Source organism: Agrobacterium sp. SOY23, from assembly GCF_027212525.1.
In the GTDB taxonomy this organism is placed as follows: Bacteria; Pseudomonadota; Alphaproteobacteria; order Rhizobiales; family Rhizobiaceae; genus Agrobacterium; species Agrobacterium tumefaciens_I.
Genome location: NZ_JAPWDT010000003.1, coordinates 228323 through 285307, shown reverse-complemented (window position 1 = coordinate 285307; position 56985 = coordinate 228323). Strand labels below are relative to the sequence as shown.

General features: G+C 60.1%; 53 protein-coding genes (2 of these 53 only partly in view). 24 read left to right on the top strand and 29 right to left on the bottom strand.

The window, feature by feature from the left end; all coding sequences use genetic code 11:
- From O3S81_RS10215 to O3S81_RS10200, 4 genes are all read right to left on the bottom strand, one after another.
- Nucleotides 1–1188, bottom strand: partial view of an O-antigen ligase family protein gene (locus O3S81_RS10215; protein WP_269342853.1) — the 5' portion only. Its footprint begins 123 nt before the window's first position; the window shows 1188 of its 1311 coding nt (coding positions 1–1188); its start codon is at nucleotides 1186–1188; its stop codon lies beyond the left edge, outside the window.
- Nucleotides 1189–1195: 7 nt separating this feature from the next.
- Nucleotides 1196–2452 carry a polysaccharide biosynthesis/export family protein gene (locus tag O3S81_RS10210; protein WP_269342851.1) on the bottom strand — a complete coding sequence of 419 codons (1257 nt, stop codon included), beginning with the start codon at nucleotides 2450–2452 and terminating at the stop codon, nucleotides 1196–1198.
- Nucleotides 2453–2648: 196 nt separating this feature from the next.
- On the bottom strand, nucleotides 2649–3329 hold the full coding sequence (locus O3S81_RS10205; protein WP_269342849.1) for a sugar transferase: 681 nt from the start codon (nucleotides 3327–3329) through the stop codon (nucleotides 2649–2651).
- A gap of 619 nt (nucleotides 3330–3948) precedes the next feature.
- Nucleotides 3949–4497 (bottom strand): cupin domain-containing protein, encoded by a 549-nt coding sequence (locus O3S81_RS10200; protein WP_269342847.1) that lies wholly within the window; start codon nucleotides 4495–4497, stop codon nucleotides 3949–3951.
- 146 nt (nucleotides 4498–4643) lie between these two features.
- Here O3S81_RS10200 and O3S81_RS10195 point away from each other — a divergent pair, with 146 nt between their 5' ends.
- Entirely contained in the window at nucleotides 4644–5978 is a 1335-nt protein-coding gene (locus O3S81_RS10195; RefSeq protein WP_269342846.1) for an aspartate aminotransferase family protein, read from the top strand.
- A 145-nt stretch (nucleotides 5979–6123) separates the two neighbouring features.
- A complete protein-coding gene (locus tag O3S81_RS10190; protein WP_269342844.1) occupies nucleotides 6124–7944 on the top strand; it encodes a methyl-accepting chemotaxis protein in 1821 nt (606 codons plus the stop codon).
- Nucleotides 7945–8042: 98 nt separating this feature from the next.
- On the opposite strand, the gene O3S81_RS10185 is transcribed toward O3S81_RS10190, so the two are convergent.
- The 3 genes from O3S81_RS10185 to O3S81_RS10175 all read right to left on the bottom strand — a co-directional run bounded on the left by O3S81_RS10185 (nucleotide 8043) and on the right by O3S81_RS10175 (nucleotide 10556).
- The gene (locus O3S81_RS10185) at nucleotides 8043–8828 is read right to left on the bottom strand and encodes a L,D-transpeptidase (RefSeq protein ID WP_269342843.1); all 786 of its coding nucleotides are present in this window, start codon (nucleotides 8826–8828) and stop codon (nucleotides 8043–8045) included.
- Between the two features lie 19 nt (nucleotides 8829–8847).
- Nucleotides 8848–9903, bottom strand: coding sequence for a L,D-transpeptidase family protein (locus tag O3S81_RS10180; protein WP_269342841.1), 1056 nt, complete (start codon nucleotides 9901–9903; stop codon nucleotides 8848–8850).
- A 272-nt stretch (nucleotides 9904–10175) separates the two neighbouring features.
- Nucleotides 10176–10556 (bottom strand): hypothetical protein, encoded by a 381-nt coding sequence (locus O3S81_RS10175; RefSeq protein ID WP_269342839.1) that lies wholly within the window; start codon nucleotides 10554–10556, stop codon nucleotides 10176–10178.
- Nucleotides 10557–10654: 98 nt separating this feature from the next.
- On the opposite strand from O3S81_RS10175, the gene O3S81_RS10170 reads away from it, so the two are divergent.
- Nucleotides 10655–11245, top strand: coding sequence for a DNA-3-methyladenine glycosylase (locus O3S81_RS10170; RefSeq protein ID WP_269342838.1), 591 nt, complete (start codon nucleotides 10655–10657; stop codon nucleotides 11243–11245).
- Here O3S81_RS10170 and O3S81_RS10165 read toward each other — a convergent pair.
- From O3S81_RS10165 to O3S81_RS10155, 3 genes are all read right to left on the bottom strand, one after another.
- Nucleotides 11242–11400 carry a hypothetical protein gene (locus O3S81_RS10165; protein ID WP_269342836.1) on the bottom strand — a complete coding sequence of 53 codons (159 nt, stop codon included), beginning with the start codon at nucleotides 11398–11400 and terminating at the stop codon, nucleotides 11242–11244. The two genes, O3S81_RS10170 and O3S81_RS10165, sit on opposite strands and share 4 nt — an antisense overlap.
- 230 nt (nucleotides 11401–11630) lie before the next feature.
- Nucleotides 11631–11828: a hypothetical protein gene (locus O3S81_RS10160; protein ID WP_003523793.1), complete on the bottom strand. Its 198-nt coding sequence runs from the start codon at nucleotides 11826–11828 to the stop codon at nucleotides 11631–11633.
- A 173-nt stretch (nucleotides 11829–12001) separates the two neighbouring features.
- Nucleotides 12002–13015 carry a substrate-binding domain-containing protein gene (locus tag O3S81_RS10155; protein WP_269342834.1) on the bottom strand — a complete coding sequence of 338 codons (1014 nt, stop codon included), beginning with the start codon at nucleotides 13013–13015 and terminating at the stop codon, nucleotides 12002–12004.
- A 268-nt stretch (nucleotides 13016–13283) separates the two neighbouring features.
- Between O3S81_RS10155 and O3S81_RS10150 the strand changes: the two genes are divergently transcribed.
- The 6 genes from O3S81_RS10150 to O3S81_RS10125 all read left to right on the top strand — a co-directional run bounded on the left by O3S81_RS10150 (nucleotide 13284) and on the right by O3S81_RS10125 (nucleotide 19356).
- Entirely contained in the window at nucleotides 13284–14549 is a 1266-nt protein-coding gene (locus O3S81_RS10150) for an ABC transporter substrate-binding protein (RefSeq protein WP_269342833.1), read from the top strand.
- A 64-nt stretch (nucleotides 14550–14613) separates the two neighbouring features.
- Nucleotides 14614–15588, top strand: a complete 975-nt coding sequence (locus tag O3S81_RS10145) for a carbohydrate ABC transporter permease (protein WP_269342831.1) — start codon at nucleotides 14614–14616, stop codon at nucleotides 15586–15588.
- Nucleotides 15585–16418: a carbohydrate ABC transporter permease gene (locus O3S81_RS10140; protein ID WP_269342830.1), complete on the top strand. Its 834-nt coding sequence runs from the start codon at nucleotides 15585–15587 to the stop codon at nucleotides 16416–16418. Before O3S81_RS10145 ends, O3S81_RS10140 begins: the two co-directional genes overlap by 4 nt.
- Before the next feature lie 10 nt (nucleotides 16419–16428).
- Nucleotides 16429–17457 carry an ABC transporter ATP-binding protein gene (locus O3S81_RS10135; protein ID WP_269342828.1) on the top strand — a complete coding sequence of 343 codons (1029 nt, stop codon included), beginning with the start codon at nucleotides 16429–16431 and terminating at the stop codon, nucleotides 17455–17457.
- A 57-nt stretch (nucleotides 17458–17514) separates the two neighbouring features.
- A complete protein-coding gene (locus O3S81_RS10130; protein WP_046801358.1) occupies nucleotides 17515–18300 on the top strand; it encodes a ThuA domain-containing protein in 786 nt (261 codons plus the stop codon).
- Nucleotides 18301–18306: 6 nt separating this feature from the next.
- Nucleotides 18307–19356: a Gfo/Idh/MocA family protein gene (locus O3S81_RS10125; protein ID WP_269342825.1), complete on the top strand. Its 1050-nt coding sequence runs from the start codon at nucleotides 18307–18309 to the stop codon at nucleotides 19354–19356.
- Nucleotides 19357–19534: 178 nt separating this feature from the next.
- On the opposite strand, the gene queE is transcribed toward O3S81_RS10125, so the two are convergent.
- The 3 genes from queE to queC are packed head-to-tail and all read right to left on the bottom strand — an operon-like array spanning nucleotide 19535 to nucleotide 21353.
- The gene (gene queE, locus O3S81_RS10120) at nucleotides 19535–20290 is read right to left on the bottom strand and encodes a 7-carboxy-7-deazaguanine synthase QueE (protein ID WP_269342823.1); all 756 of its coding nucleotides are present in this window, start codon (nucleotides 20288–20290) and stop codon (nucleotides 19535–19537) included.
- Nucleotides 20287–20643: a 6-carboxytetrahydropterin synthase QueD gene (gene queD / locus O3S81_RS10115; protein ID WP_003523781.1), complete on the bottom strand. Its 357-nt coding sequence runs from the start codon at nucleotides 20641–20643 to the stop codon at nucleotides 20287–20289. The genes queE and queD overlap by 4 nt, the downstream gene beginning before the upstream one ends.
- Nucleotides 20643–21353 (bottom strand): 7-cyano-7-deazaguanine synthase QueC, encoded by a 711-nt coding sequence (gene queC, locus O3S81_RS10110; protein ID WP_269342822.1) that lies wholly within the window; start codon nucleotides 21351–21353, stop codon nucleotides 20643–20645. Before queC ends, queD begins: the two co-directional genes overlap by 1 nt.
- 220 nt (nucleotides 21354–21573) lie before the next feature.
- Here queC and O3S81_RS10105 point away from each other — a divergent pair, with 220 nt between their 5' ends.
- The gene (locus O3S81_RS10105; RefSeq protein ID WP_269342821.1) at nucleotides 21574–21711 is read left to right on the top strand and encodes a hypothetical protein; all 138 of its coding nucleotides are present in this window, start codon (nucleotides 21574–21576) and stop codon (nucleotides 21709–21711) included.
- The gene (locus O3S81_RS10100; RefSeq protein WP_269342820.1) at nucleotides 21704–21874 is read left to right on the top strand and encodes a hypothetical protein; all 171 of its coding nucleotides are present in this window, start codon (nucleotides 21704–21706) and stop codon (nucleotides 21872–21874) included. Before O3S81_RS10105 ends, O3S81_RS10100 begins: the two co-directional genes overlap by 8 nt.
- A 92-nt stretch (nucleotides 21875–21966) precedes the next feature.
- On the opposite strand, the gene O3S81_RS10095 is transcribed toward O3S81_RS10100, so the two are convergent.
- From O3S81_RS10095 to O3S81_RS10070, 6 genes are all read right to left on the bottom strand, one after another.
- Nucleotides 21967–23100 carry a Gfo/Idh/MocA family protein gene (locus O3S81_RS10095; RefSeq protein ID WP_269342819.1) on the bottom strand — a complete coding sequence of 378 codons (1134 nt, stop codon included), beginning with the start codon at nucleotides 23098–23100 and terminating at the stop codon, nucleotides 21967–21969.
- A 22-nt stretch (nucleotides 23101–23122) separates the two neighbouring features.
- Nucleotides 23123–23887: a sugar phosphate isomerase/epimerase family protein gene (locus tag O3S81_RS10090; protein WP_269342818.1), complete on the bottom strand. Its 765-nt coding sequence runs from the start codon at nucleotides 23885–23887 to the stop codon at nucleotides 23123–23125.
- 60 nt (nucleotides 23888–23947) lie between these two features.
- A complete protein-coding gene (locus O3S81_RS10085) occupies nucleotides 23948–25036 on the bottom strand; it encodes an ABC transporter ATP-binding protein (RefSeq protein ID WP_269342817.1) in 1089 nt (362 codons plus the stop codon).
- 5 nt (nucleotides 25037–25041) lie between these two features.
- Entirely contained in the window at nucleotides 25042–25983 is a 942-nt protein-coding gene (locus O3S81_RS10080) for a carbohydrate ABC transporter permease (protein WP_269342816.1), read from the bottom strand.
- On the bottom strand, nucleotides 25976–26878 hold the full coding sequence (locus O3S81_RS10075; RefSeq protein WP_269342815.1) for a carbohydrate ABC transporter permease: 903 nt from the start codon (nucleotides 26876–26878) through the stop codon (nucleotides 25976–25978). Before O3S81_RS10075 ends, O3S81_RS10080 begins: the two co-directional genes overlap by 8 nt.
- Before the next feature lie 142 nt (nucleotides 26879–27020).
- The gene (locus O3S81_RS10070; protein WP_269342814.1) at nucleotides 27021–28253 is read right to left on the bottom strand and encodes an ABC transporter substrate-binding protein; all 1233 of its coding nucleotides are present in this window, start codon (nucleotides 28251–28253) and stop codon (nucleotides 27021–27023) included.
- A gap of 221 nt (nucleotides 28254–28474) precedes the next feature.
- Between O3S81_RS10070 and O3S81_RS10065 the strand changes: the two genes are divergently transcribed.
- Complete coding sequence (locus O3S81_RS10065; protein WP_269342813.1) at nucleotides 28475–29197, top strand: CPBP family intramembrane glutamic endopeptidase; 723 nt, start codon at nucleotides 28475–28477, stop codon at nucleotides 29195–29197.
- Between the two features lie 60 nt (nucleotides 29198–29257).
- On the opposite strand, the gene O3S81_RS10060 is transcribed toward O3S81_RS10065, so the two are convergent.
- Both O3S81_RS10060 and O3S81_RS10055 read right to left on the bottom strand, forming a co-directional pair.
- Complete coding sequence (locus O3S81_RS10060; protein WP_269342812.1) at nucleotides 29258–30688, bottom strand: mannose-1-phosphate guanylyltransferase/mannose-6-phosphate isomerase; 1431 nt, start codon at nucleotides 30686–30688, stop codon at nucleotides 29258–29260.
- A gap of 282 nt (nucleotides 30689–30970) precedes the next feature.
- Entirely contained in the window at nucleotides 30971–33400 is a 2430-nt protein-coding gene (locus O3S81_RS10055; protein WP_269342811.1) for a glucose/quinate/shikimate family membrane-bound PQQ-dependent dehydrogenase, read from the bottom strand.
- Nucleotides 33401–33798: 398 nt separating this feature from the next.
- Between O3S81_RS10055 and O3S81_RS10050 the strand changes: the two genes are divergently transcribed.
- From O3S81_RS10050 to O3S81_RS10015, 8 genes are all read left to right on the top strand, one after another.
- Entirely contained in the window at nucleotides 33799–34698 is a 900-nt protein-coding gene (locus tag O3S81_RS10050) for a LysR family transcriptional regulator (protein ID WP_269342810.1), read from the top strand.
- 157 nt (nucleotides 34699–34855) lie between these two features.
- A complete protein-coding gene (locus O3S81_RS10045; protein ID WP_269342809.1) occupies nucleotides 34856–37144 on the top strand; it encodes an NADP-dependent malic enzyme in 2289 nt (762 codons plus the stop codon).
- 279 nt (nucleotides 37145–37423) lie between these two features.
- A complete protein-coding gene (locus O3S81_RS10040) occupies nucleotides 37424–38263 on the top strand; it encodes a transporter substrate-binding domain-containing protein (protein WP_269342808.1) in 840 nt (279 codons plus the stop codon).
- A 272-nt stretch (nucleotides 38264–38535) separates the two neighbouring features.
- Entirely contained in the window at nucleotides 38536–39279 is a 744-nt protein-coding gene (locus tag O3S81_RS10035; RefSeq protein WP_269342807.1) for an amino acid ABC transporter permease, read from the top strand.
- Nucleotides 39276–40058 (top strand): amino acid ABC transporter permease, encoded by a 783-nt coding sequence (locus tag O3S81_RS10030; RefSeq protein WP_269342806.1) that lies wholly within the window; start codon nucleotides 39276–39278, stop codon nucleotides 40056–40058. The genes O3S81_RS10035 and O3S81_RS10030 overlap by 4 nt, the downstream gene beginning before the upstream one ends.
- 12 nt (nucleotides 40059–40070) lie before the next feature.
- A complete protein-coding gene (locus O3S81_RS10025; protein WP_269342805.1) occupies nucleotides 40071–40886 on the top strand; it encodes an amino acid ABC transporter ATP-binding protein in 816 nt (271 codons plus the stop codon).
- A gap of 4 nt (nucleotides 40887–40890) precedes the next feature.
- Nucleotides 40891–42237 carry an MmgE/PrpD family protein gene (locus O3S81_RS10020; RefSeq protein WP_269342804.1) on the top strand — a complete coding sequence of 449 codons (1347 nt, stop codon included), beginning with the start codon at nucleotides 40891–40893 and terminating at the stop codon, nucleotides 42235–42237.
- Between the two features lie 26 nt (nucleotides 42238–42263).
- Complete coding sequence (locus O3S81_RS10015) at nucleotides 42264–43574, top strand: LLM class flavin-dependent oxidoreductase (RefSeq protein WP_269342803.1); 1311 nt, start codon at nucleotides 42264–42266, stop codon at nucleotides 43572–43574.
- 32 nt (nucleotides 43575–43606) lie between these two features.
- Here O3S81_RS10015 and O3S81_RS10010 read toward each other — a convergent pair whose 3' ends face one another.
- Both O3S81_RS10010 and O3S81_RS10005 read right to left on the bottom strand, forming a co-directional pair.
- The gene (locus O3S81_RS10010) at nucleotides 43607–44305 is read right to left on the bottom strand and encodes a protein-L-isoaspartate O-methyltransferase family protein (RefSeq protein WP_269342802.1); all 699 of its coding nucleotides are present in this window, start codon (nucleotides 44303–44305) and stop codon (nucleotides 43607–43609) included.
- Nucleotides 44306–44654: 349 nt separating this feature from the next.
- A complete protein-coding gene (locus O3S81_RS10005; RefSeq protein ID WP_269342801.1) occupies nucleotides 44655–46391 on the bottom strand; it encodes a methyl-accepting chemotaxis protein in 1737 nt (578 codons plus the stop codon).
- 283 nt (nucleotides 46392–46674) lie between these two features.
- Here O3S81_RS10005 and O3S81_RS10000 point away from each other — a divergent pair, with 283 nt between their 5' ends.
- Nucleotides 46675–47928, top strand: a complete 1254-nt coding sequence (locus tag O3S81_RS10000; protein WP_269342800.1) for an NAD(P)/FAD-dependent oxidoreductase — start codon at nucleotides 46675–46677, stop codon at nucleotides 47926–47928.
- A gap of 44 nt (nucleotides 47929–47972) precedes the next feature.
- On the opposite strand, the gene O3S81_RS09995 is transcribed toward O3S81_RS10000, so the two are convergent.
- Both O3S81_RS09995 and O3S81_RS09990 read right to left on the bottom strand, forming a co-directional pair.
- Nucleotides 47973–48506 (bottom strand): hypothetical protein, encoded by a 534-nt coding sequence (locus O3S81_RS09995; protein ID WP_269342799.1) that lies wholly within the window; start codon nucleotides 48504–48506, stop codon nucleotides 47973–47975.
- Between the two features lie 69 nt (nucleotides 48507–48575).
- On the bottom strand, nucleotides 48576–48800 hold the full coding sequence (locus O3S81_RS09990) for an aa3-type cytochrome c oxidase subunit IV (protein ID WP_269342798.1): 225 nt from the start codon (nucleotides 48798–48800) through the stop codon (nucleotides 48576–48578).
- 413 nt (nucleotides 48801–49213) lie between these two features.
- Here O3S81_RS09990 and O3S81_RS09985 point away from each other — a divergent pair, with 413 nt between their 5' ends.
- Both O3S81_RS09985 and O3S81_RS09980 read left to right on the top strand, forming a co-directional pair.
- Nucleotides 49214–49753, top strand: coding sequence for a TRAP transporter small permease subunit (locus O3S81_RS09985; RefSeq protein WP_269342797.1), 540 nt, complete (start codon nucleotides 49214–49216; stop codon nucleotides 49751–49753).
- Between the two features lie 32 nt (nucleotides 49754–49785).
- The gene (locus O3S81_RS09980) at nucleotides 49786–51255 is read left to right on the top strand and encodes a TRAP transporter large permease (protein ID WP_269342796.1); all 1470 of its coding nucleotides are present in this window, start codon (nucleotides 49786–49788) and stop codon (nucleotides 51253–51255) included.
- Nucleotides 51256–51642: 387 nt separating this feature from the next.
- Here O3S81_RS09980 and O3S81_RS09975 read toward each other — a convergent pair whose 3' ends face one another.
- Complete coding sequence (locus tag O3S81_RS09975) at nucleotides 51643–52737, bottom strand: TRAP transporter substrate-binding protein (protein WP_269342794.1); 1095 nt, start codon at nucleotides 52735–52737, stop codon at nucleotides 51643–51645.
- Between the two features lie 294 nt (nucleotides 52738–53031).
- Between O3S81_RS09975 and O3S81_RS09970 the strand changes: the two genes are divergently transcribed.
- Nucleotides 53032–53787: a gamma-glutamyl-gamma-aminobutyrate hydrolase family protein gene (locus O3S81_RS09970; protein ID WP_269342793.1), complete on the top strand. Its 756-nt coding sequence runs from the start codon at nucleotides 53032–53034 to the stop codon at nucleotides 53785–53787.
- Nucleotides 53788–53861: 74 nt separating this feature from the next.
- Here the strand turns inward: O3S81_RS09970 and O3S81_RS09965 are convergent, their stop codons facing one another.
- The 3 genes from O3S81_RS09965 to O3S81_RS09955 form a co-directional block, all read right to left on the bottom strand.
- Entirely contained in the window at nucleotides 53862–54890 is a 1029-nt protein-coding gene (locus O3S81_RS09965; RefSeq protein WP_269342792.1) for an ABC transporter permease, read from the bottom strand.
- Between the two features lie 32 nt (nucleotides 54891–54922).
- Nucleotides 54923–56464 (bottom strand): sugar ABC transporter ATP-binding protein, encoded by a 1542-nt coding sequence (locus O3S81_RS09960; protein ID WP_269342791.1) that lies wholly within the window; start codon nucleotides 56462–56464, stop codon nucleotides 54923–54925.
- Between the two features lie 241 nt (nucleotides 56465–56705).
- Nucleotides 56706–56985, bottom strand: the final stretch of a protein-coding gene (locus O3S81_RS09955) for a sugar ABC transporter substrate-binding protein (protein WP_269342790.1). The gene runs 650 nt beyond the window's last position; 280 of the gene's 930 nt are visible here — the last part of the coding sequence; the start codon falls outside the window, past its right edge; it ends in the stop codon at nucleotides 56706–56708.

Genomic DNA, 56985 nt, shown 5'->3' with positions numbered 1-56985 from the left:
CCCGGCCGCGAAATAAAGCAGGAACGAGCCGATCTGGTAGGGGAAGATGATGTCGATCTCCACGAAGGAGCGCACCACGAACAGCGCACAGATCGCAAACAGGATGACGCCCTGCGGATCGCTCCTTCGCATCAGCACCGAGCGCAGATGCCCGAGCAGCGTTCCGTAAAGCACCATGGCAAGCAGGAGCATGCCAACGAAGCCGTTTTCCACCACGGTTTCGATATAGGTGTTATGGAAATGGAAGCCCGTGCGGCCGGTAATGAAGAAATCGTTCCACAGGCGTTCGGCATCGGCAAAACCGGCGACCCAGAACCCCTGATAACCGACACCGAGGATGGGCGTCTGTTTTGCCGCCTCGATGCCCTGCTGCCAGAGATAGGTGCGGCCGGTCAGCGTCGAATCCTTGCCGAAAATGCCGAGAATGGCATCGAGCAGGCCGAATTGCAGCGAGGCGACGGCCAGCAATGCGCCGAGACCGCCGAGCGCGAAAAACATCATCTTGCGGTTTGCCGGCGAGAGCATACCGATGGGTATGAAACCGATGATAAGGGCCACCACCGCCGCCGTGGTGATGGCGGATGTTGCCGATTGCGACGCCACAAGACTATAGGCCGATAACAGCCCCGTGACGCCGGCGACCGGCATCCAGATGCCCCTTTGCTTGAGGATCAGCACCGAGGCGGCGGCAAAAATGACGCCGAGCGAGGCGTAGAAGCCGAGCTGGTTCTTCGATGAAAAAGCACCGACGAAACTATAGGTGCCGTCCAGCGCATCGAAAAGATAGATGCCGAACAGCAGCGAATAGAGCAGAACGAGGATAATGCCGATCAGCGCGCCGCGCGTCAGCGTGCGGATGGAGATGACCCGCATGGCGATCAGCGCGCAGGCGATATGCGTCAGATACTGGATCGACGCACGCATCGTCACCGAGACCGCTTCCGACCAAAAACTCGACAGCACGGTCAAAATGCCGAAGGCGAATATCCAGAGATAACGCGGATAATTGCCGAGCACGCGACGATAATCAACCACCACCAGCGGCAGCCACATACCATAATAGGCCAGAACCGAGATCTGCCCGAAACGCGACGAATAGGCGAAAACGAAGAATGACAGCGCAATCGCCGCCATTCCGTAGATCTCGTTGCGTTCGAGATCGATCAGCGCCGATTTGGCGATCCGCATTGAAACCTCACTGCATCAGGATTTCAGACGAGACCTTGATGACGTCGCCGGGCTGGAGCATGGCGTTTTCGTCCACCTTCAGCTCTTTCGGCTTGCCGTTTTCCTCACGCACCACGACATAACTGATCGTGGCGGATTTGCCCGAGGGATCAAAACGGATCGCTTCGGCTGATTGCGCCAGCGCTTCCGACATCAATTCGCGGCTGGTGGTCAGCTGCAGATTGAGCTTGTCGAGTTCCGCTTCGGTGTCCTGCAATTCCTTGGAACGCTGCGCCACCCAATCGTTGCGCAGGTTGATCTCGTCCTGCGTCGCCTTGTTGATATCCTGCTTGGCGCGCAGCGACTGCGTGTCGATATCGAGCAGGTTGGATTCCACCTCGGCCGCACGTTCTTCCGCGGAAATACGCCGCTGCGACAGCGCAAGCCCCTGCTCGTTCAGCCGGTTGACGCGGTCGCGATCCTCATTGGCAAGCTGGAGCTGACGGTTCTGCGTTTCGGATTTCTTTTTTAGAGACTCGACTTCGCTCTGCAAAAGCGCATGCAGGTCGGTCAGCGCCTTGAGCTGCAGGGTGTAACGCTCGGTGCGCGATTTCATCAGTGCACTTTCGCTGGCCAGCAGCACGTCGATCTCGGCAATCTTTTCCATTTCGGGCGTCTTGGCGATGGCCGTGTCACCCTTGACCTCGGCGATCAGCCGCGCCTGGCGGGCAAGCAGCCTTGCCCGCTGGTTGTCGTAAACGGCGGCATCGCCGCGCGCGTTGATGAAGTCGCGGGCAAAACGCTGCCCGGCATCCGAGCGACGCAGGCCACCGGCAAGGCTGACGGCTTTCAGTACGGTGAGATTGGCAGCATAGGGATATTCACCCGGCGTCTGCACATCACCGCTCAGGAAGATCGGCCTGAACTGGGCGATCTCGACGGAAGCCGAAGGCAGGTTGCGAAGGGCGAACTTGCTCTGAAGCTGGGCTCCGATCGCCTCTCCGACCTCGGCGGGCGTCTTGCCGGCAACATCGAGCTGGCCGATGAAAGGCAGGGACAGCGCGCCCGAGGGGCCGACGGAATAATCGCCGTTGATCACATCCCAGTTGCGAATGCTGCCATCGGCCGGCTGCCACTCGGCAACGCGGATACGCAGCTTGTCGGCAGTGCCGAGCTTATATTGGGAGCCTTCCGCCGCCATTGCGGACAAAGGCGCGGCAAAGGCAACGGAAGCGGCAAGAACGAGGGCCACAAACGGGCGGTGGGCGGCAAAAAGGCCGTTCATCGGGAAACTCCCTGTTAGCTGACCGCCGCACAGGCGGTCAGGCCGTAGCGCAACCGGACAAGGCCGGTCGCACAGCGCCGCAAATAGCGGCCGGTATGATTAGCACCAATGACGCACCCGAAGACCGGACTTGGGATCCCGGTCGGGGTGCGTGTCGAGAAACGAAGATCGATAAAGCCGAACTCAATATCGGTTTTCAGTAGCTTCCGCGTGAAAGGCACACGGCGGGAATGGTCTTGACTATGATGAAAACATCCTGCCGCATCGACCAGTTCTGCACATATTGAGTGTCGAAAGCCACGCGGGTCTTGTAGGATACGTCGTTGCGGCCGCTGATCTGCCACAGGCCGGTCAGGCCAGGGCGGGTGCTGAGATAATAAGCGGCAGCGCTTTCATAATAGCTCAGCTCCTCGTCGACGACAGGGCGCGGACCAACCACGCTCATTTCGCCGCGGATGATGTTGAGAAGCTGCGGCAGTTCGTCGAGGGAGAGCTTGCGCAGCACGGCGCCGACGGCCGTGACACGAGGATCGTTCTTGAGCTTGCGGGTCGCGCGCCATTCCTCGGCGGCTTCCGGATTGGCGGCAAGATACTGCCGCAAAATCTCATCGCCATTCATCGCCATCGTCCTGAATTTCAGGCAATGGAAATAACGGCCATTATGTCCCACACGCCGGTGACCATAAAAGATCGGACCGGGATCGGAAAGTTTCACCAGCACGGCGATCAACAGGAATATCGGGCTGAAGATGAGCAGCGCAAGCGCAGCAGACGTCATATCGAAGCTACGTTTTGCGATGCCCCCGATAGGGAAGCTGACATCGAAATCTTCGGAGCTGCTGAGTGTCTGTTCAGCCGATTGGGTCGCGGACTTCATAGAGAGAACTCCATTTATGTTTTGCGATTGGTCGGTGCCCGGAGGCGCGTCTTTCCGTCTAAAAGAGATAACAAGTCTGTGTTCGGAATTTGATGCTAATGGATTTTTTGTAAGGCACATTGCCCATAACCGTCTATGCGATTTCTTGCGCCAGCGGCCGATCAACGCCGGGGCAATATTAACGGTTGCATAAAAAAGCAACAAATGCGCCGGTGGCCATGTGTTGAGAGCATGGGTGTCGCCGCCGCATGTATTGGGTTTTGCAGCGTCGACAGTCTTTTCTTATGTGTTTCTTATGACTTGAGGAGATGAGACAGGAACGCCAAGAAGAGTCGTGCCAATGGCAGACTATTAAAGTTTTTTGCGTCGCAGCAAGATTGTGGCAATGCATATAAAATTTGACATATTGGCCGGGATTTTTTTACCCGCCATTATCGCTGCGCCAATAAAAAGCGATGGAAAAATCGCAAGGAAGGCGCAAACACGGCCAAATAGTGGCGTGACAGTGCGTTTTGCTCATGGCAGCTACGCAAAAATGGTAGAGCTGGCGGTCGAATTTTCGCTTCCCACCCCATCCGGTCCATTTTCCGAGCGGCAGAAAGCGCTAAATCCGCAGGAATCAGAAGGTTGGCGGGGTGCAGGCGCTGATGACCTCGCAGGGCACGGGACCGACACAGCGGAAGCGGTGCGGCCTGCCGCTTTCGAAATAATAGGCATCCCCCGGGCCGAGCACCCGCCTCTCCTCATCCACCGTCACTTCCAGACGCCCGGAGAGGATGATGCCACCCTCCTCGCCATCGTGAACCAGTGGCACCTTGCCGGTGTCGGCGCCCGGCTGGTAACATTCCTTCAGGATCTGCAGGCTGCGGCCGAAAACATTCTCGCCCACTTGCCGGAAGGAGATCGGCCCCTTGCCGATTTCAACCAGCTCGTCTGCCCGGTAAAAGGCCTTGCGGCTGGTTTCCGGCTCGAAGGCGAAAAACTCGGCAAGGCCGATCGGTATGCCGTCGAGAATGCGCTTCAGCGCGCCGACGGACGGGTTGGAGGTGTTGCTCTCGATCAGTGAAATGGTCGAATTGGTAACACCGGCACGTCTTGCCAGTTCCCGCTGGGAAATATTGTGGCGCAGCCGCAAATGCCGCAAACGCCCGCCTATATCCACCGACATACCCGAGCCCCCGTTGCCCTTGTTCGAAATATCGAAAATCTGCCTTCACACCTATAGCATTTTCAATGGCTTGGCCACAGAGAGAAAAGGGCTTGTTCAGTCGATAAAATAGCTTTCAATCACCGTCAACGAACAGGAGACCCGTTATGGACAACCCCAGCCGATCCAATTCCACCTCGCTCGACAGCTACTGGATGCCGTTTACCGCCAACCGGCAGTTCAAGGCCAATCCCCGCCTGCTGGCGAGCGCCGAGGGCATGTATTACACCAGCACCGATGGCCGCCAGGTACTCGACGGCACGGCAGGCCTGTGGTGTGTCAATGCCGGCCACGGGCGCCAGCAGATCGCCTCCGCCGTCAAGCATCAGCTCTCGACCATGGATTACGCCCCCTCCTTCCAGATGGGCCATCCCGTCGCGTTTGAATTTGCCGAACGTCTGGCGGAAATCGCTCCCGGCCCGGAAGGCGGCAAGCTCGACCGCGTGTTCTACACCGGCTCGGGTTCGGAATCGGTCGATACGGCGCTGAAGATCGCCATCGCCTATCAGCGCGCCATCGGCCAGGGCACCCGCAGCCGCCTGATCGGCCGCGAGCGCGGTTATCACGGCGTCGGTTTCGGCGGCATCTCCGTCGGCGGCCTCGTTAACAATCGTCGCGTCTTCCCGCAGATCCCCGCCGATCACCTGCGCCATACCCATGACCTTGCCAGGAACAGCTTCGTGAAGGGCCAGCCCGAGCACGGTGCGGAACTTGCCGACGATCTGGAACGTCTGGTCGCCCTGCATGGCGCGGAAACCATCGCCGCCTGTATCGTCGAACCCGTGGCCGGCTCCACCGGCGTGCTGGTGCCGCCGAAGGGTTATCTGGAGCGCCTGCGCGCGATCTGCGACAAACACGGCATCCTGCTGATCTTCGATGAGGTCATTACCGGTTTCGGCCGCATGGGCTCTTCCTTCGCCAGCAACTATTTCGGTGTTACGCCGGATATCGTTACCACCGCCAAGGGCCTGACCAACGGCGCAATCCCCATGGGCGCGGTCTTCACCAGCCGCAAGGTGCATGACGCGCTGATGCATGGGCCTGAAAACCAGATCGAGCTGTTCCACGGCTACACCTATTCCGGCCATCCGGTCGCCTGCGCCGCCGGCATTGCGACCCTCGATATCTACCGCGATGAAGGCCTCTTCACCCGCGCCGCGGAATTGCAGGATGTCTGGCACGACGCCATCCACTCCCTGAAGGGCCTGCCCAATGTCATCGACATCCGCACCATCGGCTTCATCGCCGGCATCGAGTTGCAGTCGCGCGACGGTGCCGCCGGCGCTCGCGCCTATGATGTCTTCGTGGATTGTTTCGAGCGCGGCCTGCTCATCCGCGTCACCGGCGATATCATCGCCCTTTCACCGCCGCTGATCGCCGAAAAATCCCATTTCGACGATATTGTTTCGATCCTCGGCGAGGCGCTCAAGCGCGCGCACTGAAAAGTATAAACTGCTAATAAAGAAAAGGCTGCAATACAAATTGCAGCCTTTTTTGCTTTTATCAAACCCGAAGCGAAAATAGATCATTTATTAAGCATGTTCTATTATTTTCCGGAAGTATAAATTACAACGCGGGAACGCTCCGATGGCATCGATTCAGAAAAAGATAATATTGGCAAGCATTGCAATCTTTTCCATCACCGGCAGCGCCGCCGGCGTCGGCATATGGGCGACGGAGAAGCTCAACCGAAACAGCGAATATGTGGCGCTTTCAGCCGATGTGCTTCGCAACCACATGCAGGCGGACATGATGCATGACGCGCTGCGGTCCGACGTGCTGGCCGCCATTCTTTCGGCTGATGCCAGGATGGGTCTCGACCTCAAGGCCGTTAAGGCCGACCTTGCCGAACACGAAGCGAGTTTCCGTGAGATGATCGAGGCAAACAGGTCTTTGTCGGCCGGCACCAACGTCAAAACCGTCATAGACGGCGTCGAAAAGCCGCTTCTCGCCTATATGGATGCGGCCAATGCGGTGGTCGGCCTTGCCGGCTCCAGCCCGGAAGAGGCCATCAAGCTGATGCCGGAATTCATGCGGCAATTCTCCGCGCTTGAAAAAGCGATGGAAACGGCGGGCGACCAGATTCAGGCGCTCTCCGACGCCGCATCGGCTGAAAGCGAAAAGACCAAGGCGGCGATTAACCTCACCTTGAAGGGGCTTCTGGTTCTCGCGGCACTTTTCTCGGCCGGGCTTTTCCTCCTCACCCGCAAATCGATTATCCGTCCCATCCTGCAATTGTCGAAGAATATGGAAGCGCTGGCGGGCGGCGATACATCACAGCTGCCCTCCAGCATCGACCGCAAGGACGAAATTGGCTCCATGTCCGGCGCGGTCGAGATTTTCCGGCAGGCGGCCATCGCCAACAGGGCGCTCGAAGAACAGGCGGCAGCGGCCCGCCGGCAGGCGGAAGTCGATCAGGAAGCAACCCGACGGCACGCAGAAGAGGAGGCCTCCGAAAGGCTGCGCATCGCAACCTCCGGTCTCGCGGCCGGCCTCAAGCGGCTCGCATCCGGCGATCTGGCCTTCCAGCTTGATGATGCCTTCGCTCCGCAATTCGAGGCCCTTCGCCACGATTTCAACAGCTCGGTCCGGCAACTGGGCGAAACGCTCTTCGCCATTTCCAGCGGTATCGGGACGATCGACGGCAGCAGCCAGGACATCGCAGCCGGCGCGGGCGATCTTTCCCGCCGCACGGAAAATCAGGCCGCTTCCCTTGAGCAGACCGCGGCCGCGCTCGATGAAATCACCGTCAACGTATCGAATGCCAACAAGCGCGCCGCCGAAGCGCGGCTCGCCGCCACCGACGCCAACCAGAGCGCCCTGAAATCGGTGGAAGTGGTGAGCCATGCCGAGGAAGCGATGCGCCGCATCGAGGCCTCATCGCGGCAGATCACCGGCATCATCGGCGTCATCGACGAAATCGCCTTCCAGACCAATCTTCTGGCGCTGAATGCCGGGGTGGAGGCCGCCCGCGCCGGCGAGACCGGCAAGGGCTTTGCCGTGGTGGCGCAGGAAGTGCGCGATCTCGCCCAGCGCTCTGCAAAAGCCGCAAGCGAAATCCGTGACCATATCCGCCAGTCATCCGCAGAAGTGGAAAGCGGCGTGCAACTGGTTCTCGATACCGGCACCGCACTGAAGGATATCGGCGAACGCATCGCCGGCATCGACCGCCATATGAACGCCATCGCGACATCGGCCACCGAACAATCGACCGGTTTGGCCGAAATCAACGCAGCGGTGAATTCCATGGATCACGCCACCCAGCAGAATGCGGCCATGGTGCAACAATCCATCGCCGCCTCGACAACGCTTGCCGCGGAAACCGCAAAGCTGCGCGCACTGGTGTCACGCTTCCGGCTGGATATGGAAATTGCCGGCGGCCGGGAAGAGGCGCGCCGGGTTGCATGATGGCAATGGCGAAGGAAGATAATATCTCCTCACCTCATGCCGGGCCCTGAGCCGGCATCACCCACGGGCGCAGCTGCCCGCGGGTGAAGCTTTTACGATCAATAAGCCTGTGCCGGTTGCGACAGGCCGTCGCCGATGACGCCATTGCCATATTGCGCCACGGGCACGCCTTCCTGGCCGATCGGCACGCCCTGCTGCGCCGGGCCGAGCGCCGTCACCACGATCGGCGTCCTATCCGGCACGCGGTTATAAAGGTCGATGATATCCTGGTTCAGCAGGCGCACGCAGCCGGACGAGACCGACTTGCCGATGGTCCACCATTCCGGCGAGCCATGCAGGCGGTAGATCGTGTCCTTGCCATCCTTGAAGATATAGAGCGCGCGCGCACCGAGCGGGTTCTTGAGGCCCGGCTCCATGCCACCATTGCGGCTGCTATAGGGCTCCAGTTCCGGCTGACGGGCGATCATCTCGTCGGGCGGCGTCCAGCGCGGCCATTGCCGCTTGTACTGGATGACGCCACGACCGGCCCATTCGAAACCGGCACGGCCGAGACCGACGCCATAACGCATGGCCTGACCGTCTTCATAGGTGAGATAAAGGAAATGATTGGCGGTATCGACGACGATCACGCCGGGACGCTCGCCGGTCGGGTTCGCCACCATCTGCCGCAGGAACTGGCGCGGAATACGCTTATAGGGAATTTCCGGCAGCGGAAACTGCTCGTCCGGCTTGGGGCCGTACATCAGGGCATACATCGGGTCATCGGCGGGCGGTGCGGGCCTCGTGGCCTCACGCGCCGTTGTGTTGCAGCCCGCAAGGCCGGCAAGCGCCAGTCCACCTGCTCCAAGCAGGAAACCCCGCCGGGTCGTCATCGTCTCGTTCAATTGAAAAACCTCATTTACGTCATCTCACGCTGGCAAAGGGATCTGCCAGCGCCGCCTCCGGGCGGCTGATAGGGTACTTCGTGCCGGAAACCTGCGAGGCCATGACTTTGGCGCCGCTCGATTTCAGAATGGCCCGGAAGCTCGGATGCATGCCGCCGTCTACATACGCGCTGAGCGGGGCGGAAGTTCCCTCGCTCATCGCGGCGGCAAATTTTTGTTGCTCTTCCGCCAGCTTCGACGCCACCTGCGGATCCTGCTGGTTGATGGCCGGCGGGCAGGCCGCCAGCGGATCGGCAGGCTCACCTTCGGCAAATTCACTGTTGAAAACATAGCGGCGGCCGCAAACGGAGACCTTGGGCTGGCGGCGGGTCACCTCGAAATAGTCGTAGCCTTCCTTCAGCGTCTTCCAGAACGGCATGTTGGGATCGTCCCGATGCGCCACCATGTTCCTTGCACTCATGCGGAAGGGATAGGCCTGCACTTGGAAACGGTCCTGCCCGCCCTGCAGCGCACGCGCAACGATGGCGTAAATCTCGCCCACCTGGGCATCGGTCATGGCGTAGCAACCGGAAGAAGAGCAGGCGCCATGCACCATCAGCGCTTCACCCGTGTAACCGAGCGCCGATTCCAGCCGGTTGGGATAACCGAGATTGAAGGAGACGTAATATTGCGAGTTCGGGTTAAGCATGCCGGCCGAGACATGATAAAAACCTTCCGGCGCCTGCCGGTCGCCCGTTTTCATCTTCGGGCCGAGCTTTCCGGACCAACGGCACATGGGATAGGTCTTGAGCAGGGCGTAATTTCCGGTCTTGTCGATCTTCCAGACCTCAAGCTCGCTCTCCTGCTTGAAGATGCGAACGAGGACCGGGCTTTCCGGGCGCATGCTCTTGGCCGACATCTGCGCCATCATCTTCGATGACAGCTTCGGAGGGTCCTTCTTGACGCTGTCGAGGCCCATCGAGGTACACGCGGCAAGGGTGCCGCCGATCGCGACGACCGCAGCCATTCTTGCCCCTGTCCTAACCTTTTGCCGCAACCCCGCAACCGCGAAATCCAGCAATGCCTGCATGCCCATGGATCGTTCTACCCGCCTGATTTGCCCGCCTTTCCGGCTGACGCTTAACTACCGAAGGTGGCCACAACACGGCAACCTCGCCCATGGACAAAGTCTCGTGAACAGACGTTACCCTTTCGTTAATCATAGGGACACAAGCCCGTGATGCCGATGATGCTGGTCGCGTCCAGGCAGCCCAAGCGCGAAACTCGCCGCAGACAGGTGACGTGCGGCAGTCCGCACAATACCGTAGCCGGCACCGGTGACGAGAACGACCTTACGATCGGTCACTATCACAGCCCTCCCTTTCGGGAGGCGATCGACGTAACCGTCGCCGAGACGGGGTCGCTCGCCGGAAAGCTGTCTTCCAGCCCCTCTTCCAGTTCCTCCTCCAGAATGTCGCGGTCCTTCGATGTGCGGGCGCTGGCAATCCCGTGCGGGGTCTCATCCTGTGTGCCGAGGGCGGAGAATTGCGCGGGCGCATCCACGCCGTGGCGCGTTCCGAAGGCGGTCAACTGCCCCATCACCGCACTCGCCCGCCTGATCGCCTCCACATCGTCGATCCCTTCCAGACCGTCGGCGAGGCGAACCGAGACCTGATCACCGTCGCTGCCGACGAACTCGACGGAGATAACCCCGTTATTGCGTTTTACATAGGTCGTCGAAAGTTGCATGACATGCCCTCCGGCTTGGAAAGCACCGGTACGAATCCGATGCTGGAAAACGGTTAGAACCTGAATTCACAACGACGGCAGAGCGGAAGGGGTTCCGGATGGATGAGGCCTTTGGTCTGGAAATGCAGGAGAGTTTCTTCCTGCGTGATGCGGTGGACGTGGCCCGCGCCCTCATCGGCGCGGAATTCCGCATCGGCAATACCGGCGGCATCATCGTGGAAACGGAAGCCTATCATCCGGACGACCCGGCATCCCACAGTTTCAACGGGCAGACCCCGCGCAACAGGGCGATGTTCGGCCCGGCCGGCCATCTCTACGTCTACCGGTCCTATGGCATCCACTGGTGCGCCAACTTCGTCTGCGCTCCCGGCTCCGCCGTGCTTCTGCGCGCCATCGAGCCGCTGACCGGTATAGACATGATGAAACTGCGACGGGGAACTGACAAGCTGAAACTTCTCTGCTCGGGCCCGGGCAAGCTCTGTCAGGCGCTGGCAATTACCGGGGATATGGACGGTGCGCCGCTGAATGTGCCGCCGTTTTTCCTGCGGCTGCCGAAAGAAGCCTCCGCCATCACCAGCGGCAGGCGCATCGGTATCAGCCGTGCAATGGACTATCCCTGGCGTTTCGGACTGGAAGGCTCGACTTTTGTCAGCAAGAAATTCGAGACGCCACAGACGCGGGGTTCTTAAAGCACCTTCGGCGGCTCGTCGTTTTCGTCGGGATTGGGCGTCGGCACCTCATCGGGCAACCAGTCGGGCTCCGGTTCCTCGACCGGCGGAATCTCCGGCTGCGGCGGCACTGGCATCGGCGGTTCGGGATGGGGTTCGACGGGAACTATTGACATCGCGGCCTCCTGATATGAACGCGCCTCGCCCGAAGCGGACACCGGCTACGTTTTGATCTATCGGGACAACGCGTTCGCGCCGTCGCCATTCAGGCGGCGCAACACCCAATTCGCCCACCGGTCAATGCCGGCCAAGTCCCTTCGGTCCGATTGCGCCGCCCTGCGGGTCGTACAGGAAAACGCGGGGACGGCAGGTCCGTTCCGTATTTTAGGAAGGTTTTTGCGACAGCTCAGGCGAAGCCGAGCGCGCTGCGGGAAATATCGCGGTTTTCGCAATAATCGCGGGAATGGGCTTCATGACCATGCTCGCGGGCGGTCGAACGGTTAAGTTCCGGGCTCGGAACGTTGAGAAGCGCATCGGCATAGGTGCCGGTGGCCTCGACATCGTCGATCACAGTCTGCTGTTGCGGCTTTAAAAATTCAAACATCCGTCATCCTCCTTCGACGCATCCCTCCAACGCGCCGGCACGGGGCCTGTTCCATATACCCGTGACTGTTCCGATTATACATGAGAAGGGATTAACGTATAGATGACGAAAGGCGAACGTTATCAACTGACGTTCACAAAATGGAGTGGAATCAGTGAGCTATGGCGAGAAGCTCAGGCCGGGCCGACCGATTCCCGCAAGATCAGTTCCACCGGCCACAATTCCTGGACCTCACGGACCGGGCGGCCGCCGATGATCTGCAAAATAAGGTCCGTCACCCGCATGCCCGCCATGCGCATGGACGAGCGGGTGGTGGAAAGCGGCGGCATCATGCTTTCCGGCGTGAGGTAAGGAAACACGTCGTCATGGGCGATGACGGAGACATCCTTGCCGATCACCAGCCCCATCTGGGTGGCGGCGCGATAGACACCCTGCGCCGTCATCATCGCACCCGCCACAAAGGCCGTGGGGCGCGGCGTCTGCTCCAGAAGCGAGCGGGCGAAGCGGAAGGCCGTCTCCTCACTGAAGTGCTCGTTCATCATGAAACGCGGATCGGGCACTATACCGTGGGTTGCCAGCGCATCGCGGAAACCCTGCTCGCGATCCTGTACGAAGGTGCGGCCCACCGGGCCATTGATGAGGGCGATGCGCCGATGGCCGCGCTCCAGAAAATGGGTCGTCGGGCGATAGGTCACATCGTGGTTGTCGATATCGAGCCAGGCATGTTCAAAGGGTGTCTTTGAGCGGCCATGCACGATGAAGGGCACACCCAGCCGGTTGAGCAGCGCGATGCGCTCATCCTCCGGGCGCGGCGAATGCACGATGATACCGTCCACCCGGCCGCTGGCCGCCAGCCGACTGAAAATCGCCAGTTCCTCATCGAGATTATTATCGACGGTGACGCTGACGAGGATGTCGGTCTCTTCCCGTTCCAGGCGGGTCGCCATGCCACCCATGAACTCCGAAAAGAAATGCCCACCACCCGAACGACCCATGACGACGCCGATGGCGCCGGCCCTGCCCGTTGCCAGCCGGACAGCGTTGGCATTCGGCCGGTAGCCGTATTTCAGCGCAGCCTCCATCACCCGCTGGCGCGTCTCTTCACGCACCTCGGGGTAGCCGCCAAGCGCCCGGCTGACGGTGGTGGGCGACAGCCCGACCTTTTCTGCGAATTCCTTGAGCTTCATGTTTTTTGCCAATTTGCCCCTGCATGCGTTGCCGCCGCGGATTTTTCAAGCCGACAAAAATTGAAAACGATTTCAATTTTCTCCCACCTGAAACCTTACAGTTGATCATTGCGAATGGCAAACGCCGAAAAATTGCAGACGAAAACAGCCAATTTCCGGGGGATTAGAAAGAGTATTGACAGATTGCTCGGCTTTTGAGAGCCTCACGTCAGTCAAAAGCGCTTTCAATTTTGAGGACAATCGAAAGCGTCAACGGAGGAGTTTGACAATGAATATTTCCATGAAGACTTTGTTCCTGTGCGGAGTCGCGTTTTCCGCCGCCGTTACGGCTGAGGCGGCCGAGCTTTCCATCGCCGCCAATTCGACCGGTAAAAACGTCGCGTTCTTCCGCGAACGGATCGCCGCTTTTGAAAAAGAGACCGGCCACAAGGTCAATCTCGTCACTATGCCGTCTTCTTCAAGCGAACAGTTCAGCCAGTACCGGCTGTGGCTTGCGGCCGGCAACAAAGATGTCGATGTCTACCAGACAGACGTGATCTGGGCGCCGCAGCTCTCCGACCAGTTCGTGGACCTGACCGAAGCGACGAAGGACGTCATCGGCGATCATTTCCCCTCCATCGTCGCTTCGCAGACGGTTGACGGCAAGCTCGTTGCCATGCCGATGTTCACCGACGCGCCGGCGCTGTTTTATCGCAAGGACCTTCTGGACAAATACGGCAAGCAGCCGCCGAAGACCTGGAAGGAACTGAGCGAGACCGCCAAGGAAATTCAGGACAAAGAGCGCGAAGCGGGTCAAAAGGACCTCTGGGGCTTCGTCTTCCAGGGCAGCGCCTATGAGGGCCTGACCTGCAACGCGCTGGAATGGATCGCGTCCGCCGGCGGTGGCCATATCGTCGAAAGCAATGGCGATATCTCCGTCAACAACGAAAAGGCCGCAGCCGCCATCGAAACCGCCAAGGGCTGGGTCGGCACCATCGCACCGCAGGGCGTGCTCGCTTACAAGGAAGAGGAAGCCCGCGGCGTCTGGCAGACGGGCAATTCCGTCTTCATGCGTAACTGGCCCTATGCCTATGCACTGGGTAACGGCGCCGACAGCGCAATCAAGGGCAAGTTCGGCGTCACGCCGCTGCCGGCAGGTACGGAAGGCGAAGCCCCTGCCTCGACGCTCGGCGGCTGGAACCTCGCCGTCTCGAAATATTCCGACGACAAGGAAGCGGCCATCCAGCTGGTGAAGTTCCTGGCTTCGAAAGACACCCAGAAGCTGCGCGCGATCCAGCTCTCCAACATGCCGACGATCGCTTCGCTTTACGATGACAAGGATGTCGCGGCGGCCCAGCCTTTCATGCCGACATGGAAACCGATCTTCCAGACCGCCGTTCCGCGTCCATCCGCCTCCGCCAAGGTGAAATATAACGAGGTTTCGGCCAAGTTCTGGGGTGCGGTGCACAACACGCTCTCCGGCAACGGCACGGCGGCTGAAAATCTCGAACTTCTCGAGGTTGAACTGACCGATCTCAAAGGCAACGGCTGGTAATCCGGCCCGCGCGGGAGGCGGCCTCGCCTGGCCGTTTCCCGCGCCCCAACCGCGAGATATCCCCATGAACGACATCGCCCTTCAAAGACCGGTCGCGGCATCCGGCACCGGCTCCGATCTGCAGTCGGAACGCCTGAAATCCGCCTGGCTGTTTCTTGCCCCCACATTTCTGGTGCTGGCGCTGGTGGCGGGCTGGCCGCTGGTGCGCACCGTCTGGTTCAGCCTCACCGACGCTTCGCTCACCAATCTCGATGGTGCGCAATTCGTCGGCCTCAAGAACTACCTCACCTGGATCACGCTCAGCAGCGGCCGCACCATCTATCGTGGCCTGCTCGCCGATCCCGCCTGGTGGGGCGCCGTTCTCAACACGCTGAAGTTCACAATTCTCTCCGTCAGCCTCGAAACCGTGCTCGGCCTTATCGTCGCGCTGGTGCTGAATGCCGAGTTCAAGGGGCGCGGCCTCGTGCGCGCCGCAATCCTCGTGCCGTGGGCCATTCCCACCATCGTTTCGGCGCAGATGTGGGCATGGATGCTGAACGACCAGTTCGGCATATTGAACGACCTGTTCCTCAATCTCGGCCTGATCTCCAACAAGATCGCCTGGACCGCCAATCCTGAAACGGCCATGGTCGCCGTGCTGATCGTCGATATCTGGAAGACCACGCCTTTCATGGCGCTGCTCATCCTCGCCGGCCTGCAGATGGTGCCGAAGGACATGTATGAGGCGGCCAAGGTGGATGGCATCCATCCTGTCAAGGTATTCTTCCGCGTCACCCTGCCGATGATCCGGCCGGCGCTGATGGTCGCCGTCATCTTCCGCATGCTGGATGCGATGCGCGTTTTCGACCTCATCTATATCCTGACACCGAATAATGCCCAGACCCGCACCATGTCGGTGCTGGCGCGTGAGAACCTGTTCGATTTCGACAAGTTCTCCTATGGTGCCGCCGCCTCCACCATGCTGTTCCTCATCATCGCCTCGATCACGGTCATCTACATGTGGCTCGGGCGCGTCAACACCGATGGAGCCGCGCGATGACCCTGCCAAGCATCCTGAAAACCACCGCTTTTTATGCGCTGATCGCCATCATCATGGTGATCTCGGTATTCCCGTTCTATTATGCGATCCTGACGAGCCTGAAGTCCGGTTCGGCGCTGTTCCAGGTCAATTATTGGCCGCGTGACTTCTCGTTGGCCAATTACAGCTTCGTCATCGGTAACGGCACTTTCCTGCGCAATCTCGGCAATTCGCTGTTCGTTGCATCTTCCGTCGTCGTGCTGTCGCTGTTCCTTGCGGTAACGGCATCCTATGCTCTCGCCCGCGTCCGCTTCCGGGGCCGCGCGCTGCTGCTTCTCACCATCCTGTCGGTTTCGATGTTCCCGCAGATCGCCGTTCTCGCCGGCCTGTTCGAACTGATCCGTTGGGCGGGTATCTTCAACACACCGCTCGCGCTGATCTTTTCCTACATGATCTTCACCCTGCCCTTCACGGTCTGGGTGCTGACAACCTTCATGCGCGACCTGCCAATCGAGATCGAGGAAGCGGCGATCGTCGATGGCGCGACACCATGGGTCATCATCACCCAGGTGTTCATGCCGCTGATGTGGCCGGCACTCGTGACGACAGGGCTTCTCGCCTTCATCGCGGCATGGAACGAGTTCCTCTTCGCGCTCACCTTCACCTCATCGAACGAGCAGCGCACGGTTCCTGTCGCCATCGCGCTCCTGTCGGGCGGCTCTCAGTTCGAAATCCCGTGGGGAACGATCATGGCCGCGTCCGTCATCGTCACCGCACCGCTCGTCGTCCTCGTTCTGATCTTCCAGCGACGCATCATCTCCGGCCTCACCGCCGGCGGCGTCAAAGGCTAGGAGAAATCTCATGACCACCATTCAACTGCGCAATCTTCGCAAATCCTTCGGCGCCTTCGATGTCATCAAGGGCATCGACATGGAAATTCGCTCCGGCGAGTTCATGGTCTTCGTCGGTCCTTCCGGCTGCGGCAAGTCCACTCTGCTGCGCCTCATCTGCGGGCTGGAGGAAATTTCCGGAGGCACGCTCTCCTTTGACAGCGAGACGGTGAACCGCCTGCCGCCCGCCAAGCGCGGTGTCGCCATGGTCTTCCAGTCCTATGCGCTTTATCCGCATATGACCGTGTTCGAAAACATGGCCTTCGGCATGAAACTCTCAGGCGCGGACAAGGAGCAGCGCCGCAAGCGCGTGGAAGCGGCGGCCGAGATGCTGCAACTCACGCCCTATCTGGAGCGCCTGCCGAAGCAGCTTTCCGGCGGCCAGCGCCAGCGTGTCGCCATCGGCCGCGCCATCGTGCGCGATCCGAAGGTGTTTCTGTTCGACGAGCCGCTTTCCAACCTCGATGCGGCGCTGCGTGTCGCAACCCGTCTCGAAATCGCCAAGCTGCACCGCTCGATGCATGACACGACGATGATCTACGTCACCCATGACCAGGTGGAAGCAATGACGCTCGCCGACCGCATCTGCGTATTGCGCGACGGCCGTGTCGAGCAGATCGGCACGCCGCTGGAGCTTTACGAAAGCCCGGTCAACACCTTCGTCGCCGGCTTTATCGGCTCGCCGAAAATGAACTTCCTGTCAGGCAAATATGCCGAGACGGAAGGCGCCAAGACGATCGGCATCCGCCCCGAACACATCACCATCGCCACCGACGGCAGCGGCTGGAGCGGCGAGATCGTGCATTCGGAAATGCTCGGATCGGACAGCTACATCTATGTCGAGATCGGCGCCGGTGAACCCGTCGTCGTTCGCGAGGAAGGCGTCACCGGCCGCACGGCCGGCGAACGTATCGCCATTGTGCCGGATGCGGCGCAGATCCACCGTTTCGATGCCGAAGGCCGGGCGCTTTCCCGCAACCCCGCCCGGGGTGCGGCCTGAACATTCAACTTTCGCCGGGATCACCCAAGGTCCCGGCTTTCACCGAGGAGCATGACAATGACCATCAACACCGTTGTATGGGGCGAAAATATCCACGAACACATCAATGAGACGGTGCGTTCGATCTATCCGAACGGCATGCACAACACCATTGCCGACGCGCTGAACCAGAACCCTGAGATCAATGCCACCACCGCCACGCTGCAGGAGCCGGAGCACGGCCTTTCGCAGGAGCGCCTCGACAAGACCGACGTGCTGGTCTGGTGGGGCCACAAGGACCATGGCGCGGTGCAGGACGAGATCGTCGAGCGCGTCGCCAAACGCGTCTGGGAAGGCATGGGCCTCATCGTCCTGCATTCCGGCCACTTCTCCAAGCCGTTCAAGCGACTGATGGGCACGCCCTGCGCGCTGAAATGGCGTGAGGCGGGCGAACGCGAGCGTCTGTGGACCATCAATCCGCGCCACCCGATTGCCGCCGGTCTGCCTGAGCATTTCGAGTTGGAAAACGAGGAAATGTACGGCGAGCAGTTTTCCGTGCCGGAGCCGCTGGAAACCGTGTTCATCTCCTGGTTCCAGGGCGGCGAGGTCTTCCGTTCCGGCCTCACCTGGCGTCGCGGCGCGGGCAATATCTTCTATTTCCGCCCCGGCCACGAGACGTACCCCACCTATCACGACGCCAATGTCCAGAAGGTCATCAGCAACTCGGTGAAATGGGCCTATAATCCCGTTGGCGCACTCAAGAGCATTCACGACGCCCCCAATGTTCCCGTCGACAAGGCGCTGGAGCCCATCGAAGAACGCGGCCCCAAGCTGCACAAGGCAGGCGAAGCAGGTTACAGGTAAACAGCCATGAGACTTCTCATTCTCGGAACCGGCGGCATGGCCAACAACCATGCCACATATTTCTCTGAAATCCCCGGCGTTGAACTGGTCGCGGCGGTGGATGTGGACGATGTGGTGGTGCGGGGCTTTGCGCTGCGCCACAATATCCCGCTCTCCTTCACCTCGCTGGACGATGCAATCGCCTGGGGTGAATTCGATGCGGCGGCGAATGTCACGCCGGACGCCATCCACCATCCCACCAGCCTGAAGCTGCTCGCAGCCGGCAAACATGTCTTCTGCGAAAAGCCGCTGGCGGAAAACTACGCCAAGGCCGCCGAAATGGCCGATGCCGCCGAAAAGGCCGGCCTCGTCGCCATGGTCAACCTCACCTATCGCAACGTCGCCCCCTTGCAGGCGGCGCGTGAGATGGTGCTGGCAGGCAAGATCGGCAAGGTTCGCCATCTGGAAGCCTCCTATCTCCAGAGCTGGCTCGTTTCCAAGGCCTGGGGCGACTGGATGACGGAGAGCAAGTGGCTATGGCGGCTTTCCACCAAGCATGGCTCGAACGGCGTGCTGGGTGATGTCGGCATCCACATTCTCGACTTCGCCTCCTATGGCGCGGGCAGCGATGTGGAACGCATCTTCACGCGGCTGAAGACCTTCGACAAATATGAAGGCAACAAGATTGGCGTCTACGACCTCGACGCCAATGACAGCTTCACCATGACCGCCGAGCTTGAAAACGGCGCCATGGGCGTCATCCATGCCAGCCGCTGGGCGACGGGGCACCTGAACGAGCTTCGCCTGCGCATCCATGGCGACAAAGGCGCGCTGGAAGTGATCCACACGCCTGACTATTCCAGCCTGCGCGCCTGCATCGGCGAGGATGTGGAGAAGGCGATCTGGAAGACGATTGATGTCGATCCGGTGCCGACGAACTACGAGAAGTTCGCCAAGGCGGTCATGGAAGGCGGTATCGCCGACCCGGACTTCCGTCACGCAGCCAATCTGCAGAAGGTGCTTGATCTCTCGATCGTCGCGGATCGGGAACGGCGCGAGCTGACCGTTTCGGCTTGAGTTCAGGAGAGCGGCGGCGGAAGCCGCCGCGAGGGAGGGGTGATGTTCCTCCACGTCCCCCTGCCCAATCGACGTCATTCTCGGGCTTGACCCGAGGATCCATGTCCTTCAACGGCGTGTGGATTCTCGCTTCAAGAGCGAGGATGACGTCGAAATGTTTTTGCCAAATGCCTGCAACTCACACCCCGCGCTTGTTCCCCCACAGAAGCACATGCAGCTGCGGTAGCACGCGGGCCGAAAACCAGCGGTCTTCGCTGACCTTGTCTACCAGCCACAACATCCGGTCCATCACCCCGTCGATATCCACTCGCGCATCGTCGTCATCGGGCGGCGGCGGAGTGTGGTTGCCGGGCTGGAGATAGACAGGCAGATGCGGAAAACGCGCCGAAGCCGCCTTGGCATAGGCATAATCCGCATCATCGAACACCACGATCTTCAGCGCCACCTGCGGCCCCTCGCCAGCAGCGGCAAGACAATCCTCGAAAGCCCGCCAGTCCGTTTCCATGCCGCTTGATGGCGGCTTGGGGCTCAGAACCAGATGGTCAAGATCGGCAAACCAGTCTTTGGCGATACTGCCCTGCGTTTCCAGCGCGAAACGATACCCCTCGCCCTGCCCCTTCGCGATCAAAGTCCCGAGCGGCTGGATGGCCGGATTACCGCCTGACAGTGAGACGGTCAGCGGCACACCGCCGGAAAGCCGCCGCACCTCCTGCCAGATCGCGTTTACCGTCATTGGCAACCATGTATCGCGATAATCACTGTCGACCGCGTGCAGCGTATCACACCAGGAACAGCGATAGTCACAGCCGCCGGTTCGCACGAAAACAGTCGGCAGACCGATCAGCAGACCTTCGCCCTGAATGGTCGGGCCGAAGATTTCACTGATGCGGATCGTGGTTTCCTTGGCTGCAATCATCCCTGCAGCCGCCGTCATGGCCGGTATTCCGCCCAGGTCTTGGCGGTTTCACTCACCCGCACGGCGCTGGTTTCCGGCAGGCGATCCTTGCACCAGTCATAAAAATGCTTCGCCAGATATTCCGCCGTCACCCGGTCATGGCCGAGGACATCGTTCAGATGGCGATGGTCGAAATGATCGTCGATATAACGCTTCAGCGGTGCAAGCTCGTGATAATCGCGCACGAAACCGTGCTCGTTCAGTGCTTCGCCCGCAAGCTCTATCTCGACAATGTAATTATGCCCGTGCAGTCGGTTGCACTGGTGATCCGACGGCAGGCTTTTCAACTGATGCGAGGCGGAGAAGTGAAATTCCTTGGTGATGCGGAACATCAGCGCACCTCCTGCGCCGCATAGGCATGGGTGGCGGCAACCCAGAAATCCGGGTCTTCATAGTCCGTTGGGTCGGCAACGCCCGCCAGATGGAAGGCCTCGCGCCGTTCCACGCAGGTTCCGCAGCGGCCGCAGTGGCGCAAGCCGCCCTTGTAACAGGACCATGTTTCCCCAAACGGCGTTCCATATTTTGCCCCATCAGTGACGATCGCGGCTTTGGAGACGGTCACATAGGGCGCGAAAAGCTTGACGTTGGCATAACCTTCCAGCGCATGCGCCTGCATGGCGTTGAAGCTGTCGATGAAGCCCGGCCGGCAATCCGGATAGATGAAATGGTCGCCGCCATGCACGGCAATAGCCACCGCATCCGCCTGCTGTGCTGCGGCAAGGCCAAAGGCGATGGTGAGCATGATGGCGTTGCGGTTCGGCACCACGGTGGAGCGCATGGTCTCTTCCGCATAATGCCCGTCCGGCACCTCCACATCGTCGGTCAGTGCCGAGCCGGTGAGATGTGCGCCGATGGGGCGGATATCGATGATATGATGCGGCACGCCGAGCCGTTTGGCGCAATCGGCCGCGTATTCCAGTTCCTTCCTGTGGCGCTGGCCATAATCGAAGGAGACGAGAGCGAGAAGTTCGTGTTCCGCCGCAATTTTATGCGCAAGCGAAACGGAGTCCAATCCGCCGGAGCAGATGACGATGGTTTTCATAATTGGGATCCCTTGTTTTGACCGGGTGGGCTGCGACCGGATACGGCGCGGCTTTAAACCAAAGCGAAGGGATTGTGAAGGGCCTTGCGCATATGCAGCCAAGCCGCGCCATCACGAAAATGCCCCGCGACAGCAACAAGACGAAACAAACGGGACATAAGCGGGAAACCGGCACGATCTAGAACAATGCCGAATTTGCTGTTCTTGAAGGGTCTTGCCAATGGTGGCGGCTGATACATTCCTGTTTTCGCTGAGCAACCTCAGCTCTCTTGGCGCCGGCCTGCTGATGGCGATGGCGGGCATGCTTTACGTCACGCTCACCATTCGCGGGCTGGTTGCCGCCCTTCGCCATGGATAAGGCCCTCGACACAAAACGCCACCGGTTCAGGCGCAATCTCACCACCGCGCTTTTCGTCGCCGCGGCAGGGCTTGTCGCGGCGGTCGGCATAGCCCCGTTCGTTTTCCTGATCTGGATGATCAGAACCGTGGCGCGCTGGCTCGGCCTTTTTATTGGAATTTGAAGGTTCCATGAACCCGCGACGCTCGCCGTAGCCGGCTGAGCGGAAAGGCCCGGCGGACTGACAGTGCGCCGGGCCTTTTATTGTAAACAGGCTCAGCGCAGCAGCGCCTGCGCCTCCTCGATGCCGAGTGCGGCCGGCTGAGTGCAGGTCGTCGTCATCTCGATGAAACGGCCTTCCTCCCCGGATTTCAGGATCGAGGTCATGACATCGATGCCGTGCAGCGAGCGGTCCAGCGAGCAGCGGGCATCGCGGCCCTCCAGAATGGCAATCGCCATATCGGCAAGGCCGGCCGTGCGGTAGTTGGCGCGCGGGCCGTTCGGGCTTTCCTGATTGGCGATGCCGAAGGGATGCACCCAGTCTTCCAGCGGCTGGATGTTCTTGTCACGACCGCTCGCTTCCACCACACCGCCGAAGAAGTTCGGGTCCGGCACGTAGATCGAGCCTTCCGTGCCGTAAAGCTCCATATTGGCGTGGCGATGCGACCACACGTCCCAGCTGGCCGAAAGCGTGATCGTCGCGCCGTTCGCGAATTCCAGCAGCGCGTGGATGTTGGTCGGTGTTTCGACGGGAATGATCTCGCCATTCAGCGGCTGGCTGGTCACCGTACGGGTGGGGTTCGCCATCGAGGTCAGCGCCCCGACACGTTTGACCGGGCCGATGAGGTTGATGAGGTTGGCGACGTAATAGGGCCCGAGATCGAGTATCGGCCCGCCGCCCTTCAGAAAGAAGAAGCCCGGGTTGGGGTGCCACATTTCCATGCCGGGGCTCATCACATGGCAGGTGCCCGACGTGATGCGCCCGACCTTGCCGTCATCGATATATTGACGGGCAAGCTGATGCGCGCCGCCGAGAAACGTATCAGGCGCGCAGCCGACGGAGAGGTTCTTCTCCCGGGCGATACGCCGCAGTTCTTCACCCTCTTCCAGCGAAAGCACGAGTGGCTTTTCAGAGTAGACGTGCTTGCCCGCCTCAAGGGCTGCTTTCGACACCGGAAAATGCGCGGCGGGAATGGTGAGGTTCACCACCACGTCAATGTCCTTGTTGGCGAGCAGCTCGTCGATGGACTGCGCGACAACACCGAATTCTTCTGCCCTCAACTCCGCCGCGTTGCGGTTGAGGTCGGCGCAGGCCAGCACCTTGATGCCCTTGAAGAGCGGTGCAAGCGAGAAATATGCAGACGAGATATTGCCGCATCCGATGATGCCGACGCCAAGATCTCTGGCCATGATGAAACTCCGAAATTGAAACTCAGTAGGTTTTGAAGGAAGCGATCGAGCGGGTGATCAGCCGGTCGATATCCTTCGGATTGTCATGCTCGACCACGAAATGTTTCGTGGCGGATTTCGCCTTCAGCGCCGCGATGAGGCCTTTCCAGTCCACTGTACCATGGCCGACATCGGCCCAGCCATCTTCGTCGGCATTTTCACCGGCCGGCGCGATGTCCTTCACATGCACGGCGGTGATGCGCTTGCCGTAGCTTTCGATCCAGGCGAGCGGATCGGCATTGCCGCGAATGATCCAGGCGATATCCGCTTCCCATTTCAGGTCCGGCCCACCGGCCAGTATCTGTTCCTGCGGAGTAGAGCCGTCGCCGAGTGCCTTGAATTCGAAATCGTGGTTGTGCCAGCCGAAGGTCAGCCCGGCATCCACGAAGGGTTTTCCAGCTTCCTGGAGGCGCTTGCCGAAAGCGAACCAACCGGCCACGTCGGTCGGGCGCTGGTCGGGCATCAGGTAAGGGCAATAGATCGCTTCGACGCCGAGGACCTTTGCGATATTCAGCGCCCTTTTCGGATCACCTTCAAGAAGGTCGAGGCCGAAATGGCCGGTCGGCATGGTCAGGCCGTTGGCGTCGAGTTCGGCGCGCAGGCCCTTCAGCCCGGCATCATCCAGAGAGGCGTACATGGCGCCATAACCTTCAACCTGCCTGTAACCAGCCGTCGAAAGCTTCTTCAGAATATCGGAAAAAGGCTGGAAATTGCGGGCGCTGTAAAGCTGGAAACCGAGTTCTGTCATTGTCTCCTCCATAGAGATGCTGGGTCTTGGGATTGTGTGTGGGGGAAATAGTTGGTGCGTCTAAAGCCGTTCCTCGCTTTGCGCGTCGAACAGCGAAGCCATGGCCATGTCGAGGCCGAGGCGAACCTTGGTGCCCGGCGAAAACCGCCGGTGGCCGCCAACGCGCACAGAGAGCGTATGCCCGGCATGTTTCAGCCAGATCAGATTATCGGCGCCCATCGGCTCCTCGATATCGACAATCGCCTCATGCACTTCGCCGCCGACAATATCGGCGTCCACACGCACATGTTCCGGGCGTACGCCGAGAACCACAGCACGGCCTGGTGCAAGCGGCGTATCCGAATGATAACCATCGAGCGCAAACGTCACGCCATTGGTGGTGAAGACGACCTTGCCGTCCTTCTCGATCAGCTCACCACGCAGGAAATTCATCGATGGCGAACCGATGAAGCCGGCAACGAAGAGGTTCCTCGGCTTGTTATAGATGGTGACGGGGTCGGCCAGCTGCTGGATGACGCCGCTTTTCATGATGGCGATGCGGTCGGCCAGCGTCAGCGCCTCGATCTGGTCATGCGTCACATAGATCATGGTGTTTTTCAGCGACTGGTGCAGCCGCTTGATTTCCACACGCAGTTCCGAGCGCAGCTTGGCGTCGAGGTTGGAAAGCGGCTCGTCGAACAGGAACACATCCACATCCCGCACCAGCGCCCGGCCGATCGCCACGCGCTGGCGCTGGCCGCCGGAAAGCTCGGCCGGCTTGCGTTTCAGCAGCGGCTCGATCTGGAGAATGCCAGCCGCCCGTTTCACGCGCCGGTCGATTTCCTCCTTCGGCACCTTTGCTACCTGAAGGCCGAAGGACAGGTTCTTTTCCACCGTCATCTGCGGGTAAAGCGCATAGGATTGGAACACCATGCCGATGCCGCGATCCTTCGGCTCCTCCCAGGTGACGTTACGATCCTTGATGAAGATCTGTCCGTCGGTCGGTTCCAGAAGGCCGGCGATACAATTGAGAAGGGTCGACTTGCCGCAGCCGGACGAGCCGAGCAGCACGAGGAATTCGCCGTCGTAAATATCCAGATTGAGGTCTTTCAGCACGGTGACGGCACCGAAGGACAGGGAAAGATCGCGGATGGAAACGCTTTTATTCATATAGCTCAACCTTTTACTGCGCCGGCGGCAATGCCGCGGACGAAAAGCCTGCCGGAGACGAAATAGACGATCAGCGGCACGGCCCCGGTCAAAAGGGTGGCGGCCATGTTGACGTTGTATTCCTTCACGCCCTGCACGGAATTGACGATGTTATTGAGCTGCACCGTCATCGGGTAATATTCCGGCCGCGTGAACACCACGCCGAACAGGAAGTCGTTCCAGATGCCGGTGACCTGCAGGATCATCGCAACGACGAAGATCGGCAAAGACATGGGCAGCATGATGCGGAAATAGATCTGCCAGAAGTTCGCGCCGTCGATACGCGCCGCCTTGAACAACTCCTCCGGCAGCGAGGCGAAATAGTTGCGGAACAGCAGCGTCAGGATCGGCATGCCGAAGATGGTGTGCACGATCACGAGGCCGGTCAGCGAGCCGTAAATGCCCAGTTCGCGCAGCACGATGACGATCGGATAGATCATCACCTGGTAGGGGATGAAGGCGCCGATGATGAGGATCGAGAAGAACAGTTCCGATCCCTTGAACTTCCAGTTGGCCATGGCGTAGCCACTGACGGAAGCAACGATGATGGAGATGACGACGGAGGGCACGAGGATACGCACCGAGTTCCAGAAGCCGCGCGAAAGCCCGTCGCAGTTCAAGCCCGTGCAGGCATTGGCCCAGGCCTTCACCCAGGGTTCGAAGGTGATTTCCACAGGCGGCGCGAAGATATTGCCGAGGCGGATTTCCGGCATGCCCTTCAGCGAGGTCACGACCATCACGTAAAGCGGCAGCAGGTAATAGGCGGCGGCGACAAAGAGCGTGCCGTAAAGAATGATGTTGCGGCGGGAAAATGTTTTCCTCGGCTTCCTGCCGCGCGGGCCGGAAAGTTCCTTGGCAACCACATCATTGGCGGCGACAACCGTGTTCAATGTGCTGATATTAGCCACGCTTCTTGCCTCCGAATTCGAGGTAGGCCCATGGAATGATGATGATCGCGACGGTGAGAAGCATCATGGTCGAGGCGGCAAAGCCCTGCCCCAGGTTCTGTGCCTGGAACATGTAGTCATAGACATATTTCGCCGGCACTTCAGACGCGATGCCCGGCCCGCCGCTGGTCTGCGCCACCACCAGATCGTAAACCTTGACGATGCCGCTGGCGATGATGACGAGCGTGGTGATGAAGACCGGCCGCATCATGGGAATGATGATGAGAATATAGGTCTTCCACATCGGAATGCCGTCGACGCGCGCCGCCTTCCAGATATCCTCATCGATGCCGCGAAGACCCGCCAGCATCAGGCACATGACGAGCCCTGTGCCCTGCCAGAGTGCCGCAATCAAGATGCCATAGATGACGATCTCAGAATTATAGAGCGGATCGAAGGTGAAGCTTTCCCAGCCCATCGAGCGGACCACGGACTGGATGCCGAATTCCGGGTTCAGCAGCCATTGCCAGACAAGGCCGGTGACGATGAAGGACAGTGCGAAAGGATAGAGAAAAATGGTGCGGAAGGTGTTCTCGAAGCGGATCTTCTGGTCCATCAGCGCCGCCAGCACGAAGCCGATGACGAGGCTGAAGATCAGCGACAGAATGCCATAGATCGCCAGATTCTGGATGGAAACGATCCAGCGCGGCGCAGCCCACAGCCGCTCATATTGATCGAAACCGATAAAGTTCGCCCGCGGCAGAAGCTTGGAATTGGTGAAGGAATAAACGACCGTCCAGATCGTTCCGCCGAGGAAGATCACCATGGCGGTCAAAATCATGGGAATGGAGGCAATCTTGGAATTGAGATTGCGAAAGAGCTGGTTGGGGCGCCCTGAGCGCGCTTGACCTGCCATGTTACCTCCTCCTGTAACGTTACAGTAAGCGGTCAGGTAGAAACCTCACCGCATGAAACGCCTGCCCGTATTGATGATAATCGCACGGAGCGGACGCTTCGGGAGGGGAGCGGTGAACCGCTCCCCTCCCGGGAGATCACAATCAGTCAGCCGAACCGATAATGTCCGCGAAGCGCTTCTGCCCATCTTCCGCCGACATGGAACCGGCAAAGAATTCCGCCATCAGGTCTTCCTTCTGTTTCTGCGTATCGGCAGAAATCAGCTGGTCGGTGCTGGTCAGCGCGTTGCCCTTGGCCAGAATTGCCAGACCCTTCTTCATGCAGTCATTGGCTGCATTGAGGTCCACGTCGCCACGGATCGGCAGGGAACCCTTTTTCAGGTTGAATGCCACCTGGGTTTTCGGATCAACGATGGTTGCGGCAAGCACGTCCTGCGCCTTGGTTTTCGCCTCGTCTTTCAGAACCGGGAAATAGAAGGCATCGCCGCCGGTGGTGAGGTATTCACTGAGACCAAGACCGGGAAGGCAGGAATAATCCGTGCCGGCCTTCTGGTTGGCCAGCTGGAATTCACCCTGCGCCCAGTCACCCATGATCTGGCCGCCGGCCTTGCCGGTGATGACCATGTTGGTGGCCTGGTTCCAGTCCTGAACATTGGTGCCCTTGGCCATGTCGCGCGCTTCGACGGCAGCAGCGAAAATCTTTGCCATCTCAGGACCGGCCGCCGCTTCGGCATCCTTATCGCCATAAACCTTCTGATAGAGATCCTTGCCGCCGATCGAAAGCGTCAGAGTGTCGAACAGGCCGTTGGCCTGCCAAGCCTGACCGCCAAGGGCAAGCGGCTGGATGCCGGCCTTTTTCAGCGCTGGTGCGGCCGCGACGAATTCCGTCCAGTTCTTCGGAACCTCGACGCCCGCCTTCTTGAAGGCGGCGTTGGAAAGCCAGAGCCATTGCCAGGAATGGATATTCACCGGCGCGCAATAAATCTTGCCGTCGATGGTGCAGCTGTCGAGCAGACTTGCCGGCTTGATGACCTCTTTCCAGTTGCCCTTGGCGGCAACGTCGGACAGGTCGCGCATCAGGCCCGCCTGCACCAGTTCTTCCGCCTGCCGGCCGTGGTTGAACTGGGTGGCGCCCATCGGGTCGCCGCCGGTGATGCGGCTGATCATGATCGGCCGTGCCGTGCCGCCGGAACCGGCGATGGCGCCATCCACCCATTTGTTGCCGGTAGCGTCGAAGGCCTTGGCCAGTTCGGCGACGGCGGCGGCTTCGCCGCCCGATGTCCACCAATGGGTCACCTCAAGATCGGTGGCCCCCGCAATACCCGCCGGAATCATCACACTGGCCAGAAAAGCCGCAGAAATAACACGCATTCGCATGAGTCTCCTCCCTCACTGAAACGTTGCAGTTGGAACCTATGCGAAGATTTTTGATTAGGCAACCGCCTAAAATACGAATCTCACCACCGCTCTCGGGAGGCCTTTCAAACGGCTGAAAGATGCGCGGAACAGGTGTCGACACAGGGAATAGAGCCGCGTAACCCACCTGCAATGCCGGTCGTTTACGAAACGCACGACGAAGAAAACAGGCGAAAGAGACCATGGCGCGTTGGCACGTTCTTTTGATCATCGGATTGGCGGGTATCGCATCGCTGTTGCTGGCGTCATTTGACCAGCTCGCACCGGGGCCGCAGCTTTCATTCGCGATGCGCCTGCTGATCCTCATCCAACCGGCGATCCTGACTGTCGCAGCGGTGGCCACCGGTCAGGCTCTGGCAGTAAGAACCGGGCTTGCTGCGCCGCTGGTCGATAGCTGGCTGCAGGGAGCCAACCTGCGCCCGATATTGCGAAAGCAGGCGCCACCCGCATTGGCGGCAGGCCTTGCCGTAGGTCTGCTGATGAGCGCCTATTCGTCCCTGATCCTGCCATCGGTGACGGATGCGGTGACCATGGCAAAAATGACCGCTTTCAACGTTCCGCTGGTGACCCGGATTCTCTATGGCGGGATTACGGAGGAGATTCTGACCCGATGGGGCCTGATGTCGCTTTTCGCATGGGCACTCTGGCGCATGGCGGGCAAAGGAAAGCTTCTGCCAAGCCTGTTATGGGCCGCCATCACCATGGCGGCCGCCCTATTCGCTGCCGGCCACCTGCCGTTTCTGTTTGCGATTACCTCTCAGCCGCGGCCATTGCTGATCATTGTGATCCTGCTCGCCAACTTCATCCCCGGCCTGCTGTTCGGCTGGCTGTTCTGGCGGCGGGGCCTGGAAGCGGCAATATTCTCCCATGCCTTTGCCCATTGCGTGAACGCGCTTGTCTCCTGAAATGGAAAAGGCGAGCCGGACCATAATCCGCCTCGCCCTCATCACGTCGTTTCGCCAAAATTATTGCCGTCTGTAATCATCCTCGATGCGGATGACGTCATCCTCGCCGATATAGGCGCCGGTCTGGATTTCGACGAGTTCGAGCGGAATCTGGCCCTCATTGGCAAGCCGGTGCGGCTGGCCGATCGGAATATAGACCGACTCGTTTTCCGTCAGCAGCCGGGTCTCGTCCCCCATCGTCACGGTTGCAGTTCCCTTGACGACGATCCAGTGTTCCGAGCGGTGATAATGTTTCTGGAACGAGATGCGGTGGCCGGGATCAACCGTGATGTGGCCGACCCGGTAACGCTCGTCCACATACATGTGCTCGATGAAACCCCAGGGTTGATATACCCGCTTGTGGGTCTGCGTATGCGGCGCATGTTCGCCGCTCTTCAGCGTCTCCACCAGACCCTTCACATCCTGCACCCGGTTTTTCGGCACCACCAGAACCGCATCCTTGGTGGTCACCACCACGAGATCCTTCGCGCCCACCACCGTCGTCAGCAATTGCGTGGAATGGATCAGACAGCCTTCGGAATCGATGAAGACGCCGTTGCCTTCCAGCGCATTGTCATTGCCGCGCTTGTCGGCAATCTCCCAGATCGCATCCCAGCTGCCGATATCCGACCAGCGGAAATGGCCGTGCACCACCGCCATGCGCTTCGTCTTTTCGATCACCGCATAGTCGATGGAGTTCTTGGGGGAAGCCTCGAAGCTTGCCTGATGCAGGCGCACAAAACCGAGGTCGCTCTCATATTGCTCGACCGCCTGCGTCACCGCTGCAAGGATTTCCGGGGCAAAGGCCTTCAATTCGGCGATCATCACGTCGGAGCGGAACAGGAAATTGCCGGAGTTCCAGAGATAACCCTTTTCGAGATAGGAAATCGCCGTCTTCACATCCGGCTTTTCCACAAAGGCCTCGACGGTGCTCAAATCCTGCTCGCCATCGATCGCCTCCCCCGGCTTGATATAACCATAGGAGGTGCGCGGCTCGGTCGGCACCAGGCCGAAGACGACGATATTGCCCTGATCGGCAGCTTTGGCGCCAAGCCTGACGGCGTCGGAGAATTTGTCAGCATCGAGCACCACATGGTCGGCGGCAAGCGCCAGAACCAGGCATCCCGGCTCGCGGCGCTCAGCCAGTACGGCGGCGGCGGCCATGGCGGCGGCGCTGTCGCGGCGGGCGGGTTCCAGCACCACCGTCGCCGGCAGATCGATCTCTTCCGCCTGGCGGCGGGCGAAGAAACGGAAATCCTCGTTGGTGATCACCAGCGGTTCGGAATAAAGCCCCTTGTCGCCCACCCGCTTCAACGTCTGCTGATAGGTCGAAAGATTGCCGACCAGCGGCTGGAACTGCTTGGGCAACTGATCGCGCGATACCGGCCAGAGCCGTGAGCCGGCGCCGCCAGCAAGAAGAACCGGCGTGATCTTTCGAGAGTGTTCCTTCACAACAAAACCTTTCCAACTCTAAAAAATTTCCCGGCGCGCCGGACAATATACATATTCCGAAATACCGCCATCATCGGTTCACGGGCGGACAAGCGCAAGCTCATAAATTCGCCTTGTGAAAGCTTGGTGAACGGCAGGGCGGTTGCCGGCGGACCCTTTTGCTAACGCAAGGCGGAGAACGAGGTTCCCTGCGGAAGGGTCCATCTTGTTTTTGGGCGGCAAAGAAAAACCCCGGAGCAACGCCCCGGGGTTTCGTTTTTTCAACGTGACTGGCCGCCAAGATCAATCCGGCAGCGCATAGGCGATCACATAGTCGCCACGGTCGGGAGACTGGCGTGCGCCGCCGGCCGAAATGACGACATATTGCTTGCCGGTCTTCGGAGACTTGTAGCTCATCGGGCCGCCCTGGCTACCGACCGGAAGACGCGCCTTCCAGACTTCCCTGCCGGTCGCCGTGTCGAAGGCGCGCAGATAATAATCCTGCGTGCCGGCGATGAAGACGAGACCGCCCTGAGTGGTGAGCGTGCCGCCAAGCGTCGGCATGCCGATCGGGATCGGCAGGCCCATCTTGATGCCGAGCGGACCCGTATCCTGGACGGTGCCGACCGGCACCTGCCACTTGATCTTCTGGGTCTTCATGTCGATCGCGGTCATCGTGCCATAGGGCGGAGCCTGGCACGGAATGCCGAGAGCCGACAGGAAGCGGTTCTTGTCGACGGCATAGGGCGTGCCCTTCATCGGCACGAGGCCCATGCCGGTATTGACGCTTTCGCCACCGCTTGCCGTTGCCTTGGTGGGTGCGGCTTCCTTCATCTGGATCCAGAGGCCGAGACGCATGTCATTGACGAAGATGGTGTTCGTCGTCGGGTCTGTCGAAAGGCCACCCCAGTTCATGCCGCCGAGCGAGCCGGGGAAGCTGAGCGAAACATCCGTGCCGGGTGCAGTATAGAGCCCTTCATAGCGCATGCCCTTGAAGGCAATGCGGCAAAGAAGCTGATCGAACGGGGTGGCGCCCCACATATCCGCCTCGGTCAATGTCCGCGCGCCGATCTCCGGCATGCCGACAGAACGTGGCTGGGTCGGCGAATAGGGCTCGTTCGGAATATTGGCCGGCTTGACCGGAACCTCTTCCACCTTGGTCAGCGGCTGGCCCGTAGCGCGGTCGAGGACATAAATCTGAGCCGCCTTGGTACCGAAGACCAGCGCCGGAACGGTCGTTCCATCCGCCTTCGGGAAATCGATGAAGCTCGGCTGCATCGGCACGTCGAAGTCCCAGAGGTCATTATGAACCGTCTGGTAGACCCATTTTTCCCGGCCTGTCGTGGCATCGAGTGCCAGCATCGAAGCGCCGTATTTATGGTCGAGCGGCGTGCGTGTCGCGCCGTAGAGATCGACCGAGGGGCTGCCGACCGGCATGAAGACGGTGTTCAGCGCCGGATCGTAGGACATGGACGCCCACACATTCGGGGTGGAACGCGTGTATGTCTGCCCTTCGGGCGGCAGTCCGGTGATCTGCGGGTTGCCGGGATCGAAGGCCCAGCGAAGCGCGCCCGTCACCACATCGAAACCGCGCATCACGCCACCCGGCATATCCACCTGCACATTGTCGGCGATGCGGCCGCCGACCACAACGGTGGTGCCTGCGAGCGTGGGGGCCGAAGTCAACACATATTGCGGGTCCGGCGCATTGCCGAGGCCGATCTTCAGATCGACACGGCCATTGGTGCCGAAATCCGGGCAAAACGCGCCGGTGTCGGCATCGAGTGCGATCAGTTCGGCATTGATTGTATTCATCAGAATGCGGCGCTGGCAAAGCGCTCCGTCGGCCACCACCGCCGGTGTGACAGGCGTGGAGCCCGGCGCGGTCGGCTGCTTCAGCGGCGCCTTGGCATCAAAATAGGCAAGGCCGCGGCAACGCATCCAGACGGAGGATTTCGCGTTGATTTCCGTCTTCCATTTTTCAGCACCGGTATCGGCATCGAGAGCGATGACATTGTTGTGCGGCGTGCACAGGAACACGGTGTCGCCCACCTGCAGCGGCGTTTCCTGATCTTCCGCGCCGTTCGCGCCGGGGCTGATCGGGGTGTCCCCGGTGCGATAGGTCCATGCGACTTCAAGGTTCTTGACGTTATCGCGGGTGATTTCGTCCAGCGCGACAAAGCGGCTGCCGCCGGACGTATTGCCGTAATGCTCCCAGTTCTTCTGCTCGGTTTCCGGCTTGACCGGCGTCAGCGCCGCCGGTTCGCCATTAAAGGCGACGGTCGGATGCGGCACGAACATGCCGGCAAAACCGGCGCCAGAAGCAATGGCCAGAACAGCGGCAATGGCGAAGGACGTGCCGTAGGCAGGTGTTTTACCGGCTGCACGACGCAGCAGCGGATAAGACAGCGCCACGACCGTGGCCCCCACACCTATTGCAAGCAGGCGGGAAATCAGCGGCCAGAAGTGCAATCCGGCTTCCCAGACCGCCCAGACCCCGGAAAGGATGAAGATGAGAGCAAAGAGAAGCGCGCCGGCCGGCTTGCGCAGCAGGATCAGCAGGCCGGAAACGATCAGCGCGATACCGGCCGTGACGAAATAGGGGCTGCCGCCAAGCGCAACGAGCTTCCCGCCGCCAATGGCGAAGAACAGGCCCGCAGCGATGATGACCGCGCCAAGCACCAGCAGCCATAGTCTGGCTGGAAGCGACAGTGAAGTTGCAGAGTGACTCATGGAGTGAATATCCGGTTAGGAGGGCCGCCGCAAAGGCTGATGCCCGATGATCGTTCAGTGTCCGGCAAAGCCGGGACAGCCAGCCGCAGCAGCGGCCAGGCGCGAACGCGATGAGGGCGGCGCGGCTGAACGGGGAACAATAGTGGGGAAGACTTCCGTTGTGACTGTCATTTTGACCCATTCACTGCAGATACCACCGGCCCGTTGGACGGCGGCCAAGATGCTTGAACAAATCCTCCCCGGCCCGGTCGCAACGCCCGTCTGTAGGCACGGAGCGTACCAAAACCCTGGCTGCGGTATAACGTCGCCTGCGACAAGATGACAATGCGCAAGACGGGCAATTTTGATAAGCTGAGCTTATACTACGTCCGACCGACAACACAAAGACCCGTCCGCCGATGGATATTCGTCAACTTACAATCTTCGTGGAAGCCGCAAGGGCGCAAAACTTCCGTGCCGCCGCCCTTCAGCTCGGCATTGCCCAGCCCGCCGTTACCCAGCGCATCCGGCAACTGGAGGAAAATCTCGGCTTCAAGCTTTTTCAGCGCATCAATCGCGGTGTGGAACTTACCCAGGCGGGGCAATCCATGCTCATCGAGGCGGAGGAAATCCTCGCCCGCACCCAGGGCGCACTGGAAAAGGCGCAGCAGATAAGGCGCGGCCAGCTCGGCACGCTGCGTATAGGATATGGCACCAGCGTGATGGCGGAACGCAAACTGCCAGCGCTGATCACCCGCTACAGCGATGAAAACCGCGATGTGACGATGGAACTCCTGCCCGGCATGACGATGGAACAGCTGATCGAGCAGGTGGCGACACGCAAGACCGATGTGGCCTTCATTCGCGCACCGCTGCCGCTGTTGCCACAGACCTTGAGGGCCATGCCCTTCGACCGCTCGAAATTATGCGTCGCCGTGCCCGAGCAGCATGCGCTTGCCGCCCGCTCCCGGGTCCCGGTCAGCGATATCGTGCGGGAAAAACTGCTGCTGCCGGTTGACGAGATCGGCCTCGGCCTCAGCAGCAGTGCGCTTTCGCTGTTCGAGGATGCCGGCTGCGAGCCGCAGATTGGCATGCGCATTGCCAACGTCAATACGATCCTTGCGCTCGTGGAAGCGGGTGCCGGAATTTCCATCCTGCCGGAAAGCACGGTGCGCGCCACGCGGGGCATCACCGCCGTGCCGCTGGAGAGCGCGGATGCCTGGTCCGATTGCATGCTGGTCGTCCGGCGCGGCGCGCTCGCCCTCCATGTGGACGCCTTCGTGAATATGGCGCGGCAGGCCTATCGACCCCGCCTCTAACGTGAACCGAGAACTAATCGATTGAATCGGCCACTAATTTCATCACGGCTCATTTTGCTGCACTGAACAACATTCAAGGCTTGGCAGGCGCGCGAAAAATACAATAACAACGACGGATATTTTTACACGATTATCGACAGGAAAGCGCACACAGCCCATGTCCGACACGACCAAGCCCGCCAGCACCAGAACATCGGTTACGGATCAGGAAGCCCTGGATTTCCACGCGGACGGCAGACCCGGCAAACTGGAAATAACCCCGACCAAGCCGATGGCGACGCAGCGGGATCTGTCACTCGCCTATTCGCCGGGCGTGGCCGTGCCGGTGAAAGCCATCGCCGAAAATCCGGCGAGTGCTTACGATTATACGACGCGCGGCAACATGGTTGCGGTCATCTCCAACGGCACCGCGATCCTCGGCCTCGGCAATCTCGGCGCGCTCGCCTCCAAGCCTGTCATGGAAGGCAAGTCGGTCCTCTTCAAGCGCTTTGCCGATGTCGATTCCATCGATCTCGAGGTCGATACCGAAGACGCGGATGAGTTCATCAATTGCGTGCGCTATCTCGGCCCCTCCTTCGGCGGCATCAATCTGGAAGACATCAAGGCGCCGGAATGTTTCATCATCGAAAGCCGCCTGCGCGAGCTGATGGACATTCCCGTTTTCCATGACGACCAGCACGGCACCGCCATCATTGCCGCAGCCGGCCTCATCAACGCCATCGAACTGACCGGCCGCGACTTCAAGACCACGAAGCTCGTCTGCAACGGCGCGGGCGCTGCGGCCATCGCCTGCATGGACCTCATCAAGGCCATGGGTTTCAACCCGGACAACATCACGCTCTGCGATACCAAGGGCGTGATCTATCAGGGCCGCACCGAAGGCATGAACCAGTGGAAATCCGCCCATGCGGTGAAAACCGACAACCGCACGCTGGCCGAAGCCATGAAGGGTGCGGACGTGGTGTTCGGCCTCTCGCAGAAGGGAGCCTTCACCGAAGAGATGATCCGCTCCATGGCAAAGAAGCCGATCATCTTCGCCATGGCCAATCCGGACCCGGAAATCACGCCGGAAGAAGTGTCGCGCGTCCGCGACGACGCCATCATGGCGACGGGCCGTTCGGACTATCCGAACCAGGTCAACAACGTCCTCGGCTTTCCCTATATCTTCCGCGGCGCGCTCGATGTCCGCGCCCGCCAGATCAACGACGCAATGAAGATCGCCGCCGCACAGGCGCTGGCCGATCTGGCCCGCGAGGATGTGCCTGACGATGTGGCTGCCGCCTATCAGGGCAACCGTCCGCGTTTCGGGCCGCAATATATCATTCCGGTTCCCTTCGATCCGCGCCTGATCTCGGCCATTCCGGTGGCAGTCGCCAAAGCCGCCATCGAAACCGGTGTCGCCCAGCGCGAATTGCCGGATCTCGACGCCTATGCCCGTGAACTTTCCGCCCGCCGCGATCCGATGGCTTCGACGACGCAGCGCCTTTACGAACGCGTGCGCCGCTCGCCGAAGCGCGTGGTCTTTGCCGAAGCGGAAGAGGAACAGGTCATGCGCGCGGCGATTTCGTTCACCGCGCAGGGCCTCGGCACCGCCATCCTGCTCGGCCGCGACGACATCATCAAGGCCAATGCGGAGCGCGCCGGCATCGATCTCGACCGCGCCAATATCGAGATCACCAATGCGCGCCTTTCCAGCCGCGTCGATGCCTATGTCGATTATCTTTATGCGCGCCTGCAGCGCGGCGGTTTCCTGCTGCGCGACGTGCAGCGCCTGGTCCACAACGACCGCAACCATTTCGCCGCCTGTATGGTGGCGATGGGCGATGCGGATGCCGTGGTCACGGGTGTGACCCGCAACTATTCGACCGCGCTGGAAGATATCCGCCGCTGCATCAACACCAAGCCCGGCCATCGCGTCATTGGCGTTTCGCTGGTCGTCTCGCGCAACCGCACCGTCTTTGTGGCCGATACCGCCGTGCATGACATGCCGAATGCGGAAGACCTTGCCGATATCGCCGAAGAAGCAGCCGGCCTCGCCCGTCGTTTCGGCTACGAGCCGCGTGTGGCCATGCTCGCCTATTCCACCTTCGGCCAGCCGGTCGGCGAACGCTCCGACAAGGTGCGCGAGGCGGTGAAAATCCTCGACAGGCGCAATGTCAATTTCGAGGTCGAAGGCGAAATGTCGGCTGATGTGGCGCTGAACCACCACCGCATGCAGAGCCAGTACCCCTTTGCCCGGCTTTCCGGCCCGGCCAATGTGCTGGTCATGCCCGCCATCCATTCCGCCTCGATCTCCACCAAGATGCTGCAGGAACTGGGTGGTGCCACCGTCATCGGCCCGCTCCTCGTCGGCCTGGACAAATCCGTGCAGATCACCTCGATGGGCGCGAAGGACAGCGATATCGTTAATATGGCGGCGATCGCGGCCTATAATGCCGGTCGCTGAGGCGGGCTGAACGTTACGGCGCTTTTCTTCTCCCCGCCGGGGAGAAGAAACAAGCGGCATTCGATCGCTCCCCCACTGACCATCTGGCGCTTCTGTGGCCAGGGGCAAACAGCGGCGACAAAGAACAGGATTCTACGATTTCCTATTATTAGGATATTTTTTCGCCCCTGAGGCTTTATTGGAACGCGATTTTATTCATATTATTTTTTGCGCAATGCCAATTCTCGCTCTTGGCGGGTGCCTCATGTAGTTTCCACCTACACTCAAAAGGAAATACCCATGGCCCTCTCTTTCTCCAGACTAGCCGCAAAACTCATCGCCGGAACCGTCGTCATCGCTTCGATGGCCACCGCCGCGCACGCGGATGCAACGCTCGACCGGATCAAGGGTCGCGGCAAGCTGACCGTCGGCGTCATCCTCTCCGGCGCGCCTTTCGGCTTCATCGATCCTAAGACGCAGGAGCAGAAGGGCCTCAACATCGACGTCGCCAAGGCGCTTGCCGCCGGCCTCGGTGTTGAACTCGTCACCGAGACGGTGACCCCGCCCAACCGCGTGCAGTTCCTGCAGCAGGGCAAGGTCGATATCCTCATCGCCAACATGCAATACACCGAAGAGCGCGCCAAAACGCTCGGCTACGTGCCGACCCCCTATGACCGCCAGGGTGGTGCTGCCATCGGCCGCAAGGATTCGGGCATCAAGGACTGGCCGGATCTGAAAGGCAAGATCGCCTGCGTTTCGCAAGGCTCAAACTACACCCAGCCGCTGATCGAGCAATATGGCGCCCAGGTGAAGGCCCTGCCGAGCCAGCCGGAATCGCTGCTGGCGCTGAAGGGCGGCAATTGCGACGTCTCCGTTCACGTCAACGGCACTCTGAGCCTGATGCTTCAGGACCGCGCCGACGAGTGGAAGGATTACGGCATCCTCATCCCCACCGACCTCATCCCGTCGGATTCCGTCATCTGGCTACGCAAGGGCGAAAACGACACGCAGGCCGCCCTCGACAAGATCGTCAAGGAGCTGCACGCTTCCGGCAAAATGATCGAATTCGCCAAGGCCAACCGCCTGCCGAGCATCGGCTATATGGAAGAACAGCAGAAGAAGCTTTCGGCCGCGCAATAAGGGACTGGGCAGTTCCGGTCACTCCGGGCTTGATCCGGGCTCCAGCGCGATCAAGCACCTGATCGAAAAAGGTCGTTCACGGCGCGGAGACGTCGTGGCTGGATGCCGGGTTCCACGTCCGGCATGACGCAGGAACGTCTGCCATCGAGGCGTTTTACCCTAACCCCAGAGAACGGCTGGTTTCGCCCGCCGTTCTTTTCTGCTTTATAGCAAGACAGGCCATTTCTGGCGCCGTCCGCCGGGCGGCACCGCGACAACAGCATGGATTTCCAATGCAGGATGCATTTATAGCGCGCTTCATAGAACTGGCCGCGCATATCGGCCTCAACTATGACTTTCTGAACAGCGGCTACGAGGTTCAGATCTGGCTCGATGGCATGAAGATGACGCTCATTCTCGTTGCCGTCACCTTGCCGCTCAGCCTCGTCTTCGGCTTCATTTTCGCGGCCATGCTCACCTCCGGCAAGACCTGGCTCGCCGGCCCGGTGCGCGCCTATGTGGAACTGACGCGCAACACGCCGACGCTGGTGCAGCTGATGTGCGGTTTCCTCGTACTCAACATGCTGATTTCCAATGCGCTGGGCGGTGCGCAAAACAATCCGCTGACCCCGTTCTTCTGGGTCGTCGCCATCACCGGCCTGCATGTTGCCGCCTTCCACGCGGAAGCGTTGCGCGGCGGTATCGAGGCGGTGCCGGCCACCACCATCGAGGCGGCGCGCGCGATCGGTTTCAGTTCGTTCGAAATCCTGCGTTATGTGGAGTTTCCGCTGGCGATCCGCACGGCGCTGCCATCCATCATCAACAATCTCGTCAATCTGGTGAAGCTCACCACGGTCGGCTCGGCCATTGCGGTGGGTGAAATCACCTATGCCTCGATCCTGATCTGGACGCAGCGCGACAATGTGGTCGAGCTGATGATCGTCATCCTCATCTTCTTCAGCGTCATCAATTTCATCGTCGCAAGGGTCGGTCTCTGGCTTGAACGGCGTCTCGCAGTTCCGGGGTTCGGTCAATGAGCGCGGTGGTTTCTCCAACACAGGTGGCGAAAAAGCCGCCGTTCGGCACCATTCTGCTGCTCGGTGTGTTGATTGCCGTCATCCTGTGGCTGATCCTCGATCCCTCGCTCGGGCAGGTGCTGCTGCAATGGCTGCCCTATCTCGGCAAGGGTTTTGCCATGAATGTGCTGATCAGCGTTCTGGCGATCGCCATTGGCACCTTCATCGGCGTCCTTCTCGGCATCATGGAGCTAGCGCCCTATCGCCTGGTGCGTGCGCCGGCGCTGACCTATGTGCAGGTTTTCCGCAATGCCCCGCATCTGGTGCTGATTTTTGCCGCGACCTACATCTTCCCCTTCGAGATCGTCGCCTTCGGCAATTACATTCCCTTCCCGGACTGGATCAAGGCCGTCGTCGGTCTCGCCATTCCGGCGAGCGCCCACATCGCGGAAATCACCCGTGGCGCCATCCAGTCCATTCCGACCGCGCAATGGGAAGCAGCGCAGGGGCTGGGCTTTTCGCGTAACCAGACGCTGCGCTGGATCATCCTGCCGCAATGCGTGAAACGTTCGCTGCCGCCATGGATGAACCTTTACGCATCGATCACCATGGGCACGGCGCTTGCCTCGCTGGTCGGCGTGCATGAGCTTCTGCATGCCGCCACGGATGCCAGCACCGCCGTGCAGCGCAACGATTTCACCGTCGTGGTCTATCTCACCGTGCTGATGGCGTTCTTCCTGTTCTGCTATCCCGTCTCCCGTTTCACGCAGCGCCTCGAGCGGCGCTTCGCCTCCCGCTGATTGGAACAAGCCATGTCCGCATCCGCACCACAAACCGCCGCCAACGCCCCCGCCGCCGCAGCATTGGTCGAACTGGAGGGCATACACCTGTCCTTCGGCGACAATCAGGTTCTCAAGGGCATCGATCTGACCGTCAACAAGGGTGACGCCGTTTCCATCATCGGCCCTTCCGGCTCGGGCAAGTCCACGATCCTGCGCTGCATCAACGGCCTGCTCATTCCGCAATCGGGCAAGATCACCGTCGGCGGCACCCGGGTCGACCAATTGAAGACCGAGGCTGAGCGCATCGCGCTGCGCAAGCGCATCGGTATCGTCTTCCAGCAGTTCAACCTTTTCCCTCATCTGACGGTGATGGAAAACATCACCATTGCGCCGATCAAGATTCTCGGCACGCCCAAGGCGGAAGCGGAACGCCATGCCCGCGAATTGCTGGAAAAAGTGCGTCTTTCCCAGAAGGTGGACGCCTATCCCGGCCAGCTTTCCGGCGGTCAACAGCAGCGTGTCGCCATTGCCCGCGCACTCGCCATGCGGCCGGAGCTGGTGCTGTTCGATGAAGTGACCTCGGCGCTCGACCCGGAAACGGTCGGCGAAGTGCTCGCCGTCATCCGTGATCTCGTCAATGACGGCATGACCAGCATTCTCGTCACCCACGAAATGCGCTTCGCCGAGGAAATCAGCGACAAGGTCGTCTTTACCGAAAACGGCCTGATCGTCGATCAGGGCACGCCCGACCACATCTTCTACAAGTCGACCAATCCGCGCATCAATGCCTTCGTCAAGGGTCTCGGCGGACAGGTGGCGCGGGTGACCGACGGCGAAGGGATTTGATGCCATGACCGCCGATGAGAAACTCACCCTGCATCTGGCCGAAGCCATCGCCGCCTCCGATCCGCTGCGTGACGAAGAGGCAGTCACAATCGCCCGCACGGCGCTGATCGATTTTTTCGCCTGTGTATTGGGCGGCGCTGCCGACAGAAGCACGAAAATCCTGATCGACAGCTTTACTCCCGGCACATCCGGCACGGCGGGCATCATCGGCCACGATCTGCACACCGATGCCTTTACCGCCGCCCTCATCAACGGCCATGCGGGCCATGTGCTGGATTATGATGATGTCCATGGCAGCGTGCGTGGCCACCCCACCGTCGCCATCATTCCCGCGCTGCTGACTGTTGCGGTCGAGGAAGGTTCGACGGCGGATGCCTTCATTGCCGCCTACATCGTCGGGCTGGAGACCATGGCGCGTCTCGGCCTGTCGCTAGGCACCAAGCACTACGAAAACGGCTTCCACGCCACCGCCACGCTCGGCCCGATCGGCGCTGCGGCGGCCATCGCCCATCTTCTGAAGTTCGATCCGCAGACCACGGCCGTGGCGCTTGGCCTTGCCGCCACGCAATCGGCCGGGCTTCGCCTGCAATTCGGCTACGATGCCAAGCCGCTGCATGCCGGGCTCGCCACACGCGCCGGCCTCACCGCCGCGCGGCTGGCGCGCGCCGGTTTTCAGGGTGCCCCGGATTTTCTGGAGAACCCCATCGGCTTTTATTCCGCCTTCGCCTTCGGCGCCGAGCAGCCGAAACGGGTTCTCTCCGGCTGGGGCGCACCCTGGCAGATCGTTTCGCCCGGTCTCACCCTCAAGGCTTTTCCCTGCTGCACCGCCGCCCATCCCGTCGCCGTCGGCGCACTGGCGCTGCGCAGCGGACATGAGCTGACACCCGACGAAATCGAAACGATCGTCATCACCTTCCCGCCGGGGGGCGATGCCGCCCTTGTCGGGCCGGCCACGCCCACGACCGGCATCGATGCGCGTTTCAGCCCTGAATATGTCTTTGCCGCCGCCTTGACGGACGGAGCGCTCGGTATCGGCCATTTCGACGAGCGCCCGACACGCGCCGACCTGCTTGCCCTTTCCGCAAAAGTCTCGCGTCGCCATGACGAGACGGCGCGCCGCCTCTCACCCGATCCGACCACCCGTTTTGTGGTCATCGATGTGACGAAGAAGGATGGCACGGTGCTCTCGCGCCGTATCGATGGCCTGCCGGGCATCGATGATCCGACGGAAAAATTCGCCGACGCCACCGGCAGCAATGAAAAATTCGCCGGAATTCCGGCACTGGTGCGGAGCATGAAGACCGCAGCCGACCTCAGAAAGCTCGAAACGCTTCTGGTATCGCAAATATAACTCGACCGACATGAAGGCATGACCCCATGACCACTACGACCCGCAAAAGACAGATGCATCTCGGCCTTTTCCTCCAAGGCGCCGGACACCACGTTTCCGGCTGGCGTCACCCCGATGCGGAAGCCGGCAGCGAGAATTTCGACCTCTTGACCCGTGTTACGAAAATGGCGGAAGCCGCGAAGTTCGACATGGTGTTTCTGGCCGACGGCCTGACCAGCGGCGTCGACGCCCATCCCTCGATGATTGCCCGCTTCGAACCGCTGACCCTGCTTGCCGCACTTGCCATGGTGACCGACAGGATCGGCCTGGCCGCCACCGCCTCCACCACCTATGGCGAGCCCTACCATACCGCCCGTGCCTTTGCGTCCATCGATCATCTGAGCCACGGCCGCGCCGCCTGGAACATCGTCACCACCTCCTATGCCCGCACGGCGGCCAATTTCTCCAAGGACCATCCCGAGCATGACGAGCGTTATGCGGTGGCGGAAGAATATGTGAATGTCGTTCGCGGCCTGTGGGACAGCTGGGATGACGACGCCTTCGTCAAGGACAAGCAGGCGGGCCGTTACGTCGATCCGGAAAAGGTCCATATTCTCAACCACGAGGGCAAATATTTCACGGTCAAGGGACCGCTCAACATTCCGCGTTCGCCGCAGGGCCACCCGGTTCTCATTCAGGCCGGTTCCTCCGGACCGGGGCAGGACCTTGCTGCCCGCACCGCCGATATCGTCTTCACCGCCCAGCAGGCGATTTCCGAAGCACAGGCCTTCTATACCAGCCTCAAGGCGCGGGTGGCGAAATTCGGCCGCGATCCGGCCAGCGTTGCCGTCATGCCCGGCTTCATGCCGATCATCGGCCGTAGCTTCGAGGAGGCCGGTGAAAAGCTGAAGGAACTGAACCGCTGGACGGACATCAAGAGCGCCATGCCGCTGCTTGAAGAACGCATCGGCCACAGCCTGGCCGACTATGATCTCGACGGCCCGCTGCCCGACCTGCCGATCTCCGACCAGCTGCGCAGCCGCGCCGAACTTCTGACCGAACTCGCACGCCGCGAAAAACTGACGATCCGCGAACTGGCGCTGCGCGTTGCCGCGGGCCGCGGCCACCATATCGTCATGGGCACGGCCAAGGAGGTGGCGGACCGGATGCAGGATTGGTTCGAAAACGGCGCGGCCGACGGCTTCAACGTCATGCCGCCCTTCTTCCCCGGCGGGCTGGAGGAATTCAACCGCGAAGTCGTGCCGCTTCTGCAGGAGCGCGGCCTGTTCCGCAGGGAATACGAAGGGTCTACGCTGCGCGAGCATCTCGGTATCGCAAGACCGGCCCTGCGGGGATAGGCAAGAGCTTCCCCGGCCTGCGCGTTTACAGCCTATGGGTTGGGTCCATGCGCGCCGGCCGTGGAAAACCAGACGTCGGGGAATATAGCGACAGCCGTATCATCGGGCGCTTGATCCGCTGTCAGGCGGAGCGAGCGGATGGCTCGCGTTTCGGACATGCTGGGCGCTCTCGCGCAGAGGCGCGCATCCGATGCGCCGATACAGGGAATAAACCGCACCGGCATCAAAGGCCGCGCAATGAAAGCGGATTGCTCGCGCGTCACCAGCATAGCGACGCCGATGCCCTCGGCAGGCTGCCATGGAAAAATCATCCGGCCACCCGGTTTGAGCGCCTGTAGCCACGCCACGGGCGGCACAACGACGCCGGCATTGACGTAAATCAGATCGGATGCCGGAAGAGGCAGCAGGGTTGCATCACCCTGCGTCAGAAAAACACCTTCGAAAGGCTTGAGGTTTTCCTGTGCCCGTCTGGCAAGGCTTTCCTCAATCTCAAAAGCGTGAACGCTGCCGCCCGGCAATGCCAATAGCGACAGGATTGCCGTATAATAACCCGTCCCCGCACCGATATGGGATATGGTATCACCAGCTTTCGGACAGGCGGCACCGATCCAGCTCGCATGCAGCAGGGGCTCCCCGTTGTTGATATCCTTACTGGCATCAAGGGCTACAAGCACGTTCTGATAGATATGGACAGGGTTGGCGCTCGGGGTTTCGATATAGCGGCGGTTCACCCTGATCTTCCATGGTCCCGGTCCAAGAAATATCTCACGCGGGACCAGTTCGAAGATCCGTTCAAGCCTCTCATCCGTGGAGTTGCTGGCCGCCGCCATCATTCTGGCGTGAAAGGCACGAACATCATCCAGATTGGAACGAAACGGGGGAATCGCAATCTCCCTTCATCCTCAGTCGCGGCATTTTCGATTGAAACGATATTTTGCGCGGTGACTGTGGCAACGTTTTGAAGTGGGGGCGTCAACACCTTTAAGCCCCCGCCTATATTCCTTCTTTAAAACCAGATTTCAAACCCTATCGACCATGGGATTGCAGGGCGCGCACGATCTCCGGCGCGCCCGCTTTCTCCTACGCCGCAGAGCGCTGGAGAACAGTATCTGCGCCGTTCCGCGCCGAAACCGTCCTTGCGGTGGATGATCCGTCTTCGCGCTGCACCGTGCGGCGGTTCAGCTTGAACAGGCTGACAAGCTGCGCCAGTGCATCGGCGCCCTGCGCCAGCGTGGTGCTGATAACCGTGGTGCGGGCGCTCATTGCCGCGTTCTCCTGCGTCATCCGGTCCAGCCGGTTGACCGCCTTGTTGATCTCGCTGATGCCGACCGCCTGTTCATCCGCCGCCTTGGCGATCATGTCGACATTGCCGTCAATATGCCTGACCAGCGCATCGATCTGCTTCAACGCCTCGCCGGTCTCGCCCACCAGCCTGACGCCTTCCAGAACCTCGGTGCCGGAATTGTTGATCAGCGCCTTGATTTCCTTGGCGGCATTGGCGGAACGCTGCGCCAGCTCGCGCACTTCCTGCGCCACCACGGCAAAGCCCTTGCCGGCTTCGCCCGCACGAGCGGCTTCCACGCCGGCATTCAGCGCCAGCAGGTTGGTCTGGAAGGCGATTTCATCGATCACGCCAATGATCTGGCTGATTTCCCGCGATGCCGTCTCGATACGCTGCATGGCATCGACCGTGCGCTCAACGACTTCGGTGGAAGCCACGGTGGATGTCCGCGCGCTCTGGACGAGTTTGCGCGTCTCTTTCATGTTTTCAGTCGACGAACGAACGGTCGAGGTGATTTCTTCAAGTGCTGCCGAGGTTTCCTCAAGCGCTACCGCCTGCTCGCGAGAACGTTCAGCGAGATTGACGGAAGCTTCGCTGACTTCCTGGCTGCTGCGGGTCAGATCACCGGTCTGGCCGAGGACGTTCTCCAACGTCTTCTGGAATTCGGCGATGGACTTGTTGAAATCGCGCCGCAGCCTTTCGAACTCGCCGACGAACGGCTTGTCCAGCGTAACGCGGATATTGCATTGCGAAAGCCGCTCGAGCGCCGCACCAAGTTCCTCGACCGCATGCACCCGGTCCGTCACGTCGAAAGCGAATTTCACCACCTTGAAGACGCGGCCCCGGTCATCGATGATCGGATTGTAGGAGGCCTGAATGAAAACGCGGCGGCCTTCCTTGCCAAGCCGCATGAACTGTCCGGTGGAAAAGCGGCCCATGCGAAGCTCTTCCCAGAAATTCCGGTAATCCTGCGACTGGGTATAGGCCGGCTCGCAGAATATCGAATGATGTTTGCCGATGATTTCTTCCGCCGTGTAACCCAGCGTCGCGAGGAAATTTTCGTTGGCGCCGAGGATTTTTCCGTCTGGCGTAAATTCAATCATGGCCTGCGCCCGGGAAAGTGCGGCCAGCTTGCCATCATCCTCGGCACTCTTGCGCTTCATCGCGGTGATATCGGTGGCAATCTTGACCACCTTGTACGGCTTGCCGAAACGGAACACCGGGTTGTAGGAGGCTTCGATCCAGATTTCATCGCCATTTTTGGCCAGGCGCCGGTACTGACCCTGATCATATTCGCCGCGCGACAGCTTCGCCCAGAAGGTCTTGTATTCAGGCGAGGAGGCATCTTCGGCAGACAGGAACATGCTGTGGGAGCGCCCAACGATTTCAGACTGCTGATAACCGACAGCCTTGCAGAAATTATCGTTCGCTTTCAAAATCTTGCCGGTCAGGTCGAACTCGATGATAGCCTGCGAACGGCTGAGCGCATCAAGCACCGAAGAAGCGTCCAGACCAAATTTGGAAAAGTGAGACATATGTTTGAACCCCCAGCGGTAACCAATATGCGGACCTCCTCCACCCCTTAAATATCAGGATGAAAACGGTCGGCCTGCCCGCCCGCGAAACTAGTGGCACACCGTTAAATTGCGATTAATGATGAGTCATAACTATTAACCTGGGCACGCCGTTCAGCCCGGCCGGAAACCGCTTATTTGCCACAGTGCTTATATTTCTGCGGCAGCGGCACGTTGCGGCCTTTCATCAGCACCGCATTCGTTGTTATGGCGGGGTTGAAAGATTTGTGTTGCAGGAGCGCCGATGACCAAAACCCTGAAATGCGATGTGCTGGTGATCGGCACCGGCATTATCGGTTCCATGGCGGCGCTTTATCTGCAGAATGCCGGACGCGAGGTGGTGCTTCTGGAACGTGGCGAGGTTGCCCGCGGCGCCAGTTCCGGTAATGCAGGCATATTGGCCTTTCCGGAAATCATTCCCATTCCATCGCCCGGCATCATGAAAAAAGCGCCGCGCTGGCTGTTCGATCCGCTCGGCCCGCTCAGCGTGCCGCCTGCCTATGCGGCGAAGATCGCGCCCTGGCTGTGGCGTTTCTGGCGCGCCAGCGCCGAACGCAACTTTCGTCACGGGCTGAAATCCCTTACTGACATCAACCGGCTGGCGGCCACGGAAATGGCCCATGTCGCCGCCATGCCGGAACTTTCATCGTTCGTTTTGAAAACCGGCACGCTCGATCTTTACGACAGCGAGGCAAGCCTCAATGCCGCCCGCAAGGATTGGGACGAAAAGGAAAGCGCCGGCTATTCCTTCGAACGCATCGGCCGCAACGAAATCGAGGAGCTGCAACCGGGTCTCGCGCCGCAGTTCCGCCACGCCGTGTTTTCGCCGAATGGCCTGCAGGTCTCCGATCCCTACGATTTCACCCGTGCCATCTTCGATCTGGTGCTCGCCCGTGGCGCCAGCCTGCGCAAGGGTGAGGCCGAACGCATCGACGCCGTCGGCGAAAGCACGATCGTGACGCTGGAAAACGGCGACAAGATCGACGCCGACAAAGTGGTGATCGCCGGCGGCGCGTGGTCGAAAAAGCTTGCCGCGACGCTTGGCAACATCGTGCCGCTGGAGACCGAACGCGGCTACAACACCACCCTGCCCGCCAACGCCTTCAACCTGACGCGCCAGCTTTATTTCAACGACCATGGCTTCGTCGTCACCCCGCTATCGACGGGCATTCGTGTTGGCGGCGCCGTCGAACTCGGCGGGCTCGAACTGAAACCGAATTTCCGCCGAGCAGAGGCCATGTTGAAGAAGGCGGGACGTTTCCTGCCCGGTATCAAGCTGGAAGGCGGACGGCAATGGATGGGCTTCCGTCCGTCCATGCCGGACTGTCTTCCCGTCATCGGCACGGCCCGCGCCACGCCCTCCGTCATCTATGCCTTCGGCCACGGCCATCTGGGGCTGACACAATCGGCAGCGACAGCCCGTCTCGTCACGCAGTTAGCCAGTGGCGAGGAGACGGCAATTTCGGTCGACCCCTTCCGTCCGGGGCGCTTTTCCTGAGTGAAGGCCGTTCGCCGGCAAGGCCGCACCTTTGAGAATGCGGGCTATTTCACCGGCTGCATGGAACCGTCGGGAAACGTCACGTCGGCGAAGGACGGATAGACCTTGCGCAAGATGGCGACCTGCTGCTGGTCGCTGACCCGCAGCAAATACCACGCCGTGCCGTCCATCAGCGCCAGCGTGTGTGATTTCGCCTCGATCGTCTGGCCGCCGGTTTCCATCACTGTCTTCGTCGGAACGAGCGCATAGGGTGTTCCATCCGGCGTTTGCGCAAGGCTGATCGCCTGCGTATCCATGGTGAATTCGGTTATCTTGACCGCCGCGAGCGCCATCTGCATCTGCGTGGTCAGGGCGCTGCGCAGCTGCTCCACGGTAACGCCCGCATCGCTTGCGATGAATTCAAAGATTTTTGGCGGCACCGTCTTGCTGACGACCTCGAAATCCTGTGCGCTCAAAGCCGTCTGAAATCGCTCAATCTGTGTGCGAAGACTATCCTGCTCAGCAGACGAGAGATCGCGTGACAAAGCAGGATGCGCAATCGCCACCAGCAGAAACAGACAATATAGCAGACGCTTCATGGCTTGGCCTTTCCGGTTATCCGGCGTCGCCCGGTCCCCGGAACGGGAACCGCTCATGAACGGGATTGTTCAGCGCAGCAGAAAGAAACCCGCTGCCGACAGTACGACGAAGACGACCAGACCACCAAGGAAGCCGGCGGAGGTGAAGAAACCCGCGACCATGGCCAGCATCAGCACGCACAACATCATTGTGCCGTACTTCGTCAAGGCCAGAAAACCGTTATAGGTCTTTTCGTGCTCGGCGTAGTTCATCTCGGCGCCGACTTCGACAGGACCCGTGTGGTGTTCACTCATTCCGCTTCCCCTTTGCTCCATCCGTCATGCCCGTCGCGCGGGACATTTTGCCCGCGGACGATCGTGGGGCAATGCCGGATTCTCCGTAGCCAGACCTAACATGAAGTCGCCGAAAAGCGCAATGCGTTCCGCGCGAAAGTGCGGCGATGGCATGCACTATGACCGCTGCTGCGGGCAAAACATGCCGTCCGGCAACATTCTTTCGTAAACGGTTGAAAATGGCGGTCGCTCGCGCTGTTTCGTGGCGGTTTCGGTTGCTTTTCGGACCGCCTGACCATACACGGATTCTGTGGGGAGGAACTCCGGAACTTGTGGCAGCGGATGCGCGTGGAGGCGTGGCCGCCGCAAGGGCATGGGGCTTTGCTCTCCGCCATAAACCCGCAAAGGGCCCGAAAAGGGAAGAGGGGAAAGTCATGAAATCGCTTTTAAAACTAAGTGCGCTGATAGACCTTGCAAGTGAAGCTCTGGGCAAGGTCGCCGGCTATCTCGTGCTCATCTGCTGCCTCGTCAGCGCCGGCAATGCCATGGTCCGTTACACTTTCAACTACAGTTCTAACGGCTGGCTGGAAATCCAGTGGTACATGTTCGCCTTCATCGTGCTGATCGGCGCATCCTATACGCTGCGGATGAACGAACATGTGCGGGTGGACATCATTTATGGCGCTATTTCACCGCGCAGCCGCATCTGGGTGGATATTATCGGCATCGTGCTCTTCCTGCTGCCGGGCTGCTTTTATCTTGCCTGGCTTTCCTGGCCCATGTTCACGCTGTCCTGGCATCAGAGCGAAATGTCCTCCAATGCCGGAGGCCTCATCCGCTGGCCGGTGAAGCTCGTCATCTTCGCAGGTTTCGCCCTCCTGGTTCTTCAGGGATTTTCCGAACTCATCAAGCGCATAGGCGCCCTCAACGGGCTTTATGCGCTGGATACGAAGTACGAAAAGCCCCTGCAATGATCGCGCCGATCTGAACCTTCAGGATATTTCCCATGTTTGAATATGGCATTCTTCCACCACTGATGTTCCTCGGCATGATCATCTTCATGCTTTACGGATTTCCGGTTGCTTTCTCGCTTGCCACCGTCGGCCTCGTTTTCGGCGTCATCGGCATCTTCACCGAGCATTTTTCGCCGGCCTTTCTTCAGGCGCTGCCGCTGCGCATCTTCGGCATCGTCTCGAACGACCTGCTGCTGGCCATTCCCTTCTTCACCTTCATGGGAGCGATCCTTGAGCGATGTGGCCTCGCCGAGGATCTGCTTGAGGGAACCGGCAAGCTGTTTGGTGCCATTCCCGGCGGCCTCGCCTATGCCGTCATCATTGTCGGCGCGATCCTCGGTGCCATCACCGGCACGGTCGCCGCATCCGTCATCACCATGGGCGTCATCTCGCTGCCGATCATGCTGAAATACGGGTATAATCCGCGGCTTGCCACCGGTGTCATCGCGGCCTCGGGAACGATAACCCAGGTCATTCCGCCCTCGCTCGTGCTGATCGTCCTTGCCGACCAGCTCGGCAAATCCGTGGGCGACATGTATCTCGGCGCGATCGGTCCTTCGATCCTGCAGGTCGCGATCTTCATGCTGTTCATCCTCTTCATGTCGGTCGTGCGGCCCAAGGACTTGCCGGCCCTGCCGCCGGAAGCGCGTGGAGAACTCAACCGCGCGCTGGTATTCCGCGTGCTGGCTGGCATGATCCCGTCCATCGTGCTGATCTTCCTCGTGCTCGGCACCATCTTCCTTGGCCTTGCAACGCCGACCGAAGCGGGGGCGCTCGGTGTCGTGGGCGCGATGGCGCTTGCGGCAGCACATCGCCGCCTCACCTGGGACCTCATCAAGCAGGGCATGCATTCCACCATGCATATCACCTCGATGGTGGTGTTCATTCTGGTCGGCGCCACCTGCTTCTCTCTCGTCTTCCAGGGCATGGACGGTTCTCTGTGGATCGAGCACATGTTGTCGGGCATTCCGGGCGGCCCCATCGGCTTCCTGATCTTCGTCAACATCTTCATCTTCTTCCTCGCCTTCTTCCTCGACTTCTTCGAGATCGCCTTCATCGTCATTCCGATGCTGGCGCCGATCGCCCAGTCGCTTGGCATCGATCTCATCTGGTTCGGCGTGCTGATCTGCATCAACATGCAGACGAGCTTCATGCATCCGCCCTTCGGATTTGCCCTGTTTTACCTGCGCTCCATCGCGCCGCGCACGGTCAAGACATCGGATATCTACATGGGCGCCATCCCATGGCTCGGCATGCAGCTCATCCTCGTCGCCATCGTGATCTTCTGGCCGGAATCCGTCACCTACTGGATCGACAAGGCGCCCGACGTGGATCTGAACTCCATCAAGATCGAGGTGCCCGCCTTCGGTAATCAGGGCGGCAACACCATGCCCAATTTCGGCCAGCCGGGCGGGTTGCCGGGCATGCCGAATCTCGGCGAGCCGCCGAAGATCGGGCCTTGACCGGCGTCTTGTAAGGGCTGGGCGAAACGCTTATAGTTGCGGAGTGGAAGACAGGGTTGCACCCCTGCCTTCCGTTTATTCTCTTTAGAAATTGAACCGGACATTCACTGACCAGCCTGTCCGGTTTTTCCTAATGACGAATGCAATGCTCAGCGTTTTCCACATCGCATCACCTCCACAGTTGAGAGCAGGGCCTTTGCCGAGGTCGGCGTGGCCAATCCCCGCCGACGCTCCGGCTGGTCACGGAACCTGCTGCTTTTGCTCACAACAGACCCGATCGTAAATCATCCTTTGTTGTCGGACGCGTGAAGGCATGTGCACACAACAAAAACCCCGGAGACCGAAATCTCCGAGGCTTTTGCCCGGTCCGCCGCCGTTACCGAATAATCAGAGCTTGCCGTTACGCTGCTGGATCATCATGAACGTATCGAAAGTATATTCCGCAAGCTGCATCCACAGATAACCCTCGCGCTTGAAGGCGACCTGGTCCTCATAGATCTTCTTGAAGTCAGGGTTGGACGCCGAAATGTTGGCGTAAACTTCAAGTGCCGCCTTATAGCAGGCTTCGAGGATTTCCTGGCTGAAGGGCCGGAGCACCGCACCTTCCGAAACCAGCTGCTTGATGGCGATCGGATTTTTCGCGTCGTATTTCGCCATCATGCTGGTGTTGGCGAAGGCGCAGGCATCCTGAAGCGCCATCTGGTAGTTCTTCGGCAGGCTGTTCCACTTGTCCAGATTGACGAAGGAATGGATAACCGGGCCGCCTTCCCAGAAAGCGGGATAATAATAATATTTCGCCACCTTCTGGAAGCCGAGCTTGTGGTCGTCATAAGGACCGACCCATTCCGCGGCGTCGATGGTACCTTTTTCCAGCGCCGGATAGATGTCGCCGCCGGCGATCTGTTGCGGCACGACGCCGAGCTTTTCCACCACCTTGCCGGCAAGACCGGCAATGCGCATCTTCACGCCCTTGAAATCGTCGACCGTGTTGATTTCCTTGCGGAACCAACCACCCATCTGGGCGCCGGTGTTGCCTGAGATCATGCCGTAGAGATTGTGCTTGGCGTAAAACTCGTTGAGCAGCTTGTTGCCGTTGCCTTCATAGAACCAGGAGTTGGTCAGGCGGGCATTGAGGCCGAAGGGTATCGCCGTACCGATGGCGAAGGTCGGATCCTTGCCGACGTAATAATAGGAGCAGGTGTGGCACATTTCCACGGTGCCCGAGGAGACGGCATCGGCCGCCTGCAGGCCTGGCACGATTTCACCGGCGGCAAAGGGCTGGATGGTGAAATTGCCATCGGTTGCGGCCGCAACGTGTTTGGCAATATCTTCCGCGCCGCCATAAATCGTGTCGAGCGATTTCGGAAACGACGACGTCAGGCGCCAGTTGATCTTGGTGTTCTGCTGTGCAATGGCGGGCGCGGCCAGAGCAGTTGCTGCTCCCGCAAGCGCACCTTTTTTCATAAAGGAACGGCGATCCATCTATATCCTCCCAGATATGAACGCTGCCCGCAGCTTTGAATTCCCCTCGTTGCTGTTCAGGCATCGCAGCAAAGTAAGCACGGTTACCGGTCAGCTGACAAGCACCCGCATCAAGAATTAATCACGGAAAAACCGGCCTTTTCGGGAACTCAGCTTCGCATTTTATTTGCAACTGAAATATCTCGGCACCACCTCATACTTTAGGCGCATATATGGCCTGCAGACCGCAAAACACATGCTTGACTCGGCCAGCCGGCAGTCGCACAAATTTCGAAGATTCGCCCCGGAGCCACCATGCCAAAACCCATTATCGCCGTTCCTGCCGACATCCGGCATTTCGCCGGAGCCGACTGGCACGCCGCGCAAAACCAGTATGTTTCCGCCGCATTGAAAGTGGCGGGTGTGATGTCCTTCATCGTCCCGGCCTTCGAGGACGGTAACGAGGTCGACGCAATTCTCGACCGGGTGGACGGTCTGCTCGTGTCCGGATCCGCCACCAATGTCCACCCTGCCCTCTATGGAAAAGAGGCGCAGGAAAGCGACGGTCCCTTCGATCCGGGCCGCGACGCCACCAGCCTGCCGCTCATCCGCCGTGCCATCGAGCGCGGTATCCCCATGCTCGCGATCTGCCGCGGCATTCAGGAGCTGAATGTTGCGCTGGGCGGCACGCTGGCTTCAGAAATTCAGGAACAGCCCGGCATATGGGACCATCGCAAGCCGGAACATGACGACCGCGATGTCGCCTTCGCCATTCGCCAGCCCGTATATGTGCGGGAAGGCACCTGCATTGCCGAACATCTCGGCATGTCGGGTGAAATCCAGATCAATTCGCTGCACCGGCAGGCGATTGCCGAGACCGCACCGCGCTTGCAGGTGGAAGCGACGGCCGAAGACGGCACCATCGAGGCCGTTTCCGTCATGGACGCCAAAGGCTTTGCCGTTGGCGTGCAGTGGCATCCGGAATATTGGGCCGAGACGGATGCGCCCTCGCGGGCCCTCTTCGAGGCATTTGGCAAGGCTGTTCACGCTTATCGGAACAGCAAGGCCTGAACCTTTGCCCCGTTTCATTCACCCATAAAAAAGGGGCAAGCCCGAAAGCTTGCCCCAAGGTCTGGGAGGAGGACTTAGCGCTTTGCGCGTTTCTTCTGCCGGTAGACGTCGGCGACAACGGCGGCCACGATGATCAGGCCCTTGACGATTTCCTGGTAATAGGCATCCACCCGGAGGAAGGTGAAGCCGGATGTCATGACGCCGAGAATGATGGTGCCGATGACCGTTCCGGTAATGCGGCCGGCGCCACCGGAAAGCGACGTGCCGCCGATGACCGCTGCGGCGATGGCATCGAGTTCATACATCACGCCCATGCCGGCCTGCGCCGTCTGTGCACGGGCAGCGGTGACGACACCGGCGAGACCGGCCAGCAGACCGGCAATGGCGTAGACCTTGATCAGATGCGCTTCGATGTTGATACCGGAAACGCGGGCCGCCTGCTGGTTGGCGCCGATGGCGTAGGTGAACTTGCCGTAACGCGTATAACGCAGCGCCACATGGAAGATGACGGCGACGACGAGGAACACCACGACCGGCCAGATGCCCGTGCCGATGAAGTTGAACCCATCCGTCAGGCCGGAAATCGGCTGACCCTTCGTATACCACTTGGAAAGACCACGCGCAGTCACCATCATGCCGAGTGTTGCGATGAAGGGTGGAATTTTGGTCCGGGCAATAAGCTGCCCGTTGATGAAGCCAGCAAGGGCGCCGGCCAATACGCCAACGGCCAGCGGGATGAAGAAGGGCAGATCGGTCAACCCCGGATAAAGGGCCCGCGGCCATGTGGATGATTGCCCGACGCTGGCGGACAACATCGCCGTCAGGCCGACGACGGAGCCGGAGGAAAGGTCGATACCGCCGGTGATGATGACTTGCGTCACGCCGACGGCGATGATGCCGATCACCGACACCTGCAGGATCATGATCGTCAGGCGCTGCTGGTTCATCAAAAAGCTCTGGCCGATGAAAATCCAGCCGAGAATTTCATAAACCAGCGCGATGCCAATCAGTACGAAAAAGATATTGGCCTCGGGCGGGATGCGCCGGTGCGGCTTGCGTCCGGACTTTGCATCCAACTCCACGTTGGCGGCGTTCGTAGTCATAATCGTTCCTCCTCGAGAAATCCCGGCGCGCCTCACCGCGATGCGAGATCCATCACTTTCACCTGTGTGGCTTCACTTCTATCAAGGAAGCCCGTCACCCGACCTTCATGCATGACCATGACACGGTCGCTCATACCCAGAACCTCCGGCATTTCGGAGGAAATCATGATGACGGCAACGCCCTGGCGCGCCATCTCGCAAACCAGCTTGTGAATTTCCGCCTTGGCGCCGACATCGATGCCGCGCGTCGGCTCATCCAGAATGAGAATGCGCGGCTTGGTCAGCATCCAGCGGCCGATCAGCACCTTCTGCTGGTTGCCGCCCGACAGGTTCTCGATGCGCTCGTAAAGATGCGGCGTCTTGACCCGGAGCTTGCGGCACATCTCCTCGCAGGCATCCGACAGTGCGCTTTCCTGCACGAAACCATTGGCGACGTATTTGTCCTGCAGCACGGCGATCTGCATATTCTCGAGAATATTGAGAATGAGCAGGCACCCGGTATCCTTACGGTCCTCAGTCAGGAACGCCATGCGATGACGGATCGCCTCGGTCGGGCTGCCGATCGAAACCTGTTTGCCGTCGATTGCAACGGTGCCCGATGATGCGGGTGTGACACCGAACACCGTCTCGGCGACATTGGAACGTCCCGAACCGACAAGACCCGCGACACCGAGAATCTCACCGGCCCGAACCTCGAAAGAGACGTCGTGGAACACGCCGTCGAGCGTGAGGTTCTTGACCGACAGCACGACGTCACCAATCGGAACCTCTTCCTTCGGGAACATCTGGGTGATTTCGCGACCCACCATCATGCGGATGATATCGTCGCGCGTCACGTCGGTGGAAGCGTGGGTGCCGATGTATTTACCGTCGCGGAACACGGAAAACTCGTCGGCGATCTCGAACAGCTCGTTCATCTTGTGAGTGATGTAGACGATGCCGATACCGCGTTCACGGAGGTCGCGGATGATGCGGAAGAGATGCTCGACCTCGCGCTCCGTCAGCGCTGATGTCGGCTCATCCATGATGAGAACGTCGGAATCGTAGGAAACCGCCTTGGCGATCTCCACCATCTGCCGGCTGGCCACCGAAAGCTCGCCGACGCGGGTTTCCGGGTCGAGATCGATGCCAAGCCTTTGCAGCAACGCCTCGGTGCGGCGATACATTTCGCCATGGTCGATGAAGCCAAGCCGGTTTTTCGGCTCACGGCGAATCCAGATGTTTTCGGCGACCGTCATATAGGCCATCAGGTTCAGTTCCTGATGGATCATGGCTATGCCGTTTTCCAATGCATCAAGCGGGGAATCGAGCCTTATACCGGCGCCTTTCAGGCGGATTTCGCCGCCATCCGGCTGGTAGATGCCGGCCAGAATCTTCATCAGCGTCGACTTGCCGGCACCGTTTTCGCCCATCAGCGCATGCACGGTGCCGCGCTTGAGGTGGAACGAAACATCGTCCAGCGCCACGACGCCTGGAAATTCCTTGCGTATGCCTTCCGCCGCGAGAAGAAACTCCGCATTCGGCACGGCTCCGCTGGCGCGCACGGCGGCCATTGTCGATGGACTGACGACCATCTCATCCTCCACAATAGACAAAAATGACCGGAGACAGGACTTTGCCAAACAGCACGCCTCGCCTCCGGGGAGGCTTACAGCGCCGTGTCGGTCACGACAAAATGGGCGCTGTAACATTTTGAATTCACTGGAATTCAATCGCAATCCACGCACGCGCCGAAGCTTGTTCTCCGGCACCGTCGAAAACCGGCATCCGCCTCCGATATCACCTGAAACGGGCGCAGATGCCGGAAAGCGGCCTTTAGTTCTTGGCCACGTAGTCCTTGACGTTTTCAGGCGTGACGAGCTGGAAGGGAATGTAGACCTTCTTCTCGATCTTGTCGCCCTTGACGAGCTTCAGCGCGGCATCGAGCGCGCCCTTGCCCTGTCCTGCGGCATCCTGGAAGACCGTAACGTCAAGATCGCCGGCCTGCATGGCGGCAAGCGCGTCCTGCGTCGCATCCACACCGGCGACGACATAATCCTTCATGTCCTTGCCCGCGGATTTCAGCGCCTGAAGGGCGCCGATGGCCATTTCGTCG

Bases quoted from the DNA above. Each gene is read 5' to 3' on its own strand.
- O3S81_RS10170 (WP_269342838.1), top strand. From the start codon at position 10,655: ATGGATGAGGCCTTTGGTCTGGAAATGCAGGAGAGTTTCTTCCTGCGT.
- O3S81_RS10100 (WP_269342820.1), top strand. From the start codon at position 21,704: ATGGATAAGGCCCTCGACACAAAACGCCACCGGTTCAGGCGCAATCTC.
- O3S81_RS10065 (WP_269342813.1), top strand. From the start codon at position 28,475: ATGGCGCGTTGGCACGTTCTTTTGATCATCGGATTGGCGGGTATCGCA.
- O3S81_RS10180 (WP_269342841.1), bottom strand. From the start codon at position 9,903: ATGGGCATGCAGGCATTGCTGGATTTCGCGGTTGCGGGGTTGCGGCAA.
- O3S81_RS10045 (WP_269342809.1), top strand. From the start codon at position 34,856: ATGTCCGACACGACCAAGCCCGCCAGCACCAGAACATCGGTTACGGAT.
- O3S81_RS10070 (WP_269342814.1), bottom strand. From the start codon at position 28,253: ATGCGAATGCGTGTTATTTCTGCGGCTTTTCTGGCCAGTGTGATGATT.
- O3S81_RS10155 (WP_269342834.1), bottom strand. From the start codon at position 13,015: ATGAAGCTCAAGGAATTCGCAGAAAAGGTCGGGCTGTCGCCCACCACC.
- O3S81_RS10130 (WP_046801358.1), top strand. From the start codon at position 17,515: ATGACCATCAACACCGTTGTATGGGGCGAAAATATCCACGAACACATC.
- queC (WP_269342822.1), bottom strand. From the start codon at position 21,353: ATGAAAACCATCGTCATCTGCTCCGGCGGATTGGACTCCGTTTCGCTT.
- O3S81_RS10055 (WP_269342811.1), bottom strand. From the start codon at position 33,400: ATGAGTCACTCTGCAACTTCACTGTCGCTTCCAGCCAGACTATGGCTG.
- O3S81_RS09960 (WP_269342791.1), bottom strand. From the start codon at position 56,464: ATGGTCGTCAGTCCATCGACAATGGCCGCCGTGCGCGCCAGCGGAGCC.
- O3S81_RS10135 (WP_269342828.1), top strand. From the start codon at position 16,429: ATGACCACCATTCAACTGCGCAATCTTCGCAAATCCTTCGGCGCCTTC.
- O3S81_RS09970 (WP_269342793.1), top strand. From the start codon at position 53,032: ATGCCAAAACCCATTATCGCCGTTCCTGCCGACATCCGGCATTTCGCC.
- O3S81_RS10050 (WP_269342810.1), top strand. From the start codon at position 33,799: ATGGATATTCGTCAACTTACAATCTTCGTGGAAGCCGCAAGGGCGCAA.
- O3S81_RS09980 (WP_269342796.1), top strand. From the start codon at position 49,786: ATGTTTGAATATGGCATTCTTCCACCACTGATGTTCCTCGGCATGATC.
- O3S81_RS09990 (WP_269342798.1), bottom strand. From the start codon at position 48,800: ATGAGTGAACACCACACGGGTCCTGTCGAAGTCGGCGCCGAGATGAAC.
- O3S81_RS10000 (WP_269342800.1), top strand. From the start codon at position 46,675: ATGACCAAAACCCTGAAATGCGATGTGCTGGTGATCGGCACCGGCATT.
- O3S81_RS09965 (WP_269342792.1), bottom strand. From the start codon at position 54,890: ATGACTACGAACGCCGCCAACGTGGAGTTGGATGCAAAGTCCGGACGC.
- O3S81_RS10075 (WP_269342815.1), bottom strand. From the start codon at position 26,878: ATGGCAGGTCAAGCGCGCTCAGGGCGCCCCAACCAGCTCTTTCGCAAT.
- O3S81_RS10150 (WP_269342833.1), top strand. From the start codon at position 13,284: ATGAATATTTCCATGAAGACTTTGTTCCTGTGCGGAGTCGCGTTTTCC.
- O3S81_RS10025 (WP_269342805.1), top strand. From the start codon at position 40,071: ATGTCCGCATCCGCACCACAAACCGCCGCCAACGCCCCCGCCGCCGCA.
- O3S81_RS10090 (WP_269342818.1), bottom strand. From the start codon at position 23,887: ATGACAGAACTCGGTTTCCAGCTTTACAGCGCCCGCAATTTCCAGCCT.
- O3S81_RS10175 (WP_269342839.1), bottom strand. From the start codon at position 10,556: ATGCAACTTTCGACGACCTATGTAAAACGCAATAACGGGGTTATCTCC.
- O3S81_RS10005 (WP_269342801.1), bottom strand. From the start codon at position 46,391: ATGTCTCACTTTTCCAAATTTGGTCTGGACGCTTCTTCGGTGCTTGAT.
- O3S81_RS10030 (WP_269342806.1), top strand. From the start codon at position 39,276: ATGAGCGCGGTGGTTTCTCCAACACAGGTGGCGAAAAAGCCGCCGTTC.
- O3S81_RS09995 (WP_269342799.1), bottom strand. From the start codon at position 48,506: ATGAAGCGTCTGCTATATTGTCTGTTTCTGCTGGTGGCGATTGCGCAT.
- O3S81_RS10165 (WP_269342836.1), bottom strand. From the start codon at position 11,400: ATGTCAATAGTTCCCGTCGAACCCCATCCCGAACCGCCGATGCCAGTG.
- queE (WP_269342823.1), bottom strand. From the start codon at position 20,290: ATGACGGCGGCTGCAGGGATGATTGCAGCCAAGGAAACCACGATCCGC.
- O3S81_RS10105 (WP_269342821.1), top strand. From the start codon at position 21,574: ATGGTGGCGGCTGATACATTCCTGTTTTCGCTGAGCAACCTCAGCTCT.
- O3S81_RS10190 (WP_269342844.1), top strand. From the start codon at position 6,124: ATGGCATCGATTCAGAAAAAGATAATATTGGCAAGCATTGCAATCTTT.
- O3S81_RS10040 (WP_269342808.1), top strand. From the start codon at position 37,424: ATGGCCCTCTCTTTCTCCAGACTAGCCGCAAAACTCATCGCCGGAACC.
- queD (WP_003523781.1), bottom strand. From the start codon at position 20,643: ATGTTCCGCATCACCAAGGAATTTCACTTCTCCGCCTCGCATCAGTTG.
- O3S81_RS09975 (WP_269342794.1), bottom strand. From the start codon at position 52,737: ATGGATCGCCGTTCCTTTATGAAAAAAGGTGCGCTTGCGGGAGCAGCA.
- O3S81_RS10210 (WP_269342851.1), bottom strand. From the start codon at position 2,452: ATGAACGGCCTTTTTGCCGCCCACCGCCCGTTTGTGGCCCTCGTTCTT.
- O3S81_RS10085 (WP_269342817.1), bottom strand. From the start codon at position 25,036: ATGAATAAAAGCGTTTCCATCCGCGATCTTTCCCTGTCCTTCGGTGCC.
- O3S81_RS10145 (WP_269342831.1), top strand. From the start codon at position 14,614: ATGAACGACATCGCCCTTCAAAGACCGGTCGCGGCATCCGGCACCGGC.
- O3S81_RS10020 (WP_269342804.1), top strand. From the start codon at position 40,891: ATGACCGCCGATGAGAAACTCACCCTGCATCTGGCCGAAGCCATCGCC.
- O3S81_RS10035 (WP_269342807.1), top strand. From the start codon at position 38,536: ATGCAGGATGCATTTATAGCGCGCTTCATAGAACTGGCCGCGCATATC.
- O3S81_RS10160 (WP_003523793.1), bottom strand. From the start codon at position 11,828: ATGTTTGAATTTTTAAAGCCGCAACAGCAGACTGTGATCGACGATGTC.
- O3S81_RS10195 (WP_269342846.1), top strand. From the start codon at position 4,644: ATGGACAACCCCAGCCGATCCAATTCCACCTCGCTCGACAGCTACTGG.
- O3S81_RS10200 (WP_269342847.1), bottom strand. From the start codon at position 4,497: ATGTCGGTGGATATAGGCGGGCGTTTGCGGCATTTGCGGCTGCGCCAC.
- O3S81_RS09985 (WP_269342797.1), top strand. From the start codon at position 49,214: ATGAAATCGCTTTTAAAACTAAGTGCGCTGATAGACCTTGCAAGTGAA.
- O3S81_RS10015 (WP_269342803.1), top strand. From the start codon at position 42,264: ATGACCACTACGACCCGCAAAAGACAGATGCATCTCGGCCTTTTCCTC.
- O3S81_RS10140 (WP_269342830.1), top strand. From the start codon at position 15,585: ATGACCCTGCCAAGCATCCTGAAAACCACCGCTTTTTATGCGCTGATC.
- O3S81_RS10205 (WP_269342849.1), bottom strand. From the start codon at position 3,329: ATGAAGTCCGCGACCCAATCGGCTGAACAGACACTCAGCAGCTCCGAA.
- O3S81_RS10095 (WP_269342819.1), bottom strand. From the start codon at position 23,100: ATGGCCAGAGATCTTGGCGTCGGCATCATCGGATGCGGCAATATCTCG.
- O3S81_RS10125 (WP_269342825.1), top strand. From the start codon at position 18,307: ATGAGACTTCTCATTCTCGGAACCGGCGGCATGGCCAACAACCATGCC.